Source organism: Duganella sp. SG902, from assembly GCF_013376005.1.
GTDB lineage: Bacteria > Pseudomonadota > Gammaproteobacteria > Burkholderiales > Burkholderiaceae_D > Rugamonas.
This window is the reverse complement of record NZ_JABMJK010000022.1, coordinates 1-57,510: the sequence shown is the minus strand read 5'-3', so window position 1 is coordinate 57,510 and position 57,510 is coordinate 1. Positions and strand designations below refer to the sequence as shown.

At 66.2% G+C, this 57,510-nt stretch carries 50 protein-coding genes (1 of these 50 only partly in view); 37 read left to right on the top strand and 13 right to left on the bottom strand.

Features of this window, described 5'->3' with window-relative positions:
* On the bottom strand, positions 1–880 hold the 5' portion of the coding sequence (locus FHW83_RS28225) for a FliM/FliN family flagellar motor switch protein (RefSeq protein WP_176649682.1). Its footprint begins 17 nt before the window's first position; the window shows 880 of its 897 coding nt (coding positions 1–880); the start codon lies at positions 878–880; its stop codon lies beyond the left edge, outside the window.
* Positions 881–1,462: 582 nt separating this feature from the next.
* Between FHW83_RS28225 and FHW83_RS28220 the strand changes: the two genes are divergently transcribed.
* From FHW83_RS28220 to FHW83_RS28140, 17 genes are all read left to right on the top strand, one after another.
* On the top strand, positions 1,463–1,816 hold the full coding sequence (locus FHW83_RS28220) for a flagellar hook-basal body complex protein FliE (RefSeq protein WP_176649681.1): 354 nt from the start codon (positions 1,463–1,465) through the stop codon (positions 1,814–1,816).
* 21 nt (positions 1,817–1,837) lie between these two features.
* Positions 1,838–3,622, top strand: a complete 1,785-nt coding sequence (gene fliF, locus FHW83_RS28215; protein ID WP_176649680.1) for a flagellar basal-body MS-ring/collar protein FliF — start codon at positions 1,838–1,840, stop codon at positions 3,620–3,622.
* Positions 3,606–4,646, top strand: coding sequence for a flagellar motor switch protein FliG (locus FHW83_RS28210; protein ID WP_176649679.1), 1,041 nt, complete (start codon positions 3,606–3,608; stop codon positions 4,644–4,646). The genes fliF and FHW83_RS28210 overlap by 17 nt, the downstream gene beginning before the upstream one ends.
* The gene (gene fliH, locus FHW83_RS28205) at positions 4,643–5,359 is read left to right on the top strand and encodes a flagellar assembly protein FliH (protein ID WP_176649678.1); all 717 of its coding nucleotides are present in this window, start codon (positions 4,643–4,645) and stop codon (positions 5,357–5,359) included. The genes FHW83_RS28210 and fliH overlap by 4 nt, the downstream gene beginning before the upstream one ends.
* Positions 5,356–6,669, top strand: a complete 1,314-nt coding sequence (gene fliI, locus FHW83_RS28200; RefSeq protein ID WP_176649677.1) for a flagellar protein export ATPase FliI — start codon at positions 5,356–5,358, stop codon at positions 6,667–6,669. The genes fliH and fliI overlap by 4 nt, the downstream gene beginning before the upstream one ends.
* A complete protein-coding gene (gene fliJ / locus FHW83_RS28195; RefSeq protein WP_176649676.1) occupies positions 6,666–7,097 on the top strand; it encodes a flagellar export protein FliJ in 432 nt (143 codons plus the stop codon). Before fliI ends, fliJ begins: the two co-directional genes overlap by 4 nt.
* Before the next feature lie 99 nt (positions 7,098–7,196).
* Positions 7,197–8,609: a flagellar filament capping protein FliD gene (gene fliD / locus FHW83_RS28190; RefSeq protein ID WP_176649675.1), complete on the top strand. Its 1,413-nt coding sequence runs from the start codon at positions 7,197–7,199 to the stop codon at positions 8,607–8,609.
* Positions 8,610–8,643: 34 nt separating this feature from the next.
* Positions 8,644–9,036, top strand: a complete 393-nt coding sequence (gene fliS, locus FHW83_RS28185; protein WP_176649674.1) for a flagellar export chaperone FliS — start codon at positions 8,644–8,646, stop codon at positions 9,034–9,036.
* A complete protein-coding gene (locus FHW83_RS28180) occupies positions 9,029–9,346 on the top strand; it encodes a hypothetical protein (protein WP_176649673.1) in 318 nt (105 codons plus the stop codon). Before fliS ends, FHW83_RS28180 begins: the two co-directional genes overlap by 8 nt.
* Positions 9,343–10,872: a flagellar hook-length control protein FliK gene (locus FHW83_RS28175; RefSeq protein ID WP_176649672.1), complete on the top strand. Its 1,530-nt coding sequence runs from the start codon at positions 9,343–9,345 to the stop codon at positions 10,870–10,872. The genes FHW83_RS28180 and FHW83_RS28175 overlap by 4 nt, the downstream gene beginning before the upstream one ends.
* Positions 10,873–10,880: 8 nt before the next feature.
* Positions 10,881–11,360, top strand: a complete 480-nt coding sequence (locus FHW83_RS28170) for a flagellar basal body-associated FliL family protein (protein WP_176649671.1) — start codon at positions 10,881–10,883, stop codon at positions 11,358–11,360.
* A gap of 32 nt (positions 11,361–11,392) precedes the next feature.
* Positions 11,393–12,130, top strand: coding sequence for a FliA/WhiG family RNA polymerase sigma factor (locus tag FHW83_RS28165; RefSeq protein ID WP_176649670.1), 738 nt, complete (start codon positions 11,393–11,395; stop codon positions 12,128–12,130).
* A gap of 55 nt (positions 12,131–12,185) precedes the next feature.
* A complete protein-coding gene (gene motA, locus FHW83_RS28160; protein WP_155461956.1) occupies positions 12,186–13,106 on the top strand; it encodes a flagellar motor stator protein MotA in 921 nt (306 codons plus the stop codon).
* Positions 13,063–14,094, top strand: a complete 1,032-nt coding sequence (locus tag FHW83_RS28155) for a flagellar motor protein MotB (RefSeq protein ID WP_176649669.1) — start codon at positions 13,063–13,065, stop codon at positions 14,092–14,094. Before motA ends, FHW83_RS28155 begins: the two co-directional genes overlap by 44 nt.
* Positions 14,095–14,136: 42 nt before the next feature.
* Entirely contained in the window at positions 14,137–14,409 is a 273-nt protein-coding gene (locus FHW83_RS28150) for a flagellar biosynthesis anti-sigma factor FlgM (RefSeq protein ID WP_176649668.1), read from the top strand.
* On the top strand, positions 14,406–14,843 hold the full coding sequence (gene flgN / locus FHW83_RS28145; RefSeq protein WP_373997281.1) for a flagellar export chaperone FlgN: 438 nt from the start codon (positions 14,406–14,408) through the stop codon (positions 14,841–14,843). Before FHW83_RS28150 ends, flgN begins: the two co-directional genes overlap by 4 nt.
* Positions 14,830–15,606 (top strand): glycoside hydrolase family 73 protein, encoded by a 777-nt coding sequence (locus FHW83_RS28140; RefSeq protein ID WP_176649667.1) that lies wholly within the window; start codon positions 14,830–14,832, stop codon positions 15,604–15,606. The genes flgN and FHW83_RS28140 overlap by 14 nt, the downstream gene beginning before the upstream one ends.
* On the opposite strand, the gene flgA is transcribed toward FHW83_RS28140, so the two are convergent.
* Positions 15,587–16,300: a flagellar basal body P-ring formation chaperone FlgA gene (gene flgA, locus FHW83_RS28135; RefSeq protein ID WP_373997280.1), complete on the bottom strand. Its 714-nt coding sequence runs from the start codon at positions 16,298–16,300 to the stop codon at positions 15,587–15,589. The two genes, FHW83_RS28140 and flgA, sit on opposite strands and share 20 nt — an antisense overlap.
* 119 nt (positions 16,301–16,419) lie before the next feature.
* On the opposite strand from flgA, the gene flgB reads away from it, so the two are divergent.
* From flgB to FHW83_RS28075, 12 genes are all read left to right on the top strand, one after another.
* Positions 16,420–16,782: a flagellar basal body rod protein FlgB gene (gene flgB / locus FHW83_RS28130; protein WP_176649665.1), complete on the top strand. Its 363-nt coding sequence runs from the start codon at positions 16,420–16,422 to the stop codon at positions 16,780–16,782.
* 21 nt (positions 16,783–16,803) lie between these two features.
* Positions 16,804–17,226: a flagellar basal body rod protein FlgC gene (gene flgC / locus FHW83_RS28125; protein ID WP_176649664.1), complete on the top strand. Its 423-nt coding sequence runs from the start codon at positions 16,804–16,806 to the stop codon at positions 17,224–17,226.
* Between the two features lie 3 nt (positions 17,227–17,229).
* Entirely contained in the window at positions 17,230–17,913 is a 684-nt protein-coding gene (locus FHW83_RS28120; RefSeq protein WP_176649663.1) for a flagellar hook capping FlgD N-terminal domain-containing protein, read from the top strand.
* Between the two features lie 14 nt (positions 17,914–17,927).
* Positions 17,928–19,184 (top strand): flagellar hook protein FlgE, encoded by a 1,257-nt coding sequence (locus tag FHW83_RS28115; protein WP_176649662.1) that lies wholly within the window; start codon positions 17,928–17,930, stop codon positions 19,182–19,184.
* Between the two features lie 14 nt (positions 19,185–19,198).
* Positions 19,199–19,927 carry a flagellar basal body rod protein FlgF gene (locus FHW83_RS28110; protein ID WP_176649661.1) on the top strand — a complete coding sequence of 243 codons (729 nt, stop codon included), beginning with the start codon at positions 19,199–19,201 and terminating at the stop codon, positions 19,925–19,927.
* A gap of 22 nt (positions 19,928–19,949) precedes the next feature.
* Positions 19,950–20,741 carry a flagellar basal-body rod protein FlgG gene (flgG, locus tag FHW83_RS28105; protein ID WP_176649660.1) on the top strand — a complete coding sequence of 264 codons (792 nt, stop codon included), beginning with the start codon at positions 19,950–19,952 and terminating at the stop codon, positions 20,739–20,741.
* Positions 20,741–21,406: a flagellar basal body L-ring protein FlgH gene (gene flgH, locus FHW83_RS28100; RefSeq protein WP_176649659.1), complete on the top strand. Its 666-nt coding sequence runs from the start codon at positions 20,741–20,743 to the stop codon at positions 21,404–21,406. Before flgG ends, flgH begins: the two co-directional genes overlap by 1 nt.
* A 13-nt stretch (positions 21,407–21,419) precedes the next feature.
* Positions 21,420–22,523, top strand: a complete 1,104-nt coding sequence (locus tag FHW83_RS28095) for a flagellar basal body P-ring protein FlgI (protein ID WP_176649658.1) — start codon at positions 21,420–21,422, stop codon at positions 22,521–22,523.
* 9 nt (positions 22,524–22,532) lie between these two features.
* A complete protein-coding gene (locus FHW83_RS28090; protein WP_176649657.1) occupies positions 22,533–22,958 on the top strand; it encodes a rod-binding protein in 426 nt (141 codons plus the stop codon).
* A gap of 83 nt (positions 22,959–23,041) precedes the next feature.
* Positions 23,042–24,412, top strand: a complete 1,371-nt coding sequence (gene flgK, locus FHW83_RS28085; protein WP_176649656.1) for a flagellar hook-associated protein FlgK — start codon at positions 23,042–23,044, stop codon at positions 24,410–24,412.
* Between the two features lie 11 nt (positions 24,413–24,423).
* Positions 24,424–25,335, top strand: coding sequence for a flagellar hook-associated protein FlgL (gene flgL / locus FHW83_RS28080; RefSeq protein WP_176649655.1), 912 nt, complete (start codon positions 24,424–24,426; stop codon positions 25,333–25,335).
* Positions 25,336–25,352: 17 nt separating this feature from the next.
* Positions 25,353–26,396 carry a hypothetical protein gene (locus FHW83_RS28075; protein WP_176649654.1) on the top strand — a complete coding sequence of 348 codons (1,044 nt, stop codon included), beginning with the start codon at positions 25,353–25,355 and terminating at the stop codon, positions 26,394–26,396.
* A gap of 19 nt (positions 26,397–26,415) precedes the next feature.
* On the opposite strand, the gene FHW83_RS28070 is transcribed toward FHW83_RS28075, so the two are convergent.
* From FHW83_RS28070 to FHW83_RS28050, 5 genes are all read right to left on the bottom strand, one after another.
* Positions 26,416–28,533, bottom strand: coding sequence for a bifunctional diguanylate cyclase/phosphodiesterase (locus FHW83_RS28070; protein WP_229224394.1), 2,118 nt, complete (start codon positions 28,531–28,533; stop codon positions 26,416–26,418).
* A 73-nt stretch (positions 28,534–28,606) separates the two neighbouring features.
* The gene (locus FHW83_RS28065) at positions 28,607–29,269 is read right to left on the bottom strand and encodes an amino acid ABC transporter permease (protein ID WP_176649652.1); all 663 of its coding nucleotides are present in this window, start codon (positions 29,267–29,269) and stop codon (positions 28,607–28,609) included.
* Positions 29,270–29,272: 3 nt separating this feature from the next.
* Complete coding sequence (locus FHW83_RS28060) at positions 29,273–30,046, bottom strand: transporter substrate-binding domain-containing protein (RefSeq protein ID WP_176649651.1); 774 nt, start codon at positions 30,044–30,046, stop codon at positions 29,273–29,275.
* Positions 30,047–30,055: 9 nt separating this feature from the next.
* Positions 30,056–30,466 carry a hypothetical protein gene (locus tag FHW83_RS28055; RefSeq protein ID WP_176649650.1) on the bottom strand — a complete coding sequence of 137 codons (411 nt, stop codon included), beginning with the start codon at positions 30,464–30,466 and terminating at the stop codon, positions 30,056–30,058.
* A gap of 60 nt (positions 30,467–30,526) precedes the next feature.
* Positions 30,527–31,108, bottom strand: a complete 582-nt coding sequence (locus FHW83_RS28050; RefSeq protein WP_176649705.1) for a DUF882 domain-containing protein — start codon at positions 31,106–31,108, stop codon at positions 30,527–30,529.
* 408 nt (positions 31,109–31,516) lie between these two features.
* Between FHW83_RS28050 and FHW83_RS28045 the strand changes: the two genes are divergently transcribed.
* Complete coding sequence (locus FHW83_RS28045) at positions 31,517–31,855, top strand: energy transducer TonB (RefSeq protein WP_176649649.1); 339 nt, start codon at positions 31,517–31,519, stop codon at positions 31,853–31,855.
* A gap of 6 nt (positions 31,856–31,861) precedes the next feature.
* On the opposite strand, the gene FHW83_RS28040 is transcribed toward FHW83_RS28045, so the two are convergent.
* Positions 31,862–32,683: an EAL domain-containing protein gene (locus FHW83_RS28040; RefSeq protein ID WP_176649648.1), complete on the bottom strand. Its 822-nt coding sequence runs from the start codon at positions 32,681–32,683 to the stop codon at positions 31,862–31,864.
* 156 nt (positions 32,684–32,839) lie between these two features.
* Between FHW83_RS28040 and FHW83_RS28035 the strand changes: the two genes are divergently transcribed.
* Positions 32,840–33,640 carry a class II glutamine amidotransferase gene (locus FHW83_RS28035; RefSeq protein WP_176649647.1) on the top strand — a complete coding sequence of 267 codons (801 nt, stop codon included), beginning with the start codon at positions 32,840–32,842 and terminating at the stop codon, positions 33,638–33,640.
* Here the strand turns inward: FHW83_RS28035 and FHW83_RS28030 are convergent.
* Positions 33,637–34,167, bottom strand: coding sequence for a GNAT family N-acetyltransferase (locus FHW83_RS28030; protein ID WP_176649646.1), 531 nt, complete (start codon positions 34,165–34,167; stop codon positions 33,637–33,639). The two genes, FHW83_RS28035 and FHW83_RS28030, sit on opposite strands and share 4 nt — an antisense overlap.
* A gap of 215 nt (positions 34,168–34,382) precedes the next feature.
* Between FHW83_RS28030 and FHW83_RS28025 the strand changes: the two genes are divergently transcribed.
* The 3 genes from FHW83_RS28025 (at position 34,383) to FHW83_RS28015 (ending at position 36,971) form a co-directional block, all read left to right on the top strand.
* The gene (locus FHW83_RS28025; RefSeq protein ID WP_176649645.1) at positions 34,383–35,402 is read left to right on the top strand and encodes a sulfate ABC transporter substrate-binding protein; all 1,020 of its coding nucleotides are present in this window, start codon (positions 34,383–34,385) and stop codon (positions 35,400–35,402) included.
* Between the two features lie 84 nt (positions 35,403–35,486).
* Positions 35,487–35,708 (top strand): molybdopterin-binding protein, encoded by a 222-nt coding sequence (locus tag FHW83_RS28020; protein WP_154376450.1) that lies wholly within the window; start codon positions 35,487–35,489, stop codon positions 35,706–35,708.
* A 387-nt stretch (positions 35,709–36,095) separates the two neighbouring features.
* Complete coding sequence (locus FHW83_RS28015; RefSeq protein ID WP_176649644.1) at positions 36,096–36,971, top strand: serine hydrolase; 876 nt, start codon at positions 36,096–36,098, stop codon at positions 36,969–36,971.
* Positions 36,972–37,189: 218 nt separating this feature from the next.
* Here the strand turns inward: FHW83_RS28015 and recD are convergent, their stop codons facing one another.
* Genes recD through FHW83_RS27995 form a run of 4 tightly spaced genes read right to left on the bottom strand, consistent with a single transcriptional unit; the run spans position 37,190 to position 49,366 of the window.
* Complete coding sequence (recD, locus tag FHW83_RS28010) at positions 37,190–39,121, bottom strand: exodeoxyribonuclease V subunit alpha (RefSeq protein ID WP_176649643.1); 1,932 nt, start codon at positions 39,119–39,121, stop codon at positions 37,190–37,192.
* Positions 39,114–42,797 (bottom strand): exodeoxyribonuclease V subunit beta, encoded by a 3,684-nt coding sequence (gene recB / locus FHW83_RS28005; RefSeq protein ID WP_176649642.1) that lies wholly within the window; start codon positions 42,795–42,797, stop codon positions 39,114–39,116. Before recB ends, recD begins: the two co-directional genes overlap by 8 nt.
* Complete coding sequence (recC, locus tag FHW83_RS28000; RefSeq protein WP_176649641.1) at positions 42,794–46,213, bottom strand: exodeoxyribonuclease V subunit gamma; 3,420 nt, start codon at positions 46,211–46,213, stop codon at positions 42,794–42,796. Before recC ends, recB begins: the two co-directional genes overlap by 4 nt.
* 36 nt (positions 46,214–46,249) lie before the next feature.
* Positions 46,250–49,366 (bottom strand): CHASE domain-containing protein, encoded by a 3,117-nt coding sequence (locus FHW83_RS27995; RefSeq protein ID WP_176649640.1) that lies wholly within the window; start codon positions 49,364–49,366, stop codon positions 46,250–46,252.
* 236 nt (positions 49,367–49,602) lie between these two features.
* On the opposite strand from FHW83_RS27995, the gene FHW83_RS27990 reads away from it, so the two are divergent.
* Genes FHW83_RS27990 through FHW83_RS27980 form a run of 3 tightly spaced genes read left to right on the top strand, consistent with a single transcriptional unit; the run spans position 49,603 to position 57,356 of the window.
* Positions 49,603–51,477: an EAL domain-containing protein gene (locus tag FHW83_RS27990; protein ID WP_176649639.1), complete on the top strand. Its 1,875-nt coding sequence runs from the start codon at positions 49,603–49,605 to the stop codon at positions 51,475–51,477.
* 3 nt (positions 51,478–51,480) lie between these two features.
* Positions 51,481–56,376, top strand: coding sequence for a HAMP domain-containing protein (locus FHW83_RS27985; RefSeq protein WP_176649638.1), 4,896 nt, complete (start codon positions 51,481–51,483; stop codon positions 56,374–56,376).
* Positions 56,376–57,356, top strand: a complete 981-nt coding sequence (locus tag FHW83_RS27980) for a CheR family methyltransferase (protein WP_176649637.1) — start codon at positions 56,376–56,378, stop codon at positions 57,354–57,356. Before FHW83_RS27985 ends, FHW83_RS27980 begins: the two co-directional genes overlap by 1 nt.
* Positions 57,357–57,510 lie beyond the last annotated feature (154 nt).

Sequence of the window (57,510 nt, the reverse complement as noted above, 5' to 3'; positions counted from 1 at the left end):
AAGAGGTTAAACAGAGTTTGCCTTTGTGCTCGGTGACCGCGGCCGTAAACAGGCGGGAATCTTCGAGCAGGACGTCTGCTCTGGACAGGCTGATCGGGATCACATCGCCGACCTGCAAATCGTACAGGGCGCCCAGCGTGACCTCCTTGCTGGCCAGGCGGCCCACCAGGCCGACCTGCAGGCGCTGGGCCAGCGGCGCCGCCGCCTTGGGCTTCTTGCCGCCGTCGCGGTCGCGCAGCAGGCCGCGCAGCACGCTGGCCATCAGATTTTTATCGAGCGCGAACCAGAACTGGCCGCTCATGCCGCCGGCGCTCTCGGCCACGGTGACGGTGATCACCCAGGTGCCCTTGGGCGGGTGCGAGCCCGGCGCCGGCTTGAATTCGGTCTCGGCGCCCTCGCCGGCCTCCCCCTCGGCCGGGGCCGGCTTGTCGATGGCGGGCAGGTTGAGTTCGATGCGGCCGGCCAGGGTGCCGGCCAACTGTTGCCCCAGCACCACAGCCAGACGCTCCTCGGTGGCGGTCACGCGCACCGCGGCCTCGTCCACCGCGGCCGCGCTGTCGGGCTTGGCCTCGGCCTTGGTGCCGCTGCCGTAACGGTAATTGAGCACGCTGAGCAGCACCTTGCGCTCGAGCGAGAAGGCGATCTGGCCGGCCGGCGCGGCAAAACTGAGCCAGCGGCTGCGGATCTCGTTGCCCTCCAGGCGGCTGAACGCCACGTCCTGCACCGTGAAACCGCCCCAGTAACGGCGGTTCATGTTCAGGCGCATGGACTGCGCCAGATCGTCGCGCAACTGGGCCGCAAAGATCGGCAGCAGGTGTACCGGACGGCCCAGCAGGCTGGGGTCCAGCACTTGATGTTGCGTCTGTTTTGTCGTTGTCATGTGTTGGCCATGGCGGTTAATTCTTTCCCACTCCTCCATCATCGCACTATCCAGCTAAAAACTGGTTGTTTCCAGCGCAAAATTTGGTTTGGTGCTCAATCGTAACGTAAAGTAGGACGATCTCGGTAGCAGCATACATCAAAATTCACATTATTGCTAATTTACAATATTTGGCGCGTTAATTTCCGCAGGGATAAATAGCGCTTTACAAGAATGTTGCTAGCCGGTAAGCTTCAACTACTTGATCCGCAGCTTTGATTACTTCAACAAACGGCGCTTAGTGAATGATTTATAACGACATTTGCCTGGATAAAATTGTTTCGGCCAGCGCCACGGCGCGCGGCGCAATGATTTCCCCGGGTTAAGGTTACGCGCCGTTCCAACCCTCCGCATCCGCCGCCATGGCACCGCCCTACACTATCTTTATTGCAAGACTGTGACATGGCGCAACGGATGTGTAGCACGTTTGGTATAGCGCACCACAAATCTGCCACATGGGCTTGCTGCTTTTCGGCAATCTCGCTAAGGTAGTCATCTGGATTCAACGCGGTAAAAAAACGCGGCAAACACGGGGGTAGCACCATGAGTAACGGATTCTCCAGCCTGATACAGGCTGACCTCGCCTCGCTGACCAGCGCGGCGCAAAACATGGCCAACAGCGGCCAGCAAACCATCGCCGCCGCCAACCAGTACGGCGCGCACGAGCCCCAGGGCGCCTTCTCCTTCGCCCAGTCCATGCAGAGCGCCATCGACAAGGTCAACGGCCAGGACGTCGAGGCCGGCCAGAAGATGGCGGACGTGGATTCCGGCAAGAGCGACGACCTGGTCGGCGCCATGCTGTCCAGCCAGGAAGCCAGCCTGTCCTTCTCGATGTTGATGCAGGTGCGCAACAAGGTGATGGGCGGCCTCGACGAACTCATCAAATTACCGCTGTAAGCCCAAGCGAAAGCCCACAACGTGATCAACACCATCAAGTCCGCCTTCGAGCGCTGGCGCGCCAATCCGTCCGCGGCGGCGTCGGCGCTGTCGCCCAACCTGCTGAAAACCCTGTACCCGCTGCTGCTGCTGGCCATCGGCCTGACCGCGCTGGTGCTGATGTACATGTGGAGCAACCAGGCCAGCTACAAGCCGGTGTTTGGCGCGCGCGAGAAGGTGGCGGCGCCGGACATGATGAACGTGCTGGACACCGAGCACATCCCCTACCGCATCCACCCGGAGAGCGGCCAGGTGCTGGTGCCCGACTCGATGCTGGGCAAGGTGCGCATGCTGCTGGCCGCCAAGGGCGTGACCGCGCAGCTGCCGGCCGGCCTCGAGCTGATGGACAAGAACGACCCGCTGGGCGTGTCGCAGTTCGTGCAGGACGTGCGCTTCCGCCGCGGCCTCGAGGGCGAGCTGGCGCAGTCGATCATGACGCTGGACGCCATCTCGCACGCGCGCGTGCACCTGTCGATCGCCAAGTCGACCTCGTTCGTGTCCTCGGACGGCGAGAAATCCTCGGCCTCGGTGGTGGTGCAGCTCAAGCCGGGCCGCACGCTGGCGCCGGAGGCGATCGCCGCCGTGGTCAACATGGTGGCCGGCAGCGTGGCCAGCCTGGCGCCGGCGCGCGTCAGCCTGGTGGACCAGGCCGGCAACCTGCTGTCGGCCCACATCGACCTGGCCGACGGCTTCGACGCCGGCACCAGCGGCAACGACGCCAGCAAGCGCTACGCCGACGAGGTGAAAGCCAACATCAAGGGCCTGCTGGGCCCGGTCATCGGCGACGACAACTACCGCATGTCGGTGGCGGCCGCGGTGGACAACGACCGCGTCGAGGAAACCGTGGAAAAATACGGCGCCGACCCCAAGGTCACCAGCGAGGCCATGCGCGAGGAGCAGGACCGCAACCGCATGGTGATGGGCGTGCCCGGCACCCTGTCCAACCGTCCGCCGCCGGCCGCCGCCAACCCGGCCGCCGCCAACCAGCAGACCGCCGGGGGCGCCAACGATCCGAACACCGCGCCGGCCGATGGCACCGCGCGCAAGAACGCCACCACCCGCCAGTACGCGTACGACCGCAGCATCACCCAGACCAAGCGCAGCCGCGGCCGCCTGGAAAAACTCAGCGTGGCGGTGGTGCTGGCGCAGGCCGCCTCGCCCACGCCCAAGACCGGCTGGAGCGCGGCCGAGATCGCCAACATCGACAAAATCCTGCGCAACGGCCTGGGCATCAACGCCGAGCGCGGCGACCAGCTGGTGGTGTCGGCCATGAACTTCCCGGCCAAGGCCGCCCCGGTCCAGTGGTGGGAGGAGCGCGACAACATCGTCGACATCAGCAAGTACGCGATCTACGCCGTGGCCGCCCTGCTCGGCTACCTGCTGCTGCTGCGCCCGATCATGCGCCTGATCACCATGCGCTTCACCCCGGACCCGAAGGAGGCGGCGCGCATCGCCGCCGAACGCCGCGCCGCCGAGCAGGCCGCCGTGGCCGCCGCCAAGGAAGCCAAGGAAGCGGCCGCCAAGGAACAGGCCGCGCTGGCCGGCACCGCCGCGCCGGGCGCGCCGGGCGCCGCCCCGGCGCTGGGCGGCATGGCGGCCCAGCCGGGCATGCCGGTGGTGCCGCTGCTGGAAAACTACGACCTGCCGCCGCCGGGCTCGGCAGTCGACGTCATGGTCGACCACCTGAAAGTGCTGGCCGCGAAGGAACCGGAACGCGTAGCCGAAGTCGTCAAACAATGGATGCAGAAAAATGGCCGAACTCAATAACATGGATGATGATGGCGGCGAATACGCCATCCCGACCAAGCTGACCCCGGTCGAGCAGGCCGCCATCGTGCTGCTCAGCATCGGCGAGGAGCCGGCCGCGGCCGTGCTGCGCTGCCTGTCGCGCGAGGAATTGCTGGAGGTGACGCAGGTGATGTCGCGCATGAGCGGCATCAAGGTGGAATCGGTCAAGAACGCGATGCAGAAGTTCTTCGACGATTACCGCGAGCAATCGGGCGTGCATGGCGCCTCGCGCTCCTACCTGAAGCGCTCGCTCGACCTGGCGCTCGGCGGCGACCTCGCCAACACCGTGCTCAACAATATTTACGGCGACGAGCTGCGGCCCAAGATGGCGCGCCTGCAGTGGGCCTCGCCCAAGTGGCTGGCAGAATACATCTCCAACGAGCACGTGCAGATGCAGGCGGTGTTCCTGGCCTTCCTGCCGGCCGCGCTGGCCGGCCAGATCATCGACGCCCTGCCGCAGGACAGCCGCGACCTGGTGCTGCTCAACCTGGCGCGCATGGAGGAGATCGACGCCGACCTGCTGAAGGAGCTGGACGAGCTGGTGGATCGCTGCCTGAGCTCGTTCGACTCGCAGGGCACCAGCGTCGAGGGCATCCGCCAGACCGCCGAGATCCTGAACCGCCTGCCGAGCAACCGCGCGCAGATGGTGGAACTGTTGCGCGCGCACGACCCGGAGGTGGTGTCCAAGATCGAGCTGTCGATGTACGACTTCTTCATCCTCGGCAACCAGACCGAGCAGGCCATCACCCGCATCCTCGAGGACGTGCCGCTGGAGCAGTGGGCCATCGCGCTCAAGGGCGCCGACGTGGCAGTCCGCGACGCCGTCCTGAAAACGATGCCGAAACGTCAGGCCCAGGCCTTCGAGGACATGATGCGGCGCGCCGGCCCGGTGCCGATGTCGCGCATCGAGCAAACCCGCCAGGAAATCATGGCCACCGTCAAGGCGCTGGCCGACGCCGGCGAGGTCGAGATCCAACTGTTCGCCGAGCAGGTGGTTGAATGAAGCAATTCCGTCCCTACCGCTTCCCGCCGCTGGCGCAGTTCACCACCCAGCGCGCGGCCGCGGCGGCCGCCCAGGGCCATGGCCACGGCCATGGCGGCGATGGCGGCGCCCAGTGGGCCGCCTCGGTCAGCGAGGGCTTCGAGCAGGGCCAGCGCGACGGCTACGAGATCGGCCTGGCGCGCGGCCAGGAGGACGGCTTCGAGGCCGGCCGCCTGGCGGGCCAGGAACAGGGCCGCGAGGAAGGCCGCCACGAAACCCTGGTGGCCTACGACCAGATGGCGCGCCCGGTGGACGCCATGCTGAAAAGCCTGAAAAAGCTGCGCTCGGACTACCGCGCGGCCCAGCGCAAGGAAGTGGTGGATCTGGTGGCGAAAGTCGCGCGCCAGGTGATCCGCGCCGAACTGGCCTTGCAGCCGGTGCAACTGATGGCCCTGGTGGAGGAAACCCTGGCCTCGATGCCGCCGACCCGCGATGAAATCGATGTCTACCTGAACCCGGAGGAGCTCAAGCGCATCGCCGAGCTCGACCCGAAACGTTCCAAGCGCTGGAACCTGATCCCGGACGCCCGTCTCGAGGTGGGGGAATGCCGCATCAAGGCTGGCGATAATGAAGTCGATGCCGGCTGCCATCAACGGCTTGCGGCGGTCATGGAACAGGTCGATAATCAACTACAGATCGCCGACAGCGGCGATGAACCGGAGATCGAAGAGTGATCGCAGATGCCTTACGCAATCTGGAACTGGGTTCGGTACCCATGGCGACCCCGACCGGGCGCCTGGTGGGCGCGTCCGGTTTGTTGCTTGAGGCCGTGGGTTGCCCGCTGCACACGGGCCAGCGTTGCCAGATAGAGACAGTCAACGGCGAATGGCTGGACGCGCAGGTGGTCGGTTTCCGCGACAAACTATCATTCCTGATGCCGTTCAAGAAGGCCGTGGGCCTGACCACCGGCGCCCGCGTGCTGCCCTCGCCCGAGAAGATCAGCCTGCAGATCGGCTCCGGCTGGCTCGGCCGCATGGTCAACGGGCTGGGCGAGCCGATCGACGGCCTGGGCAAGCTGAGCGGCGATTTCCCGCTCGACTCGCAGCCGCCGCGCATCCATCCGCTGAAGAAGAAGCCGGTCACCGAGCCGCTCGACGTCGGCGTGCGCGCCATCAATGCCATGCTGACGCTGGGCAAGGGCCAGCGCGTGGGCCTGATGGCCGGCTCCGGCGTCGGCAAGTCGGTGCTGCTGGGCCTGATGACCCGCCAGACCGTGGCCGACGTGGTGGTGGTGGGCCTGATCGGCGAGCGTTCGCGCGAGGTGCGCGAGTTTGTCGACATGTCGCTGGGCAAGGATGGCTTGCAGAAGGCCGTGCTGGTGATCGCCCCGGCCGACGAGAGCCCGCTGATGCGCGTGATGGCGACCGAATTGTGCCACTCGATCGCGGCCCACTATCGCGACCAGGGCAAGAACGTGCTGCTGCTGGTCGACTCGCTGACCCGCTACGCCATGGCGCTGCGCGAGGTGGCGCTGGCGCTGGGCGAGCCGCCCGCCACCAAGGGTTATCCGCCGTCGGTGTTCTCCAACCTGCCGCAGCTGGTGGAATCGGCCGGCAACGGCGAGAACCAGGCCGGCAGCATGAGCGCCATCTACACCGTGCTGGCCGAGGGCGACGACCACCAGGACCCGGTGGTCGACACCGCGCGCGCCATCCTCGACGGCCACATCGTCATGACGCGCGAGCTGGCCGAGCGCGGCCACTACCCGGCGATCGACATCGCCGCCTCGATCAGCCGTTGCATGGCGCAAGTCATCAGCCACGAGCACATGATGGCCGCGCGCGCGCTCAAGGCCAGCATGGCGCGCCACGACCGCGTGCGCGACCTGATCCCGCTGGGCGCCTACGTGCCGGGCGCCGACCCGGTCACCGACAAGGCGGTGCAGCTGCACCCCAGGGTCGAAGATTTCCTGTGCCAGGGCACCAAGGAAGAAGCCCCGATCGCCCATTGCATCGCCCAACTTGAAAAGCTGATGACATCATGAGCCAACAGAAAATCCGCAACCTGACCACCCTGGTGGCCCTGCGCAACACGGAAGTCGAGCGCCTGCAGACGGAAATGGCGGAGAAGGCCAGCGTGCGCGAGCGGTATCAGAAGAACCTCGAGCGCCTGACCAGCCTGTACACCAACAGCGGCCCGAGCGGCAACCTCCACCCTGCCTTGGCCGGCAACTGCGGCGACTACAAGCAGGCCGTGATGGCCATGGCCGACAGCCACCGGCTCGACCTGCACATGCACGAGGCCGACATGGCGGTGTCGCAACAGGCGCTCAACAAGGCGTGGGCCAAGCGCGAGGTGATGGACAAGGTGCTGACCAAGGAGCAACAGGTCTACAACCGCCAGCAGAACGTCAAGGAACGCAAGCAACATGACGAACTGGCAACGCAACTGTGGCTGCGCGGCCAGAAATAAGCGCCGTTACAAAAAATCGTTAGAAATATTTTCATACGGAAACGATTAAGGTCGCCCTATATCAGGGTACACTTCATTATCCTTTCCAGGAGCACGATCATGGCAGTCATCAGCAGTCCAACCTACGATCCGAAAACCACCGCGGAGAACCTGGCCAACGCCTACGTGGCCGGCACCAAGGCGATCCTCGACGGCCGTTCCACCAGGGCCACCGCGACGGCGTCGGCGCTGACCACGCTGGGTTCGGCGCTGAGCGCGTTCCAGAGCAGCATGAGCGCGCTGGCCAGCGGCACCAAGAGCGTGAGCGCCAACGCCGCCACCTTCAGCAACACCGCGATCGCCACCGCCAGCGCCACCTCCAAGGCCGTGGCCGGCACCTACTCGTTCTACGTCGAGCAGCTGGCCACCTCGGGCCAGGTGTCGTACAACGTCAACGACAGCGTGGCCACCAACGCCGGCGCCATGAACGTGATGCTGGCCGACGGCTCCTCGTTCCAGGTCGACCTGGCCAACGCCGACAGCAATATGGACGGCGTGCTGAGCGCCAAGGAAGTGGCGGCCGCGATCAACTCGGCGGCCAACAACGGCTCGCGCGTGACCGCCTCCACCATGACGGTCAACGGCCAGTCCAAGCTGGTGCTGACCTCGGCCAAGACCGGCGCCGCCAACGGCGTGGCCTCGATCGACGTCTCCGGCCTGGGCGACGCCAACCTGCAGTCCGACCTGTCGGCGCAAACCACGCTGACCGCCGCCGCCGACGCCATCGTCTGGGTGGGCGGCCAGGCCGGCACCAAGGTGCAGCAGGCCTCCAACACCTTCAACGTGGTGGACGACGTGTCGTTCACCATCACCCAGGCGCAGGCGGCCGGCGCGGCGCCGGTGACCATGACGGTGGCGGCCGACAGCAGCGCCACCGCCACCAATGTGCAAAGCTTCATCACCGCCTACAACACCCTGCTGGGCGTGTTCGACACCCTGACCGCCGCCGGCGACCACAGCGCCGCCTCCAGCACCGACAGCACGCCCAAGAGCGCCGACGCCGCCTTCCACAGCGACGCCGGCGTGCTCAACCTGCGCGACCGCCTGAACGCGGCGCTGCGCGCGGCCACCGGCGGCATCTCGCTGATCAACTTCGGCATCACCGCCGCCAAGGATGGCACGCTGACGCTGGACACCGCGCGCCTGAACAAGACCATCGCCGCCAACCCGGGCACGCTGGACAGCCTGTTCGGCCGCGCCGGCGTCGGCGTCGACAGCGGCGTGCTGGGCGCGATGAACAAGCTGACCACCGCCTGGACCAGCAGCGCCGGCGGCTACATCGCCAGCCGCCGCGACGCCGTCACCAAGCAGCAGACCGACATCGCCGAGCGCCAGGCCACGCTGCAAACCCAGTTCGACAACGCCTACCAGCGTTACCTGGCCCAATTTACCAAGCTGCAGGAGCTGCAGTCGTCGATGACCACCACCTCGAACATGTTTACCGCCCTGTTCTCCAGCGACAGCGAGAACTAAACCTTGCCATTTTTTGACCCGTACGGTGAATACCATGTTGAACCAGGAAGCCTATAGCAGTTACCACACCACCAATCTCGACGCCCAGGTTGCGCGCGCCTCGCCGATTGAGCTGGTGCTGGTGCTGACCGACGGCTTGCTCGAAGAGCTGGCGCGCGCGCGCGGCCACATCGTCGGCAAGCGCTACGAGCTCAAGGCCAAGAGCCTGAACAAGTGCACCGACATCATCAACGGCCTGTCGAGCTCGCTGGACTTCGACAACGGCGGCGAGGTGGTGGAAAACCTGGGACGCCTGTACGACTATTGCGCCGGCCGCCTGTACACGGCCGGCGTCAGCCTCGACCCGGCCATCATCGACGAGGTCACCACCCTGCTGACCACGATCAAAAAAGGATGGCTGGGCGTGCAGGCTAAAACCAATGGATAGGCAGCGCACCCTGCTGCAGATGGCGCAGAAAATGAGCGCCGCCATCGCTTCCGAGGATTGGAAGGCGCTGGCGGCGATTAACACGTTAATGGCAACCGTGCTGCCGCAGATGGCGGCGCAGGGCCAGTGGAGCGGCGCCGAGCGGGCCGCGCTGTCGGCCCTGCGGCAGATGCACAACGAGGCAGTCAAGCGCTGCGACCGCGCCACCGATGACCTGGCGCGGCGCTTGCACGACATGCAGGCAAACAAGGAGGGCTGGCTCGCCTACGCCCTCGAAAACGAACAAGCAGAAAGCGGAATCCAAGCATGACCACGACACTCTCCAGCGCAACGGCGGCGGCGCGCGCCGCCCAGGCCGAACTGACCGCCCCGGTGGCCGCCAACCAGACCGCCGTCAACGGCGGCAAGGGTACGGGCGCCACCGCCAAGGCCGTCGTCGACACCAGGAGTGACAGCAAGCCGGCCGCCAAGCCGGCGCCCGCCAGCCAGAACCATCAGAACACCCAGCCCGGCCCGGCCAACGCCGGCCGCCAGAGCGCGTCCGCCGCCAACCAGGCCGAGGCCCGCGACAGCGCCGACAGCACGGCAGCCGCCGTCTCGGCCGCCGCCGCGCAGGCGGCCGCCGACGCCGCCCCGGTGGTGGCGCCGCTGTTCTCGCAGCTGCTGAATCTGGCCGACGTGGCCGCCGGCGGCGCGGAGGATGGCGGCGACAGCGGCAGCGACGACGCCAGCGGTTCCGGCACGGCCGCCGCCGGCAGCGTGCTGCCGGCCATGGTGAGCTCGCTGCTGAACGTGGCGCCCGCGCCCGCCCCGGCCCCGGCCCCGGCCGCGCCGGGCGCTGGCGCCGACAGCGCCGGCGGCGTCGAGGCCGTCAGCGCGGCCGCCACCCTGAACACCAGCGCCACCCGCCTCAACCTGGCCGCCGCCAGCGTGGCGGTGACGCCGGCCGCGAGCGGCGCCGAGGACGCCGCCACCGCCGCGGCCGCCCAGGCCAGCGCGACCGCCGCGGCGGCCGCCAGCGCCGCCGCCCAGCAGACCGGCGCCGCCGCGCAGGCCAACAACACCAGCACCCTGGCCGCCGTGGCCGCGCGCCAGTCCGACAGCGACACCGCCGCCCCGGCCGAGCAGCCGGCGCCGGCGGCCGCCGACGACGCCCCGCCGATGCCGCTCCACATCGTCAACACGCCGCTGCGCGAAGCCTGGGTCAACGGCGTGCGCATCGTCACCCGCGCGGCCGAGAACAACGGCGCCGCCGGCAGCGGCGCCGGCACCGCCACCGCCGCGGCGGCCTTCGGCGGCGCCAAGGCCGACGAGCACAGCTTCACGCTGACCGGCACCGGCGCCAACGCCGCCAACGTCGCGGCCACCGGCCAGACCGGCGCCGCCGCCGGCGCAACCAGCGGCGGCACGGTGACCCTGGCCGGCACGCCGGAGCAGTGGCAGCAGCCGCTGCGCCAGGCGCTGGGCGACCGCCTGCAGCTGCAATTGCAGCGCAACAGCGAGCAGGCGGTGATCCGCCTCGAACCACCCAACATGGGCAGCATCGAGATCTCGATCCGTCACAGCGCCGGCGCGCTGCAGGTCAACCTGACGGCCAACAACAGCGAAGTGCTGCGCCAGCTCAACACCATCGGCGACAGCGTGCGCCAGGACTTGTCCAACCGCCAGTACACCGACGTGGCCGTGACCGTGTCGTCGGCGCGCGCGCAGGCCCAGGCCGACCAGGGCCAGGGCGGGCGCAGCGGCCAGCAGCGCGGCCAGGATGAGGGGCGCACGCCCGGCCGCGCCCTGAACGACGATGACAGCGCCGCCACCTTTGCCATGACCGGGGAGTAATTCGCACAATGAACAAAAAAGTCATCATCATTTTTGCGGCGGTGGCCGTGCTGGCCGCCGGGGTGGCGGGCGGCGCCGTCTGGTACATGTCCAAGGGCGGCGAGGAACACGCGACCGAGGAAAAGGAAGCCAAGAAAAAACCCAAGAAGGAAGAGAAAAAGTCGGAGCTGCCGCCCAAGTACCTGACCGTGGACAAGGTGGTGGTCATGCTCAAGCATGAGCCGAGCGACACCGTGACGCACTATCTGTCGGCCGACCTGGTGGTGGCCACCGACGCCAAGCGCGAGAAGGAAACCAAGGAAAACCTGCCGATGCTGCGCAGCGTGGCGGTGAAGACCCTGTCCAACCTGCCGATGGCCAGCGCGCGCGTGATGACCATCGACCAGTTCGCCGGGGAATTGAACAAGGCCTTCGACCACGCGTTCGAGCAGGAAGGCCGCGAAAAGCCGTTTGACGAAGTCATGATAGGCAAGCTCATTGTCGAGTAAGCCAAGGCAGCATGAACACAAGTGGAGCGGGCATGGGATACGTAGAGGAATTCGCCGAGACTTATGCCGAAAGCTACGGTGAGCACGGCGCGGCGCCGCTCGTGCACAGCGTGGCCGACGAGCAAAAGCACCTGCTGGCGTACGCGCCGCTGGTCAAGCGCATCGTGCGTCAGCTCAATTCGCAGATCGCCGGCGCCATCGACCGCGACGACATGGAACAGATCGGCCTGATGGGCCTGCTGGAGGCGCTGCGCCGCTACGGCGAGCCCGACGGCGCCTTCGGCAGCTACGCCAGCCTGCGCATCCGCGGCGCCATCCTCGATGAACTGCGGCGCCAGGACTGGCGCCCGCGCGCGGTGCGCCAGCAAAGCCACAAGCTGCGCGACGGCGTGCGCGCGCTGACCCGCAAGCTGGGGCGCGAGCCGAGCGAGCACGAGATCATGGAGGCGCTGGCGCTGACGCCGGAGGGCTACCAGGCGTATCTGATGGATGAGAACGCCGAGCTGATCGCCAGCTTCGACGAGGTGCTGCAGGAAAGCGTCAGCAACGACAGCGCGCCCAGCCCGGAGGACCAGCTGATGGTGCGGCGCAGCCTGGAGCAGGCGCTGCGCGGGCTGGACGAGCGCGAGCAGCGCGTGGTGCAGATGTACTACGAATTCGAGCTCAGCTACAAGGAAATCGCCGCCGTGCTGGACCTGACCGACGCCCGCGTCTGTCAGCTCAACAAGGCGGCGCTCAACAAAATGAAAGCAGTACTGCAAAACGCCTGAGGCACGGCGCGATGCGGCCAGGGATTGGAAAAATGACGCGGAAAGGCGAATCATCATGCAGCAAATAGTCGGTCTCCTCATAGTTTTAGGCAGTGTCTTTGGCGGCTTCTTCATGATGGGCGGCGCCTTCCATCAGATCTGGCAGCCGATCGAGCTGATCGTGATCGCCGGCGCCGGCATGGGCGCGCTCGTCATCGGCAACCCCAGCCACGTGCTCAAGGAGATGATGACGCAGATCAAAAAGATCATCACCAAGAAGAAATACGACTCGGAATTCCAGCGCCAGCTGCTGCTGCTGATGTACGAGCTGCTGCAGCTGGCCGCCGGCGGCCTGAAGGCGCTCGACGCCCACGTCGAGGCGCCCAAGGACAGCCCGCTGTTCCAGCGCTACCCGCGCGTGCTGGAGGAGCCCAAACTGCTGGCCTTCATCGTCGACAACTTCCGCCTGATGGCGATGGGCAAGATCAACGCGCACGAGCTCGAAGGCGTGCTGGAGCAGGAACTGGAAGCCATCCACACCGAGCTCGAGCAGCCGGCCAAGTCGCTCGGCAAGATCGGCGAGGCGATGCCGGGCTTCGGCATTCTGGCCGCCGTGCTGGGCATCGTGATCACCATGAACACCGTGAACGAGGGCGCCACCTCGGGCGAGATCGCCGAGCACGTGGGCGCGGCGATGGTGGGGACGTTCATTGGCATCTTCTTCTGCTACGGCCTGATCGACCCGCTGTGCAATATGATGAAGCAGCTGGTCAACTCCGAGGCCGCCAACAAGGAGACCGTCAAGGTGGTGCTGGTGACCCACGTGGCCGGCAAGCCGCCGCTGCTGGCGATCGACGCCGGCCGCCGCCTGGTGCAGCTCAACATCAAGCCGAGCTTCGCCCAGCTCGAGCGCTGGATCAACGATCTGGAGGGCCGCGACAGCGCGCCGGCCGATGACAGTTCGCGTCGTGGAGGCCGTGGTGCTAAAGCCGCATGACAAGGGGCATGACCAGACCATCGTCAAGCGCGGTGGCGGCAAGCACAAGCACGACGACCACGGCGGCGCCTGGAAGGTGGCGTTCGCCGACTTCTGCCTGGCGCTGATGTGCCTGTTCCTGGTGCTGTGGCTGATGGCGGCGCGCAACACCGAGTCGCTGCAGCAGATCCTGACCGAGGCCGACGGCGCCAAGACCGACCAGGGCAAGGGCGTCATGCCCGAGCAGGTGGGCGGCCCGCGCGGCAGCCTGATCGACCGCTTCCCGATGCCGCACTTCGGCACCGCCGAGGCCGAGGGCAAGAAGAAGGCCACGGCCGAGGTGGCCGAGCAGCCCGAGCAGCCCTCCTCCAAGGTCAGGTACGACACCCCGGACGACCTGACCCAGCTGTCCAAGGTGCTGACCAAGATGAGCGCGGAGGCCGGCCTGTCGAGCAACCTGGAATCCGTGGTCACCCCCTACGGCCTGCGCGTGATGCTGCACGACACCGACCGCCAGGGCATGTTCGTGCGCGGCAGCGCGGTGCCGACCGACAAGTTCCGCGCGCTGCTGCGCAAGATGGGGCCGCTGTTCCAGCGGATGGAGAACCAGATGCTGATCGTCGGCCACACCGACTCGCTGCAGTACGCCGACACCAGCTACGCCGCCTTCTCCAACTGGACGCTGTCGGCCAACCGCGCGATGTCGGCCCGCGCGCAGCTGCTGGCCGGCGGCATGAACCGCGAATCGGTGCTGCAGGTGGTCGGCATGGCCGACCGCGCGCCGCTCGACGTCAAGCGCGCCGACGCCGGCGTCAACCGCCGCATCGAGTTGCTGATCCTGACCACGGCGCAGGCCAGGACCATCGCCACCATGTTCGGCATGCCCGACGCGACCGACCCGCTGATCCACGATGTCGACACCGCGCTGCCGGACGCCACGCTGCTGCAGCAGCTGCGCAGCAAGCTCGGCGGCGACAGCCCGCTGCGTGATCCGCGCCGCAACAAGTAAGATAGAGTTCGTATGGAAACCAAGCCAACACGAGGCACACGTATGAGAATCACGACTTCGACCGCGGACGGGATGGCCGTCCAGCGCGTGGCCGACAGCGCCCCGGTGGAAGCGCCGGAAGCGGTGGCCGCGCCCGCCCCGGCGCCGCTGCAATCGGCGGTGCTGCAACCGGCGCTGCAGGCGATGCGCGAGATGCCGGAGATCGACCAGGAAAAGGTCGACATGCTGCGCGACGCGCTGGCCAAGGGCGAGCTGCCGTTCGACGCCGGCAAGCTGGCCGGCCTGATCCAGCGCTTCCACGGGAGCGAGCAGTGAGCGAGGTGGCCAGCCTGTCGCGCCAGGACGCCATGCGTCAGCTGCTGGCCGGGATCGCGGAGGACCTGCGGGCCTACGCCGCGCTGCAGGAGCTGTTGCAACAACAATTCCAGGCCGCGCTGCGCCACAAGGCGGCCGAACTGGGCCCGGTGGCGCAGGCCATCTCCGACCTGGTCGACACCATGCAGGCGCGCCGCGCGCTGCGCGTGGCGCTGGTACAACGCCTGGTGGGGCCGCAAGGCACCATGACGCAGGCATTTGCCTTGCTGAAAAATGCCGCGCGGGAGAAAATGGAGGCGGACTGGAACACACTGGAACAGGCCGTTATCGCATGCAAGGCACTGAGCAAGCGCAATGGCGACCTGCTGGTCGAGCAATACACCATCATGCAGCGCGTGCTGCATGGCGAGGAGCAGATTTATGCGCCAGCTTAACGGGGCGACGCAGGCGACCGCCCCCACTGCCGCAACCGTATCGAACATGAGCGCCAGCCGCCCCACCGCGGCCACTGGCGGCGTCGCCGCGTCCGGCGCCTTCACCACCACCTTCCAGCAAGTGCAGGCCGACGTCGCCGCCTACATCGCGCGCGGCGACAGCGGCGTGCGCCACGACGCCCAGCCCTCCTCGCAAGCGATGAGCCTGCAGGCGATGGCGCTGCGCAACCGCGCCGGCGGCGCCATCGGCGACGACGGCAACGGCGTCGACAGCGCCCTGCAACAGCAATTCCTGGCCTCGATCAAGCCCTGGGCCGAGGAAACCGCCGGCAAGCTGGGGGTGTCGCCCGAACTGGTGGCCGCGCACGCGGCGCTGGAATCGGGCTGGGGCAAGCAACCGCTGAAAAATGGCGCGGCCAACGCCAACAACCTGTTCGGCGTCAAGGCCGGCGGCAACTGGCAGGGCGAGGTGGCCGTCGCCAGCACCACCGAGTACGAACATGGCGCCATGCTGCGCAAGACCGAGCGCTTCCGCGCCTATCCCGACACCGCCAGCGCGTTCCGCGATTACGCCAGCCTGCTGAGCGGCAATCCGCGCTACGCGGCGGCCCTCAACACCGGCAGCGACGCCCGCGCCTTCGCCAGCGGCCTGGCCAAGGCCGGCTATGCCACCGACCCCAACTATGCAGACAAACTGAGCAAGGTGGCCGCGCAGCTGCAGCGCGGCGGCGGCCTGGCCGGCATCACTCCGACGGGGAACTAGCTGTGATCGGCGCCGAGACAGGTTCCACCGTGGCAGCGCCGGTCACCCGGGCGCGGATCACCGTGCCGTTGGCGTTGCGCACCCGCACCGTGTCGCCGCGCGCGCCGGCGTCCAGCGCCTCGCCCGCCATGCTGACCTCGATTTGCTCGCGGCGCGCGACGATGCGCACCGGCTCGCCGCGCTTGACCATGGTCGGCGAGCTCAGCAAACCCTTGCGCACGATCTCGCCGGCGCGCAGCGTGCGCTTGCCGCTCATGCCCACGGCCTCGGCCGGATCGCTGACGCTGTCGCCGATGGCCGAGATATCGTGGCGCTCCAGCAACACATCTTCATCTGCCAGTACTTTCCCGGCCGCCAAGTCGCTTGCCATGACGGCAACGCGGGCCGAGACCTGGGCGCGCACGATGAACTCGTACCGCCAGCCGCCGGCGCCGGCGCAGGTGGCGACGAAACGCATGCGGCTGGGCAGCCGCGTGTCGGCGCCCTGCACCGCCACCGCTTGGCCGCAGGCGGCCAGCGGCCTGGTTCCCGGCACCACCGCGATGGCGTATTGCGGCTCGCTCAGGCCGGCCGCCTCGCCCCAACGCTCGAGGTGTTTGCGCGCAGCCGCCTCGACGATGCCGGGTACCTGCTCCGCCGCCACCGGCGCGCTCGCGCAAAATACCTCGGAAATCGGAATGCAAACCAGCAACACTCCCGCCGAAACAGTTACAATACATTTGTTGAACATGAGCAATACCTCTACTATGATGCGGGAGGTCATTCTACATGGCTCGACACGGTTTACAGCAACGTCTTCAACAGGGGAAGAACATGGGCATTAACTTCAAGGACGCGGCGGGCGTCCACGCCGACGCGCTGGCCCTGCGTGCCGAGCGCACGCGCATCTTGGCGGCCAACATCGCCAACGAGAACACGCCCGGCTTCCAGGCCCAGGACATGGATTTCGGCGCCACGCTGGCCAATGTGCAGGCCGAGGGCAACGGCGACCTCGGCGACGGCGGCGACAGCGCGCTGATGTACCGCGTGCCCTACCACCCGACGCGCGACGGCAACACCGTCGAGATCGGCGTCGAGCAGGCGGCCTTCTCGCAGAACGCCACCGACTTCGCCACCAGCCTGACCTTCGTCAACATGAAACTCAAGGGCCTGGCGAAAGCCATCAACGGCCAGTAACGCAGCAACAGGAGCGCCAGCATGTCGTTCAAGAATATTTCAGAGATCGCCGGGTCGGCCATGGCGGCGCAGTCCGTGCGCCTGAATACCATCGCCTCCAACCTGGCCAACGCCGACTCCGTGGCCGGCACCGAGGCCGACACCTACCGCGCGCGCAAGCCGGTGTTCGCGGCCGTCATGGGCGACGGCCCGGACGGCATGGCCAGCGCCGGCGGCAAGGTGCAGGTGCTGGACGTGGTGCAGTCGGACGAGCCGCTGCGCCAGGTGTACGAGCCGGGCAACCCGATGGCCAACGCCGAGGGCATGGTGTTCTACCCCAACGTCAACCAGGTGGCCGAGATGACCGACATGATGTCGGCCTCGCGCGCGTTTGAAACCAATGTCGAAGTGCTCGGCCGCATCCGCACGATGCAGCAATCCCTCCTTAAACTCGGTGAAGGCTAAGTCATGACCGTCAGTCTCCTCAACAACAACGGCGGCGGCACGTCCGCTTCGGCGAACAGCAGCATCATCGGCAACACCGCCAGCCAAACCTCGGACATGTTCACCAAGCTGCTGGTGGCGCAGATCCAGAACCAGGACCCGCTGTCGCCGACCGACCCGGCCCAGTTCGTGCAACAGCTGACCCAGCTGTCGCAGACCGAGTCGCTGCAGAACCTGACCAACATCACCTCGGCCAGCGCCAGCGCGCTGTCGAGCCTGCAGGTGATGGCGCTCGGCGGCCAGGTCGGCTCGGACCTGATGATCACCACCAAGAACATCAAGGTCGACGGCAGCGGCGCCAAGATCAGCGGCCAGGCCACGCTGGCCGCCTCCAGCACCGCCACCACCGTGGTGCTGACCGGCGACGACGGCGTGCGCCACGAGCTCAAGCTCGGCACCCAGGCGCCGGGCACGCTCAACTTCAGCATCGACCCGGCCAAGCTCGGCCTGACCGAGGGCAGTTACAAGATCGCGATCGAGACCAGCGGCAAGGAATCGCCGAGCATCGACATCCAGGGCCGCCTGAACAACGTGCGCCTGCTGCCGACCGGCGCCGTCTCGCTCAACGTGAGCAACATCGGCGACACCGGTTCCGACACCATCTCCGCCTTCAATGGCAAAAACACTGCCACCCAAGCTACCCTCTAAGGAAGGATACCACCATGAGTTTCGATATCGCACTGTCGGGCATTCAGGCCATCAACGATTCGCTGGACGTGACCAGCCACAACATCGCCAACGCCGGCACCTACGGCTACAAGGCCAGCCGCGCCAACTTCTCGACCCTGGTGGCGGGCACCCAGGTCACCGGCGTCAAGGTCGGCTCGACCACGCAGAACATCGGCCTGCAGGGCGGCATCCTGAGCACCGGGCGCTCGCTGGACGCCTCGATCAACGGCCGCGGCTTCTTCATCACGCGCAACACCTCGACCAACGAGACCGAATACACGCGCGTCGGCATCTTCGACGCCTCCAAGGAGGGCTTCCTGGTCGACGCCTCCGGCCGCAAGGTGCAGGGCTACCCGGTCAACGCCGCCACCGGCACGCTGGGCGCGCAGGGCGACGTCGCCATCCCGACCGGCGCCATCCCGGCCGTGGCCTCGGAAAAAGTCACCTACATCGGCAACCTGTCGGCCGACTGGGAGGCGCCGAGCGCGGTCTGGGCCCCGCCGGCCACCCCGGCCGACGCGCCGGACACCAGCACCTTCAACATGAGCAAGGCCTCGGTCATCTACGACACCCTGGGCGGCAAGCACACCCTGACCCAGTACTTCGCCCGCACCGGCGGCGGCAGCGGCGCCTCGACCCCCAACTCGGTCGACGTGCACTACGTGCTGGACGGCGTGGAAGTCGGCACCCCGACCGTCATGACCTTCGACCCGGCCACCGGCCAGATGCTGACCCCGGACCCGGCGGCCGACGCCGGCAGCATCACCATCCCGCTGGCCGGCACCGCCACCTCCAACGGCGGCGTGCTGAACGACGTCGTCATCAACTACACCGGCACCACCGGCTTCTCCGGCGAGGCCACCACCTCGACCAACAACGCCGACGGCTACGCCTCGGGCACCTACAGCGGCCTGACGCTGGGCGAGGACGGCTCGGTGATCGCCAGCTACACCAACGGCCAGAAACAGACCGTCGGCCGCCTGGCGCTGGCCACCTTCCCCGACGAGGGCGCGCTGACCGCCGTCAGCGACACCAGCTGGGTGACCTCGATCGCCTCCGGCGAACCGCTGGTGAACGCGCCGGGCGTGGGCATGGGCGGCACCATCAACGTCAGCACGCTGGAGCAGTCCAACGTCGACATCACCTCGGAACTGGTGGGCCTGATGACCTCGCAGCGCAACTACCAGGCCAACTCCAAGGTGATCCAGACCGAGTCGACCATGCTGCAATCGCTGATGCAAGCGATCTAAGGACAGGCTGACCGATGGACGCGCTGATTTACACCGCCATGAGCGGGGCCGAGCGGGCCCTGCGCGGGCAGCAGGTGCACGCCAACAACCTGGCCAACATCGACACCGGCGGCTTCCGCGCCAACATGGAGCTGTCCGCCGCCCAGGCCGTCAACGGCTACGGCTATGACGACCGCCACATGTCGCAGCTGCAGGCCAACGCCCTGTCGACCAAGCCGGGCACCATGAAAAGCACCGGCCGCGACCTCGACGTGGCGATCGCCGGCAACGGCTTCCTGACCGTGCAGAGCGCCGGTGGCGAGGCCTACACCCGCGCCGGCGCCATGGTGCTGGACGAGAACGGCACGCTGCGCGTCAACGGCGACGTGGTGCTGGGCGAAGGCGGCCCGATCACCCTGCCCGAGTACACCGCCATCGCCATCGGCAACGACGGCACCATCTCGATCCAGGCCCCGGGCACCACCACCATGCAGGTGATCGACAAGCTGCGCCTGGTCAAGGCCGAGGCCTCGGAGCTGACCAAGAACACCCAGGGCCTGCTGGTGGCGCGCGACGGCAACCCGCTGGCCACCGACCCGAGTGTGGTGCTGCGCCCCGGCCACCTCGAGGGCAGCAATGTCTCGGCGGTCGAGGAAATGGTCTCGGTGATGAGCCTGAACCGCACGTTTGAAATCCAGATGAAATTGTATTCCGCCACCGATTCGATGGCGCAAGCCGGCAACCGCCTGATCAGCGGCAGCTAATCACCACGACAGGGAGAAAATCATGAATCCAGCAATGTGGATCAGCAAAACCGGCGTGCAGGCCCAGGACCAGAAACTGCAGGCCATCGCCAACAACCTGGCCAACGCCAACACCGTCGGCTTCAAGCGCGACCGCGTGGTGTTCGAGGACCTGTTCTACTCGGTGGAGCAGCAGCCGGGCGCCCAGCGCGCCGACAACAACACCCTGACCCCGTCCGGCGTGCAGCTCGGTAACGGCGTGCACATGGTTGGCACCCAGAAGGTGTTCACCCAGGGCGTGCTGCAAACCACCAGCCGCGAGCTCGACATCTCGGTGATGGGCAACGGCTTCCTGTCGGTGCGCCAGCCCGACGGCACCACCGCCTACACCCGCGCCGGCCAGCTGCAGGTCGACGCCAACGGCATCCTGGTCAACGCCAGCGGCCTGCCGCTGATCCCGCAGATCACCGTGCCGGCCAACGCCACCGCGCTGTCGATCGGCGAGGACGGCACCGTCTCGGCCAAGATCGCCGACAACGTCACGCCGCAGCAGCTGGGCCAGCTGACCCTGACCTCGTTCATCAACCCGACCGGCCTGCTGGCGCTGGGCGAGAACCTGTTCGCCGAGACGCCGTCGTCGGGCACCCCGACCGAGGGCACGCCGGGCACCGCCCAGTGGGGCAAGATCAAGCAGGGCACGCTGGAGGGCTCGAACGTGCAGGTGGTGGAGGAGATGGTCGACATGATCGCCGCCCAGCGCACCTACGAGATGAACACCAAGGTGCTGTCGGCCGCCGACAACATGCTGCAGTACCTGTCGCAGGCGGCACGCTGATGAAAACCGCACTGCCTGCCCTGCTCGCGCTGCTCGCGCTGGCCGGCTGTGCCTCGCTGCAGCCGCCGGCCGTGCGTCCCGGCCCGTCGGACGAGCCGCCCACCGTGGCGCGCAATACGGCGCCGCGCGGCGTCTCGGGCGGCGTCTTCAGCCCCGACCTGGGCATGTCGCTGACCTCGGACAGCCGCGCCTTCCGCGTCGGCGACATCGTCACCATCATCCTGCAGGAAACCACCCAGGCCAGCAAGAAGGCCGGCACCAGCTTCTCCAAGCAGTCGGCCGACAACATCAACGCGCCCAACCTGCTGGGCAAGACCTTCGGCAAGGCCGCGATCGGCCTGGGCGCGTCCAACAACTTTGCCGGCGACGCCACCAGCACCCAGCAGAACGCCCTGACCGGCGCCATCACCGTGATCGTGCAGGAAGTGCTGCCGAACGGCCTGCTGCGCGTGTCCGGCGAGAAAACCCTGACCCTGAACAACGGCGAGGAGTTCGTGCGCCTGCGCGGCTACCTGCGCGCGGCCGACATCGACGCCGACAACCAGGTGTCGTCGCAACGCATCGCCAACGCCCGCATCGCCTACTCGGCGCAGGGCACGCTGGCCGACGCGCAGCAGCCGGGCTGGCTGACGCGTTTCTTCAACGGCCCGCTGATGCCATTCTAAAACGGGGTCCCCCATGCATTTCCGCAAGCTCCTCCTGGCCCTGCCCCTGGCGCTCTCGCTGGCCCTGCCGGCGCACGCCGCGCAGGCGCTGCGCAACCTGGTCGCCATCGAAGGCGTGCGCGACAACCCGCTGGTCGGCTACGGCCTGGTGGTCGGCCTCAACGGCAGCGGCGACTCGACCCAGGTCAAGTTCTCCAGCCAGTCGGTGATCAACATGCTCAAGCAGTTTGGCGTGAAGGTGCCGGACGGCACCGACGCCAAGTCCAAGAACGTCGCCACCGTGATGGTGTCGGCGGTGTTCCCGCCCGGCTACCGCAAGGGCCAGTCGATCGACGTGGTGGTGTCGTCCATGGGCGACGCCAAGAGCCTGCGCGGCGGCGCCCTGCTGCTGACCCCGCTGCGCGCGGCCGACGGCGAGGTGTACGCGCTGGCCCAGGGCAACGTGGTGGTGGGCGGCTTCAGCGCCCAGGGCAAGTCCGGCTCGTCGATCACGGTCAACACCCCGACCTCGGGCCGCATCCCGAGCGGCGCCAACATCGAGCGCGAGATCCCGACCGACTTCAGCGCCAAGCCGACCGTGCGCCTGTCGCTGCGCCACCCGCACTTCCAGACCGCGATCAACATCGTCGACTCGATCAACAAGAAGTTCGGCGACATCGCCACCGCCAGCGACGCCACCAGCGTCGACGTGGTGGCGCCCGCCAACCCGACCCAGCGCGTGGCCTTCATGGCCAAGCTGGAGTCGATGAACATCGACGTCGGCGAGGACGCGCCCAAGGTGGTGTTCAACTCGCGCACCGGCACCGTGGTGATCGCCGAGGGCCTGCGCGTGCGCGCGGCCGCCGTCACCCACGGCTCGCTCAAGGTGGTGATCTCCGAGTCGACCAAGGTCAGCCAGCCGAACGCGCTGGCCGGCGGCCAGACCGTGTCCTCGCCGCAATCGCAGGTCACGGCCGACCAGGGCCCGGCGCAGATGTTCAAGTGGCCGGCCGGTGCCAAGCTGCAATCGATCATCGACGTGGTCAACAGCCTGGGCGCCACCCCGGACGACATCATGGCCATCCTGCAGGCCCTCGACCAGGCTGGCGCCATCGAGGGCGAGCTGGTGGTGATTTAAGGACAGCCCATGGACAGCACCCGCTTCGATCCCACCCGCCTGCTGGCCAACGGCACCGCCGGCCAGCTGAGCGGCACCCACGTGGCGCCGCAGCCGGCCCAGGCCGGCGACACGGTGGACCCGCTGTACCGCGCCAAGGCCACCGAGGCGGCGGTCAAGTTCGAGAGTTTCTTCATCGGCCACATGCTGCACCAGATGCGCGCCGGCGCCCGCGCGCTGGCCGCCGAGGACAGCCCCGGCAAGAGCCGCATCAACGACGACATGCTGGACATGGCCGACAACCTGGTGGCCGACCAGCTGGCCGGCAAGCGCGCCTTCGGCGTGGCCGACGCCATCCTGCGCCAGCTGCTGCCGGCGCAGCCGGCGCCGGCCGCGGCGGCCGGAAATGTTTCCGAATCGCAAAAAATTAGCGCGTCGCTTAATCCGCGGCAATAATCGGTCGCCCGTTACTGATATCGGACCGGTGGGGCCACGCCGCCACAGGTCACCCGGACTTCACCAGGAAAGACCCCGCACCAATGACCATCACCTACAACGCACTGTCGGGCGCCCTGGCCGCCCAGGCCGCACTGAACACCGTCAGTCAAAACATCGCCAACTCGCAAACCAAGGGCTACACCCGCCAGGGTGTGCTGCTGCAGGCGACCGCGTCCGACCCCGGCACCAAGTCGGCCGGCAATGGCGTGCAGATCGGCTCGCTGCTGCGTTTCAGCGATTCCTACAAGGCGCAGCAGATGTGGCGCTCCAATTCGGAGCTGGGCTCGCTGTCGCAGGTGCAGCCCTACCTGACCCAGATGGAAACGGTGATGAGCGACGACAAGTCGAGCCTGAGCTACGGCATCGACAACTTCTTCAAGGCGCTCAACGCGGCCGGCGTCGACCCGACCTCGACCCCGCTGCGCCAGCAGGTGATCACCGCCGCCGACTCGATGTCGCAGCAGTTCAACTCGATCTACAACGTCACCGCCGCCCAGGTCATCTCGGTGCAGCAGCAACAGCAGGCCATCCTGCCGCAGCTGAACGAGTCGCTGGCCGGCATCGCCGCGCTCAACCAGCAGATCGTCGCGGTCAGCGGCGCCGGCACCAACACCTCGGCGCTGCAGGACAAGCGCGAGCAGCTGATCGACAGCGTCGCCTCGCAGGTCGGCGTGGAAGTGATCATGAACCCGGACGGCACCGCCAGCGTGTCGCTCAAGAGCGGCCAACCGCTGGTGGTCAGCAACATGGCGGCCTCGCTGGAATTCGTCACCACCTCGGGCGCCTCGACCCTGACCCTGACCTTCGCCAAGAGCAAGTTCAAGCTGGACGACACCAAGGTCGGCGGCCAGCTGGGCGGCCTCGGCAACTACAAGCAGAACACCCTGCTGCCGCTGCAGAAATCGATCTCCGAGATCGCCGGCCAGATGGCGCAAATGGTCAACGACCAGTTCAGCGCCGGCTTCAAGAGCGACGGCACGGCCGGCGAGCCGCTGCTGGAATTCAACCCGTCCAGCGCCTCCGGCCTGCTGCAGGTGGTCGACGGCTTCCAGACCACCGACCTGGCCTTCTCCAGCGACGGCACCCCGGGCGACAGCGGCAACCTGCAACAGCTGGTCGGCATCAAGGGCAAGCCGATCACCCTGAGCTCGCTGGGCAGCGTGCTGCTGGGCGACGCCGACACCCAGATCGTCGGCAAGCTGGGCATCGACAGCCAGCAGAACCAGTCGCAGCTGAAGACCGCCACCACCATCCGTACCCAGGCCGAGGACGACTGGAAATCGACCAGCGCGGTCAACACCGACGAGGAAGCCATCAACCTGGTGGAATTCCAGAATATGTACCAGGCGAACATGAAGGTGATTGCCGTGGCCAACACCCTGTTCGACTCGACGCTGCAAATGTTTGGTTAAGGAGAGCCTGTATGCGTATCGCCACCAGCCAGTTCCAGGCCACCATGAACCGCGGCCTGCAAGACAACCAGAGCGCGCTCGCCTCGCTGACCGCGCGCATGGCCAGCGGCAAGAAGCTGCAAGTGCCGTCGGACGACCCGGTCACCGCCGTGCGCCTGTCGCGCCTGACGCGCGAGGAGGCCATCGTCGGCCAGTACCGCGACAACATCGCCGCCATCAAGATCCGCCTGTCGACCAACGAGACCTATCTGCAGTCGATGGTCAACGACATCACCCAGAGCCACGACCTGCTGGTGTGGGCGGCCGACGCCAGCAACACCGGCGACGACCTGAAGTCGATGACCACCTCGATGACCTCGCTGCGCGACAGCATCTTCTACGCCGCCAACGAGAAGGACCAGGAGGGCCGCTACATCTTCTCCGGCACCCTGACCAACACCCAGGCCATCAGCTATGACGCCAGCGCCCCGGTCGGCGCGCGCTACACCTTCACCGGCAACACCAACCAGCAGAAATCGGTGGTCGGCAACGGCATCACCCAGACCGTCAACGTCGACGTCTCCGGGCTGGAGGCGCTGCTGAACCAGATGGACACCACCATCAACGAGCTGCAGCAGCCGGGCATCACCCCGGCCACGCCCTCGCTGCGCGCGGCGGTCATGGCCAATATGGATGGCGCCAGCGCCGCGCTGGACGCGATCGCCTCCAAGATCGCCGACTTCGGCGGCGCCCAGAACGTGATGGAAACCCTGGACGGCAACCACGCCAACGTCAGCCTGTCGAACAAGACCGCGCTGCTGGACCTGGGCTCGCTGGACATGGGCGAGGCCGCCACCGAACTGAACGGCTACAACCTGGCGCTGCAGGCGTCGTACAAGGCTTACTCCAAGATCACCAATCTGTCGCTGTTCAACGTCCTGTAATTTTTTAGTTCCCAGCCATGCAAATCACGTCCGCCACCACCCCCCAAGTCATTGTCCCCGGCGCCAACGCCGGCAATGCCACCGCGGTGGACGGCACCGCGCTGGGACTGAACGGCGAGAACGCCGCCACCCCGACCCCGGTCACGCCGACGCCGAACTCGGCGGCGCCGCTGCGCCGCGGCCTGAACAACTGGGACCAGCCGCTGCAGGGCGACATTTCCGGCGCCCAGCAGGCGCTCGATTTCCTCGAGCAAAGCGCGGCCCAGCTGCGCAACCTCAAGGCCGACCTCAGCGCCCGCCTGGCCAACCGCCAGCGCGCCGACGGCATGCTGGAGGCGCGCGTGCGCCAGTTCAGCAACAGCTGGCGCAACCGCGGCAGCGCCTCGGGCGGCACGCTGGACGCGCAGCTCAAGTTCAGCAACAAGGGCAGCACCACCAGCTTCACCGTGCGCGGCATGAACCTGGCCAACCTGCGCAACGGCGGCCGCGAGGTGCTGGCGATCTCCATCGGCGGCGGCCAGAACGTGCGCTCGGTGGTGCTGGAGCCGGGCCTGTCGGACGCCCAGATCGCCCAGCGCTTCGACGAGGCGCTGGCGCCGGCCGGGGTGCGCGCGCAAATCAACGACGACGGTCAGCTGAGCTTTTCCACCAGCGAGGCGCAGTGGGGCAATGTGCGCGACACCATCGCCGTGCAGGGCAACGGCATCCGCTTCCCGACCGGCCAGCTGAACCGCGTGAAGGCCGAGGCCGAGGCGCCCGAAGTCGATCCCGACAGCTGGAACACCGCCGACCTCGACGGCATCCGCAGCACCCTGCAGCAGGTGGTGCAGGCGCTGGCCAAGGTGGAGGCGTCGATCGCCTCGGTGCACCAGGCGCTGGCGCAGGTGGCCGCGCGCGTGCGCAACGCGGCCCCGGCCGCCACCCAGAACGGCATGGACCAGGTGGCGCAGAATTTCGTCCGCACCACCAGGCAGCCCGGCTACCAGTCGCTGCTGTCGATCACCTCGGCGCTGGCCGGCATCAGCCGCGAGCGCGTGATCTCGCTGCTGCGCCTGCGCTGATCGCTCCAATACGGCCGGCTCAGTGCAGCAGGCTGACGCCGCGCTGCGCCAGCGCGGCCAGTTCCGGCGCCGGCAGCGCGCCGGCATACACATACCCCTGGGCATAATCGCAGCCGGCCATGGCCAGCAGGCCGCTTTGCGCGGTCGTCTCCACGCCCTCCGCCACCACCCGCAGGCCGAGCTTGTGGGCCATCACGATCAGCGCCTCGCACATGACCAGGTCGCCGCTATCGTTGGCCAAGTGCTGGATGAAGCTGCGGTCCAGCTTGAGCAGGTCGATGCCGAAGTGCTTGAGGTGCGACAGCGAGGAGTAACCGGTGCCGAAGTTGTCGAGCGCCACCTGCAGGCCCATCTCGCGCAACTCGCGCAGGCGCTCGCTGACGTGGCCGGCGCCGTCCAGCAGCGCGCCCTCGGTGATTTCCAGCACGATGCTGCGTGGCGGCAGGCCCAGCCGCGCGGCCAGCTGCAGCCAGTCCACGTACAGCGCGGTGGCGCCGCGCAGCTGCGCCGGCGACTGGTTGATGCTGACCTGGAATCCGCTGCCCAGTTCGTCCTGCCAGCGGCGCGCCTGCTGCGCGGCCTGGCGGAACACCCAGTCGCCGATTTCCAGCATCATGCCGCCGGATTCGGCGAACGGCAGGAATTCGGCCGGCGCCAGCAGGCCGCGCCGCGGGTGGCGCCAGCGCAGCAGCGCCTCGGCGCGCTCGACGCGGCCGTTCTGGAGGTTGACGATGGGCTGGTAGTGCAGCTCGAGCTGCTCCTGCGCCAGCGCCGCCCGCAGGTCCAGCGTCACCTGCTGGCGCGCCTGCGCGGCCAGCTGCAGGTCCGGCGTGAAATAGCTGTAGCGGTTGCGCCCGCCCTGCTTGGCGGCGTACATGGCCTGGTCGGCGCAGCGCAGCAGCGCCTCCGGGTTGTCGGCGTCGTCCGGGAACACGGCGATGCCGACGCTGCCCGACAGCGACGGTTGCGCCCCCTCCAGCGCGATCGGGCGCGCCAGCAGCGTCAGCAGCCCCTGGGCGATGCGGTCGATGCTGTCCGGCTGGGCCAGCCCGGGCAGGATCACGGTGAATTCGTCGCCGCCCAGCCGCGCCACGGTGTCGCTGCTGCGCACGCCGCGGCCGATGCGGCGCGCCGCCTCCACCAGCACCAGGTCGCCCTGCTGGTGGCCCAGCGTGTCGTTGACCTCCTTGAAGTCGTCGAGGTCGATGAACAGCAGCGCCAGCTGGGTGCCGTCGCGGCGCGCCTTCTTGATCTCCTGCCCCAGCCGGTCCTGGAACATGTGGCGGTTGGGCAGCCCGGTCAGCTCGTCGAAGTTGGCCTGGTGCCAGATCAGGTCGGCCGAGGCGCGGCTGGCGCCGACGTCGGTCACCAGCGCCAGCGCGCCGCGGTAGGCGCCGTCGGCGTCGAAGATGGGATTGGTGGCCAGCGTGGCCCACAGCTCGCTGCCATCCTTGCGCAGGAATTTGAACTCGTGGCGCTCGGAGGCGCCCTGCTGGCGGCGCGCGATATTGCGTTCGAGGATGACCCGGCCCTCCTCGTCCATGAACGCCACCAGCGGCTGCTCCAGCATCTCCTCGATGCTGTAGCCCAGCATCTGCGCCATCTTGGGATTGACAAAGCTGGTGCGGGCGGCGGCGTCGATCTCCCAGATGCCCTCCTCGGCGTTGTGGACGATGCGGCGGAAGCGCTCCTCGCTGCGCTCCAGCAGCGGCAGCTTGCCCTCGGCCGGCTCCAGCACCACGCGGATGGCCTGGCCGCCGCTGTCGACGCTGGCGCGCAGCGAGACCGGGAAACCCTGCTGGTTGCGGTGGCGCTGCATCTGCAGATTGCATTGCTCGGCCTGCGCGCTGTTGATGGCGCGCCGCAGGAAGCGGTCGAAGTCGTCGTGGAACCGCGGCGCGATGAACTGGCGGAACGACAAGCGCTCGGGATCGCCGCGCCGCAGGCCCAGCAAATCGGCCCCGACCACGTTCATCTGCACGATGGTGGCGTCGAAGCCCAGCACGAAGTAGCCGACCGGCGCCAGCAGGTAGATATCGTTGAAATAGGCTTGCTCGGCGCTGGCGCCGGCCTCGGCCAACGGCGCCATCGCGGCCTGTCCGGCGAGGACCGCGAGTCCGGGCAGCTCAGTGTGCATAGTCTTATCCATACACCCCCTACAGTGATGTTTTCAGACTAACATTTCGTGCAGGCGATGTCGAGCGTAAGCCCTACCTTGCGTGGTGCGCGCGGTTCAAGCGTTGTTCCATGCGCCGTTGCAGCGCCTCAAACAGCAAACTCAGCAGCCAGTAAATCGCGGCCGCGGCCAGGTACAAGGGCAGCGGCTGGAAGGTGGTGGCGATCACTTCCTTGGTCGACAGCATCAACTCGGTCAGGGTGATGACCGAGACCAGCGAGGTATCCTTGATCAGGCTGATGAGGGTGTTGCTCATGGCCGGCACCGCCACCCGCAGCGCCTGCGGCAGCACCACGTGGTACAGCGTGCGCCAGTAACCCAGGCCGAGGCTGTAGCTGGCGGCCCATTGGCCCTTGCTGACGGCGCCGATGGCGCCGCGCAGGCTTTCCGACAGGAACGCGCCCGAGTTCAGGCTCAGCGCCAGGATGCCGGCCGTGACCGGCGTGAACTCGACGCCGACGCTGGGCAGGCCGTAGTAGATCACGAACATCTGCACCAGCAGCGGCGTGCCGCGCATCAGGCTGACGTAGACGCCGGCCGGCCACGCCAGCAGGCGGTACGGCAGCAGGCGCAGCACCGCCACAGGGAAGCCGATCAGCAGGCCGCCGGCCATCGCGGCCAGCGCGAACAGCACCGTGTAGCCGGCGCCGCGCAACATCACGGGCGCCGCCTCGCGCAGCAGCTCCAGCCACTCCATCGCTTACGGCGCCTTGCTGACGTCGACGCCGAACCATTTCACGGAAATGGCTTTCAGGCTGCCGTCGGCGGCCGCGTCGGCCAGCGCCTTGTTGAGCGCCTGCTTGAATTCGGGATTGCCCTTCTTGAATGGAATACCCATGCGCTCGACCGCGCCGACCTGCGCGCCGGCCTTGATCGGCAGCTTGGAAATCTTCAGCAAATAGGCCGACATCAGGCTGTCGTTGAGCGCGGCGTCGATGCGGCCGGCGGCCAGGTCGGCCATGGTGTCCGGCGCCGCCGCGTAGCTGCGCACCTCGATGCCGGGCACCGCCTTGGCCTGCTGCTCGTACACGCTGCCCTGCCCCACGCCCAGCTTCTTGCCCTTGAGGTCGGCCAGCGACTTGTAGCTGGCGCTTTCGTTGTTGCGCACAATCAGCTGCGGCATCGAGTAGATGTAGGGCTGGGAGAAATCGAAGGCCTGCTCGCGCTTAGGATTGATGCCGACCTGGGAGATGATCACGTCATACTTGTTGGCGGCCAGCCCGGCCAGGATGCTGGCCCACTCGCTGGTGACGAACTCCACCTTGAGGCCCAGCCTGGCGGCCAGCAGCCTGGCGACATCGACGTCATAGCCGGCCAGCTCGCCGTTCTTTTCCTTGTAGTTGAACGGCGGATAAGTGCCTTCCAGCGCCACCTTGAGGCTGCCGCGCGCCTTGACGGTGGCCAGCAGATCGGCGGCCGAAGCCGGCAGGGCCAGCGCGGCCGCCAGCACCAAGATGAAATGACGTTTCAGCATGAAGCTCCTTTACCACGCGCCCATGCGGCGGCGCACTCCGAAATGATGGCCCACGACCAGGATGGAACTGGCGATCAGGCCGCTCAGTCCGATCATCAACTGTACCAGCTTATCGTCGGGCAGCACCCACAGGCGGCCGGGCGGCGCCTCCTGCAGGCGCGCGGCCGCCATGATCAGGGGCGCCACCCATTCCGCTTCCGGCGTCACATCGAGAATCAGCGCCCCATCCTGGGTGGTCTGCATATAGATCTCGCCGCCCTCGGCCAGCGTAAAGCAGACGCCGTAGCCGGTTTCATGCTTGCCGATGTGCTGCTGCAAAGCCTGGTTATGCTCTTCTATCCACAGTTCGACATCGGCGGGCGTTTCCAGTCCGCTCCACGGCACCGGCTTGAAGCGCGGCGGTTCATTGGGGTCTTGCATAACTATCCTGTTGGCTGACTAAGCCGCCAGTGTAAACGAACGGAGCACAAGCCGTGAAGGCTAGCCTTTCCAGGTGCGCTGCAGGCCGGTGTCGGCGTGGATCCAGCCGCCGCGCGGGCCGGCGCGGTAGTAGAAGCCGACCCCGCCCTGGCGGAAACTCTTGACCAACCCGCCCAGCACTTCCGCGTTCAGGTTGGCGATGCGGATGTCGGCGGCGCGCCCCACCATGTGCAGCGACTGACGCGCGGCCGGCACGCCCGCTTCGCGCAGCTTCTGGTTGGAGGCCGGGGTGCGGTAGCCCGACAGGATCTCCAGCGGCGCGTCGATGCCGTAGCGCTGCACGAAGGCTTGCGTGCCCCACAGCGTTTCAAACAGCTTGGGATCGATGTTGCGGGTCTCGTTGCCGCCATTGACGTCGCGCATCAGGTGGCACAAGTCCTGATAGGCCGACTCGATGATCTCGCCGTCCTTCCAGTACAGCAGCTTGGCGCGCTCCTTGCTCGCCGGGCGCACCACCTCGATGGTGCGTGGGCGCAGCCAGAATTCCAGATCGAGCGCCTGGGCATCAAAGATGTCCGGTGGCGGCTCCATCATCCCTGCGCCACTGCCGGACGGCGCCGATTGTTCGGACGCGTGCGCCATGCTGCTGGACGCTACCGGCGCCGGCTTTGCCGCCGGATGAGCGATGCTGCTGTGCCGCACCGGCACGCTGGAAGCGCAGCCGATCAGCGGCACCGACAAGAAGCTGGCTGCCGTCAGCCCTAGAAATTCCCTGCGCGATGCCATAAGTCTACCCGTACCGTAAAAAGCAATATTGCTACTATAGCCTATGCGGAGGGAAAGAAAAACCGTCCTAACTTTCGTTTAAGAAATGATACAGCTGCCTGATCGATACAAAAATTGTGTATCGGAAATATTTTAGGTGGCCGCATTATTTCCGTAGCTTATGGCTGGCATTCCAACAATAAAGTATTCATATATGATGCGGCGCGGTATAGTTCATCCATCGAATAAATGTTTTCCCGTTGAACTTACTTACTGGAGCCCATCATGATCATCCGTTCTATCGCCGCCATCGCCCTGATCTCCCTGTCGACCATCAACCCAGCCAGCGCCGCCGCTCCTGCGGGCCGTCTGAACAACGCCGATTGCGACGTGCCTAACTACCGCACCTCGTGGCAGGACGAAGAGCTGTCGGGCAACGTCAAGCTGGCCGTGCTGGTGGACGCCAAAGGCAATGTGCAAGAAACCAAAGTGATCTCGTCGAGCGGCTCGCTGGCCCTGGACAAGGCTTCGCAGCGCGCCAGCACCAGCTGCAAGTTCAAGCCAGCCAGCAACGGCGCCGAGCCGGTCTGGGCGCAAGTGCAATACAACTGGGTTCTGAACTAAGCTGAACTAAGCAGCCTGGCGCGCCGGCTCTTGCAAGAGAGCCGAGCGCGGTTCATCCAGCAGATACCCCTGCACCAGCAATGGCACGCCTGCGGCCGCGCTCAATTCGCGCAAGGCCGACAGGTGTTGCGGCGTTTCCAGCCGCTTGAACACCACTTCCACCTTGGCCGCGGCGCAACGCCGCAGTAACTGCTCCAGGCCAGCCTTATCCTGCAATTCCCGCGCGTCCAGCTTGAACACGTCCGGACGCAAGCGATCCAGCACGCCCAGGCCATCCCGCGCGCTGTTGACGTTCACCGCGAAGCGGAAGCCATTGCGGCGGTAATTGTCCGACACATAGTTCAACAACCAGCCCTGCTGCGGCGTGGCCGCAGGCAATTGGAGCACCACCCGCTCCAGCGGCAACTCCAGCGCGTCGAGAATGCGGCGGAACGCGTGGCCGTGGTTGCTGCTGACCGCGCTCAGCAGCCGGTCATGCACATTCAGATAGAGATCGGCATCGGTATTGCCGGCCTGGCGGAAGAAATTAATCGCGTGCAGCATGCGGCACAGCCGGTCCAGCTCGATCGACTCATCGTCGCTGGCCGCGTGGTCGAGCAGCTTCCACAGCGACAGCCCCTGGTCCTGCGCCGACACGCTGCGCGCCAAACCTTCGTAGGCCAGCACCTCGCCGCTGTCCAGGTGCCGAATAGGCTGGAACGCGCTGCTCATGGTGCAATTGAAAAACCGCCCTTGCGCCTTGCCCTCGTGATCGAGCCAGATGCTGGAAGCAGCGCCGGTGGCGTCGGATAGACGCGCCAGGTACTTTTGCAGGATGGGGAATGACATGGAACTCCTCTTGGGGTACGAACAATGTCGACAGCGTATGCCCGCGCGCCGCAAAGCAGAACGAATGCTTTCAGCTATGGATATGCCAAAACATTCGTTCCGCCCCGGGAGCGCGGCCGTTATCGTGAGGTCATCGTTTAACTCCGTCGTGACACCATGTGCCAATTACTTGCGATGAGCAGCAACAAACCCGCCGCCGTGGACTTTTCCTTCGCCGGCTTTGCCGAGCGCGGCGGCCGTACCGGCGAACACAAGGATGGCTGGGGCATCGCCCTGCACACGCCCACCGGCTGCCGCCTGTACACCGATTACCTGCCCTCGATCCACTCGCCGCTGGCGGCGCAGTTCAAGCAAAGCCCGATCAAGGCGCGCAGCGTGGTGGCGCACATCCGCAAGGCCACGCAGGGCCGCGTGTCGCTGGAAAACAGCCATCCGTTCACGCGCGAGCTGTGGGGCCAGACCTGGTCGTTCGCCCACAACGGCGACCTGAAACTGTTCGATCCCAATCCCAGCCTGTACGCGCCGTGGGGCGACACCGACAGCGAGCGCGCCTTCTGCCACCTGCTGTCCGGGCTGGCGCTGCGCTTTGAACATCAGCCAGAACGCCACGTGCTGTACGCGGCGCTGGAAACCCTGGCCGGCGAGATCGCCGACTACGGCAGCTTCAACTTCATCCTGTCCAACGGCGAGCTGCTGTTCGCCCACTGCAGCACCGACCTGCACGTGGTGGTGCGCGAATATCCGTTCTCGGTGGCGCACCTGATCGACTGCAACCTCAGCATCGACTTCAGCCGCCACAACCACCTGGACGATCGCATCGCCGTGATCGCCACGCAGCCGCTCACCTCCAACGAACAGTGGACGCAATTCGCGGCGGGCGAACTGAAGTTGTTCGCCGGCGGAGTGGAAGTGGGATCGGTGCCGGAACGGCGGGAGAGCTTGCGGGTAGCGTATTAAGCGGTATTGCAGTTGCAGAATTTCTTGCGCTTGGGCGCGTTCGGGCAGGTGGCGTCCTCGTCCAGCTGCTTCCAGAAGAACACCGTCTCCACACCGTACGGCGAGCGCACCTTGCCGGCATCGGTGTAGCCGCGCTGGGCGAAGAAGTCCTTGCCGCTGGCCGTGCTGTGCAGCTGCAGGGCTTTCACGCCCCAGCTGCAGGCCTGCTCCTCCATCTTCGTCAACAAGGCCTTGCCGATGCCCTGGCGGCGCGCCTCCGGCAACAGATAACACAGCGCCAGCTTGCCGGCGCCGGTGAGCAGCGCGACGCCGACGACGGCGCCTTCGCTGAGCGCGACCAGCGAATAATTGGTGGGCGAGCTGAACCAGTTCGCCACCATCTGCGGAGTTTTATTGCCTAGCCACGCATCAAGGATGGCCGGATCGTTCTTATGATCCAGCTCGCAGCATTCCTTGATCGAACGGCGCAATACATTGCACGCCGCCTCCGCATCCGTCGAAGCAGCAATACGAATTTCAAGACTCATGTACGCTCACAAAACATTACTAAGGGCGACTATACACCAAGCTGGTTAAGGCCGTCGGATGCTGCCAGACTAGAGCGCGCGTCCTTGTTTGCCCACTAATGTTTTCAAAAATCCATATGCGTTTTCTAGTGAACTTCTAAGCATATAACGAAAAATTCGTATCTTTTCGGGGCGAAATTTTACACCATGGACGCCTGTTATTACGAAAGCTCATTATGACCACTAAAAATACTGCTCGCCGCGTTGTCATCTCGTCCTTCCTGGCCGCCTCCGCCGTCCTGCTGGGGCTGCCGATGCAGGCGCAAGCCGCCGACACCGTGCTGCTGAACGCCGCCTACGACGTCACCCGTGAACTGTTCAAGGAAATCAACCCTGCCTTCAGCGCCCAGTGGAAGAAAAGCACCGGCGAGAGCGTGGACGTGAACCAGTCGCACGGCGGCTCGTCCAAGCAGGCGCGCTCGGTGGCGGACGGCATGGAAGCCTCCATCGTAACCATGAACCAGGCCAACGACATCGACATCCTGGTCGAGCGCGGCGTGGTGGCGGCCGATTGGGCCAAGAAATTCCCGAACAACTCGTCGCCGTTCTACTCCACCATGGTGTTCCTGACCCGCAAGGGCAATCCCAAGCAGATCAAGGACTGGGGCGACCTGGCCAAGCCGGGCGTGAAAGTCATCATTCCGCATCCTAAGACCTCCGGCAACGGCCGCTACACCTATCTGGCGGCCTGGGGTTCGGTGGTCAAGAAAGGCGGCAACGAAGCGCAGGCGCGCGACCTGGTCGGCAAGATCTTCAAGAACGTGCCGGTGCTGGACGCCGGCGGCCGCGGCGCCACCACCACCTTCACCCAGCGTGAAATCGGCGACGTGCTGGTGACCTTTGAAAACGAAGTGAACCTGGTGCGCGAGGAATTCGGCGACAAGTTCGACGTGGTCTACCCGTCGATCTCCATCCTGGCCGAGTCGCCGGTAGCGGTGGTGGACAAGGTGGTCGACAAACGCAACCTGCGCAAGCAGGCCACCGGCTACGTCAACTTCCTGTACAGCGAAGAAGGCCAGGAAATCATCGCCAAGCACTCGCTGCGCCCGCGCTCTGAGAAAGCCTTCAAGAAGTACAACGCCAACTTCAAGCAAGTCAACCTGTTCACCATCGACGACGTGTTTGGCGGCTGGAAGGCAGCCCAGGCCAAGCACTTTGCCGACGGCGGCGAGTTCGACAAGATTTATAACAAATAACAATATTCAAAAGCATTCGTTCTCAAATGGCCGCCGTGCCCGTAATCTGGAACTGTTGTAATCAACCCAGACAAAGGAAGCACGATGGCCATTTCTGAAATTAATGTACGCAACCAATTCCGTGGCAAGATCAAGGAAATCATCTTTGGCCCGGTCGTTTCGGAAGTCGATGTAGAAACCCAGCACGGTATCGTCACTTCGGTGATCACCTCACGCTCGATCCAGGACCTGGACCTGAAAGTCGGCAGCGAAGTGATCGCCCTGGTGAAATCCACCGAGGTGTCCATCGCCAAGATCGGCAGTTAGCCAGTCCCCCGTCCCGGCTGTAATGCAGCCAAATTAAGAACCGGTCATTCCCGCGCAGGCGGGAATCCATGCTGAACTGATGACCACGCGTCCTATGGATTCCCGCCAGCGCGGGAATGACGGCTCACCAGTTTGTGGTCGAAAAGGCTTAACTTAGCGGCATTACCATCCCGGCCGCCGCCGCAGCCGTTGCACGGAAAAAAGCCCTGGGCGCTCCCGTCCCAGGGCTTTTTTGTTTTTAATCCGATACTTACGTACAATAGACGAGAAGCGACTTTAATGTTATTGTCTATCCTTAGAGAATATTGCCGTATAGCTAGACTATTTACGCGCGCCACGTCCCCCAGACGTGTCCGATAGACTCCTCTTTCCTTTTTACATACCGATATGCTCAAGAAAATTGTTGCTGTATTGCTGAGCTCGTTTACCGCGGCTGCATTTGCCGCCGTGCCGCTCGGCTCGCAGTCGGTGCTGGTGGTCGAAGACGACACCGGCAAAGTGCTGCTGGAGAAGAACGCCAACGCCCAGGTGCCCATCGCTTCGTTGACCAAGCTGATGACCGCCATGGTGGTGCTGGACGCCAAACAGGATATGAACGAAAAGATCGCCATCGATCGTTCGGACGTGGATATGCTGAAACACAGCGCCTCGCGCGTGCCGGTCGGCGCCGAGATTTCGCGCGGCGATGTGTTGCAGCTGGCGCTGATGTCGTCAGACAACCGAGCCGCTGCCTCGCTCGGCCGGACCTATCCTGGCGGCATGGAAGCTTTCCGTGCGGCAGTCAAAGCCAAGATCCGCGCGCTGGGTCTGACCCAGACGGTGATCGAGGAACCGACCGGTTTGTCCCCCCACAATATGTCCACCGCGACCGAGCTGGTGAAGATCGCGGCGGCCGCCTCGGCCTATCCTGACATTCGCCGCATCACCACTGACACCAAGGATGTGATCAACATCAAGGGCCGCAAGGTCGAGTATCACAACACCAACCGCCTGGTTGGCGCCAAGGGTTGGGATGTCGGGTTGTCCAAGACCGGCTACACCGAGGAAGCCGGCCGCTGCCTGATCATGCGCTTCCGGACCGGTGGCAAGAACAACACCCTGGTGCTGCTGAACGCCGGCGCCAGCTCGGTGCGCAACATGGATGCGGTCAAGATCCGCCGCCTGATCGCCGGGCCGGATGAGAAACCAAAAGTCATGAAAGCGTCGGTGAAGAGCAAGAAGAAAGCCGTCAAGCAAAGCAAGCGCACGCGCCGCGCGATGTAAGCGCTGTGGCAATGCACTTTAAAAGCCGGACCTGCGCGTCCGGCTTTTTTACGCCTGTAGCCCGCATTATTCTGTGGGGGCGTGCTAACTCTTGGCTGTAATGCGCTAATTACTAGCTTAAACGTCGCTCGGGCGGAGGCGGATGGTCCTCTGCTGGACCGATAGACGTGAGTGATTCAGCGAACTCAGCATGGATTCCGGCGTTCGCCGGAATGACGTTAGTTGTCGAGCAGGTGGCGCAGTCCGCTGGCACGCTGGGTTCGTTGGCCGATGGCGTCCAGCAGCACCTGGCCGTTCGGCGTCAGTAACGTAAAGTAGTCGCGGGCGCGGGTGATGCCGGTGTAAATCAGCTCCCGCGCCAGCATCCCGCCCCCCTCTTTCGGCAGCACCATGGCGGTGTGCAGGAACTCCGAACCTTGCGATTTATGCACCGTCATGGCGAACGCGGTTTCCACGTTTCTTAACCTTGTGGCAAGCACGCTGCGCACAGTTTCGCCTTCCGAGAAGTACACGCGCAAGGCTCCCGGACGCGCCGGGTCGGGCAAGGTCAGGCCGATGTCGCCGTTGAAAACGCCGGTCGCGTAATCGTTGCGGGTGACCATGACCGGACGGCCGACGTACCATTCGCCAGTTCTCTTGAGCAAGCCAGCCGACTGCAATCTTTGCTCGATTGCATCGTTCAAACCTGAAACGCCCCACTCGCCCTCGCGCACCGCGCACAAAATCCGGAAGCTTTCAAAGCTTCTTAAAATGGCAAGTCGTACGACGTCTTCAGCTTCCTGCGGCATATTCTTGATTAATTGCAAATAGCCGCGATAGCCCGACAAGGCCAGTTGCAACAGGTCGGCGGGCTGTGCCAGGTCGGTCCATGCCACTTTCCCATCTTGTCCAGAACGCAATATCTCCACCGCCCTGGCCGCGTCGCCGGCATTCACCGCCAGCGCCAGCGCGCCGATCGGGCCACCGAAACGACGGCTTTCGCGCAGCATCACGGTTTGCTGCGCTATCGGTCCGCCATGGCCGGCAAAGCTGTCCGGAATTTGCTGGCCGGTACTGGCGTGTACATATGACAAGGTTTCGGGCTGGTACTCGCCAGCCTCGGCGTTGTGGCACAGGTCGCCCAGCACGGCGCCCGCCTCCACCGAGGCCAGTTGATCCTTGTCGCCCAGCAGGATCAGCGTCGCCGTCTGCGGCAAGGCCGCCAACAACGCCGACATCATTTCCAGGTGAATCATTGAGGCTTCATCAACAATCAGCACATCCACGTCCAGCTGGTTGCCGGCGTGGTGCTGGAAGGCACGCGTGTCCGGCCGCGCCCCGAGCAGGCTGTGCAGCGTGCGCGCCGCGCCCATGCGGGCGGCAAGTTCGCGCAGCGGCAAGGCCGCGCCGACTTTTTCCGCCAGTTCGTCCAGCGCGACATCGATCGATTGCTTGAGGCGCGCGGCCGCCTTGCCGGTTGGCGCCGCCAGCGCCACCCGCAAGCCGGCCTGGCGCTCGCCAGCGGTGGCGAACAGCAAGGCCAGCAGACGCGCCACGGTGTAAGTCTTTCCGGTGCCGGGGCCGCCGGTGATGATGCCAAGCTTGCCGCGCATGGCCACCGCGCAGGCGATTTTTTGCCAGTCGACGCCACCGCCGCGCGGGGCGTGCGGGAACAGAATGTCCAACCAGCGGCGGATTTCGGCGGTTTCCGCGTCCGCGTCGGGCGCCAGCACCTCGCCCAAGGCGCGCGCACGCACCGCGCCGGCCACGTGAGTCTCGTCCTGCCAGTAGCGGCGCAGGTAGAGACGATCGCCATCGAGCACCAGCGGCTGGCTGATGTCATCGCCGCCCACCGGCCACACCTGGCGGCAATCGGCCAACAGCGCGCGCCAGTCGGCCACGTCTTCCGGCCACGGATCGACCGTGGCGCGCAGGTCGCGCCATTCGTCGCCGCTCCAGCCGAGCAGCGCTGCCGGATCGGCGTTCAATTCGCTCAGCAGCAGGCAGCTGTGGCCGCGCCCTTCCAGCTCGGACAACAGCACGCAAGCCGCCATCAGCTGCGGCGAGCTGTCGCCCACCGAGGCGATGAAACGAGCGAAGGCGCCGCTCAGGCGGCGCAACTGGCCGGCCTCGGTCAGCGCATCGACTTGCGCGAAAAATGCTTCACTCATGACGTGCACCCAACAGGCGTTCCAGCCCTTCCAATAATTCGGGGTCGGGCTCGATCCGGTAGCAGCCGCGCGTTTGCGCGTTGCCTATGCCGCGCAGGAACATGAAGATGGCGCCGCCCAGCTGTTCGGTCGGATCGTAGGCGCCCCCCAAGCGGCTTTGCAGCAGCCGGTGCAGCGCCAGCATGTAGATCGCGCCCTGGATATCGTAGCGATGCTCGGCCATGGCGCCGATCAGCGCCGGCTCGTGGTAGGCCGCATCGCCGCCGCCCAGCGCATTCGATTTGTAGTCCAGCACCCAGTAACGGCCTTCGTGCTCAAACACCAGATCGCAGAAGCCTTTCAGCATGCCGTGCAGCTCGCGCTCCGGCAGCGCGGGGCGCGAGGCGCCGCCCAGCAGATGGGTAGCGCACAACCTGTCCAGCGCACCGGTGCCCAGCCGCTCGCTCGGGAACCAGAACTCCATCTCCGGCAGCGGCGCGGCGATATGACTCAGCGGCGCGTTCAAATACGGCAGCGGCGTGCTGGCGATTTCGCGCAGCCAGGCCAGCGTGTCGTCCAGGCGATTGGCCCAGCCGGCGCGCTCCACGCGGCGCGTCAGGCGCGATTCGAAAGTCTCGTGATCGACGATGGCAAAGCCCTCCTGTCCCATCCACTCCAATTGCTCGTGCAGGAAGTTGCCCGGCACCGAGCCGCGCGGGAAGCGGTGCCACGGCGCGTCTTCCACGCGGGTGGGCAGCACCATGGCCGGCAGGTCGGGGCCTTCCAGCAGCTTTTCCTGCTGGGCGTCGCGCGGCACCGGGCCGGCGGCGCTGATGGTGCCGGTCGGACCGGTACGGCGCGCCAGCGAGCTGAAACTGCCGACCGACCAATCGCGCTCGAAATGGCCGCCGTAATGCTGGGGATCCAGCAACGGCGGACGTTGTTCGACGCGGTTCAGGCGCGTGGGCGCCTGCGTTTGCATCGGCAGCGTGGTAATGCCGATGGCGGCACAGCCCTGGCAGGCGTGCTGCCAGCGCTCCATCATCAGGTCCGACGGCAGCGGCACGCCACCGGTGAGCAGGTAGCCCAGCGCCGATTCGTGCAGCGTGTTGTCGCCGGCCTTGCGGGCCGACAGCGCGGTCACGCCCAGCCACAGGAAGTGGCGCGCGCGCGTCAGCGCCACGTACATCAGACGCAGGTCTTCCTGCAGGCGCGCGCGCTCCACCAGTTCCATCGCGGTGTCGGTCAGCGCCATGTCGATGCGACGCACGCCGTCATCGTCGCTGAATTCGAAGAAGCTGCGGTTGCGCCGCTCCACCTTGCGCGCGGTGACGGCGAACGGCAGATACACCAGTGGATACTCCAGGCCCTTGGACTTGTGGACCGTGACCACTTTCACCAGCTCCGCATCGCTTTCCAGCCGCAGCACACGCTCGTCGCCGGCACCCTCGCCGCCTTCGATCTGCTCCGCCAGCCAGCGGATCAGCGCCTGCTCACCATCGAGCTGGCGGCTGGCCGATTGCAGCAACTCGGCCAGATGCAGCAGATTGGTCAAACGGCGCTCGCCGCCGACCTGCTGCAGCAAGGCCGCCGGCAGTTGCAGCTCGTGGATGAAGCGGCGCAGCATGGCCAGCACGCCCTGGCGCTGCCAGACGATGTGCAGCGCCTTCAGTTGTTCAACACGTTCTTCCCACGCCAATTCGTCCGACGACAGGCGCGCCAGTTCGGCCAACGGCAGGTCGGCGGTGCGGGTGGCAAACGCGGCGCGCGCCAGTGCGCCATCGAGTGGATTGGCGACCGCCGACAGCCAGCGCAGCACGTCGGCCGCCTCCTCGCTCTCGGTGACGGAGTCCTTGTCGGACAGGTAGACGCTAGGCACGCCACGCCGTTGCAGCGCACGCCGGATGGCCGCGGCTTCCTTGCGGTCGCGCACCAGCACCGCGATGTCAGCCGGCTGCAGACGCACGAAGCCATGGTCGCCGCCCTCAAAGCCGGTGCGTTCGTCGTTCAGACGCGCCACGATGTCTTCGGCGCAGTAGTGGGCGAAGAATTCGCGGTAGCTGTCGGCCTTGAGGTCCTGCGCCGCGCTGCAGGCGATCATCAGCGCCGGCGCATCGCCGGCCGCATCGACCATGCGTTCCTTGCGGCCCTTGGCGCCGACCGCCTCGAACGGCAGCTGGTTTTCCTGCGTGACGACGTCGCGGAAGCGGAAGGCGCCGCGCGGGAAGCCGCTTTCCGCGTACATGAACAGGTGGTTGACCGCCTCCACCACCGGTTTGGTCGAACGGTAGTTCGTACCCAGCTGGTAGTGGCGGCCGGCGGTGGCGCGGCGCGCCGACAGGTAGCTGTGGATGTCGGCGCCGCGAAAGCCGTAGATCGACTGCTTGGGGTCGCCGATCAGGAACAAGCCGGTATCGGGGTCGTTGTCCGCCACACGATACAACTGGTTGAAGATCTGGTACTGGTTCGGCGCCGTGTCCTGGAATTCATCCACCAGCGCCACCGGGTACTGGTCGGTGATGCGCTTGCGCAGCGCGGCGCCATTCTCGCCCTGCAGCGCGGCGTTGAGGCGGTCCAGCATGTCGGCAAAGCCGAACTGGCGACTGCGCTTTTTCAGCTCCGCCATGCGGTCGGCCACGGCCGCCGCCGCGTGGCGGTACAGCGCATGCGACAGCGGCTCGATTTCGGCCAGCGCGAACTTCAGCGGCAGCGTGGCTTCAAAGTCTTCCGGCACCACCGTGCTGAAGTTCTTGGCGAAGGCGTCCTCCACGCCCTCGGTGGTCAGCCGGTTCCAGGCCGTGTCCGAAATATCGGGCATCACGCTGGCCGGATTCAGCGCCCATTCGCGCAAGCCGTTGAACCAGGCCGTCAGCGAATCGGGCCGCATCTTGTTACCGTTGAAGCATTTGGGATCGACCGCGCGGTGCTGGGCGATCCACTGTTCCATGCGTGTGGCGCGCTCGTGCCAGCCGGCCTTGAGCTGCGCGAGCTGCGCTTGCTGCGCGCGCTGCACGGTGGCGATCAGCTGGCCCAACGACTCGCCACGCCCGGCCGCATCGCCAATGATGTCGGCCCGCTTGACCAGTTCGCGGATCGAGGACTTCAGGGCGCCAACGTCGGTCCAGCAGGACAGCAGCGCTTCCAGCGAGTCCGCGTTTAGCGGGTAGACCTGCTGGCGCCAGTAATCATGGGCAGCGTCTTCGAACAGGGCCTGCTCATCGCTTACCAGTTCTTCGTCGAACAGGCTGCCGCTGTCGAATGCGTGCTCGCGCAGCATGCGCTGGCACCAGGCGTCGATGGTGAAGATGGCCGCTTCGTCCATCGTTTCCGCTGCCAGTTGCAGGCGGTGCGCGGCCTGCTGCTGGGCGCTGTGGTCGGGATAGGATTCCAGCAGCGCGTCCAGATAGTCGTCGCGCTGCTCGCGTTGCTCGTGCGTGCGGAAGTAGGCGGCGGCTTCCACCAGCCGTTCGCGCACGCGGTTGGACAGCTCGCGCGTGGCGGCGCGGGTGAAGGTCATCACCAGAATGTCGGCCGGCAGCAGCGGGCGTTTGTAGGCGTGCTCGCCGCCATGGCCCAGTACCAGCCGCACGTACAGCGCGGCGATGGTCCAGGTCTTGCCGGTGCCGGCGCTGGCCTCGATCAGGCGCGAGCCGTGCAGCGGAAAGGTCAGCGGGGCGAGTTGATTGGCGTTGTTCATTGCGCGCCCTCGCCTTCGATCTGTTCTATCGTCAGGTAGTGTTCCATCCATTCCGCCAGCGGGCCATACAGGGCGCGCGATACATCGTCGAAATCCGGCTCGGCGCTAAGCGCCGCGAAGTCCGGCCACAGGCGCGCCAGGCACAGGTCCTCGTTCTCGCCATTGACATCGAAGCCGCCGTCGTAGACCGCGCGCGGGTCGCCGTCCCGCACCAGCGCCAGCGCGGTCTTGCAGGCCGTCGGCAGCGGGCGGTTCATGCCGTCGCGCCACAGGCAGACCAGTTCGCGCAAGACTTCTTCCGCCATCGCCGGCGGCAGCGGCTTCATGGTGACGATGGCGTCACGCGCGACCAGGTAGCCGGTGACCTGCATGCCGGTGGCCGATACGGCCAGCTGGCGCAGCCACATCGCGATCAGCTTGTCGCCGCGCGGCTTGCCCTGCTTGTCGGCCACGCGCGAGGACATCTGCGCCAGCCACACGGTCTCGCTGCCGTTGCTGCGCAGCTGGTCGATCCAGTCGTCCAGCGGAACGCCGGCCAGCACCAAATTCAGCGCCACCTTGGGCGCCGCCAGCTCGTAGTGCTGGCGCAAGGTCAGCCACGCGCAGCGTACCGGCACCAGCGCCTGCACCAGCTGGTGCTGGTACTGCTGGCCGATCAGACCGATCGGCAGCACGCCCTCGCGCGCCAGCCGCTCGGCGCGCTGGCTCAACCTGTCATAGACCTGATCGATTTCCTCCGGCGCGTCGGCGTCGTCCAGCAGCGTGTCTTCCAGCAGGTAGCGTTCCAGCGCGTTGAGCGAGAATGGCTCCTCGTCCTCGCCCACCAGCGCCGCCTCGCCAAACATCACGCCCAGGCGCTGGCGGAAGAAGAAGCGCACCGGCTGGCGCAGGAAGTTGTGCAGTTGGCCGAGCTTGAGACGGAATTTGTCATCAATGTCGAACGGCGGCAGTTCAACCGATTCGCCGGCCGCCGCTTCTTCGCCGTGCGCCTCGCGCCATTCGCGCGCGTAGGTCAGCAGGCCGCCAGCCTCGAAATAGCGGCGGCTGAACGGCTGCAACGCATGCTCGGTGGTGCGCGCGTGCAGGTCCAGCTGCCAGCCATTGACCAGATAATCGCGCAGCTGCGACACCAGCACCGATGGCGGCTGCTCGCTGTTGTCGCGCACATTGCGCCCCACCCAGCTGATATACAGCTTGTCGCGCGCGGCCAGCACGGCCTCCAGCATCAGGTAGCGGTCGTCGTCGCGGCGCGAGCGGTCGCCGGGGCGGGCCATGCCCGGCTGCGCCAGCAGGTCGAAGTCGGCTTTCGGCGCACGGCGCGGGAAGTCGCCGTCGTTCATGCCCAGCAGGCAGACCACGCGGAACGGCACGGCACGCATCGGCATCAGGGTGCAGAAGGTGACGCCGCCGGAGACGAATTGGTGGTTCAGCGTCGGCTCATCCATCAATCCCAGCCAGGCTTCGCGCAGCACCGCCAACGGCACCGCTTCCTCGTAGCCGGCGCCTTCGCAGGTGTCCAGCCATTTGTTCAGGGCGTCGTCCAGCAGCGCCAGGGTGAGGCGGTCGCCCTCTTCATTGGATTTGAAGAAGGCCGCCAGCAGCGCGCGCGCCTGCAGGCCCCATTCGGCGGGCGAACGCGATTCGGCCAGCACGGCGCGCCAGTGCAGCAGCGCCTCCACCAGTTGCGCCAGCGAGCCGGCCAGCGCGGCATCCAGCCCGCCGACTTCGGCGTAAGGCTCTATGCCGGCGAAACTGGAAGCCGACCCGCTGGCGTAACCGAGCAGCATGCGGCGCACGCCGAAGATCCAGGCGTTCTGCTCGCCGGCCGGGCCAAGTCCCAGGCCGCTGCGGTGCTGCTGGTCGAGGCCCCAGCGCACGCCGGCGCCTTCGATCCAGCGGCCCAGCGTCGGCAGGTCGTCCTCGTGCAAGCCGAAACGCGCGGCCAGCGCCGGCACGTCCAGCAGGTCGCGCACCTCGCTCTGGCGGCAGCGCTGCTGCGGCAGGCGCAGCAGCCATTCCAGCGCCACCAGCAGCGGATTGACGCTGCGGTCGTTGACGTCGCCGATTTCAAACGGGATGTAACGCGGGTCGCTGCGGCGGTACTGCGCAAACACGGCGTGGATGGCGGCCGAGAAGGTGTCGATGTCCGGCACCATCACCACCACGTCGCGCGGGCGCAGCGGACGATCGCCATGTTCGGCGTCCGCGAACATTTGCAGCAATTGGTCGTGCAGCACCTCCACCTCGCGCTGCACGCTGTGGGTGACGTGGAATTCGATCGAGCGGTCGTCATCGGGCGGCGGCAGGTGCGGGTGCTCGGACAGCGGCAGCAGCTCGCGCACGGCGGCCTGCACCTGCGTCAACAGCGTATCGCCCTCGCCTTCGCTGAACAGGTCCACGCGCAGCGGCGCGGCGTCGTCCTCGCTGGCGGCGGCAGCCGCTTGCGCGGCTTCGTCGAATTCATCCAGCATGCGCACAAAGTCGCGGCCCTGCCGCCCCCAGCTGGCCAGCAGCGGGTGGCTGTGCGCGTGCAGTTCCTCCAGCGGGATCTGGCCCAGATCCTGGCCGTTGCGCAGTTGCTGGCGGCGGTGCGCGCTGCGCAGCAGGTCGCGTCCGTCGATGATGTCGCCCCAGTAGTACTGGCAGGGATTGGGCACGGCCAGCAGCACCTGCGTGTGGCGCGCCAGCGAGGCCAGTGCCTGCAGCGTCTGGAACGGCAGCGCCGAGACGCCGAAGATCACCACCCGGCGCGGCAGGCGGCCCAGCGGCGCCTCGCCGGCGGCGCTGGCGCGCACGAATTCGGTGTGGACGGTGGCGCGGCCGAGGCCACGCTCGTGCGGCTCGACATCGTCGATCACGGCGCGCCACAACTGCGCCTGCCAGCGCTGGTCTTCCGCCAGCGGCATGGCCTCGCCGCGCGCGTTGCGCAGCTGGTCGCGGCCGGCGCCCCAGTCGTCCAGCCAGTCGGCGCGGTAGACCTGGTACTGGTCGAACAAGTCGGCCAGGCGTTCGGCCAGTTGCAGTCGGCGTTCCGCCTCGCCGTCGGCCAGGAAGTGGCGCAGCGGCGCGAACACGGGATCGGCCAGCAAGGTCGGCAGCAGGCGCATCAGGCGCCAGGTCAGCGGCCCCTTGTCGAACGCTGAGATGGGCGGCACGCGCTCGCGCCCCAGCATGCCGCGGTAGGCGTCCCACAGGAAACGCGCCGGCAGCGCCACGCGGGCGGCGGCGCAGATGCCGTTTTCCTCGGCCAGCGCGATCTTCAACCACTCGGCCACGCCGTTGGACTGCACCAGGAAGATTTCCGACTCCAGCGCCCCCAGCGGGTGGCTGCGCAGCCATTGGAAGACGGCGGCGCGCAGCTGTTCCATCTGATTGCCGTGCAAAATCAGCAGGCCGGGGGTGATGCCAGGGTGCATGGGGCTCTTTGTGATGATCGAACCCGTATTATCGCTCTAGCCCGGGACGTATGCCAGCAGTTCCTGCTCGATATGCCGCTCCAGCACGCCCAGCATGGCGTGCAGTTCGGCCACCAGCCGTTTGGCGTTGGCGGTGTCCGGCTCGTTGCGCACCTGTTCCAGCGCGTAGCACAGGTTACCGAACTGCATGGCGCCGACCGCGCGCGCGGCCGATTTGGTGCGGTGGCCCAGTTCGGACAACTGGGCCAGGTCGCCGCGCGCCAGCGCCTGGTCGATCTCGGCCAGGCCGTCACGCGCGGAACTGAGGAACAGCAGCGCGTACTTGCGCATCTTTTCCGGCTTGCCGCCGAAGGTTTCGGCCAGCGCCGCCACGTCGAACAGCTCGGCCGGCGCGGCGGCAGGCGCGGACACGGCCGCCGCCGCGGGGGCGGACGGCACGGCGGGCGCGGACGGCGCCATCTGGCGCGGCACGAACACCGGCGGCGCCGGCAGCACGCCCAGGCCCTGCGGCGCCGAGAAGTACGATGGCGGGGGCGGCGCCGGCTTGCGCTCGGCGCCGGCCGCGCGGGTGCGCTGGCTCATCCACTTGGACAGCATGTTGAACAGCAGCTTGGGCGCGATCGGCTTGGTGACGAATTCGTCCATGCCGGCGTCGAGGCAGCGCTGCTGGTCGTCGCGCCCGGCGTTGGCGGTCATGGCGATGATCAGCGTGGCCGACAGCTTGGGATGGGCGCGGATCAGGCGCGTGGCCTCGTAGCCATCCATCACCGGCATCTGCACGTCCATCAGCACGCAATCGAAGCGCTCCTTGAGCAGCAGGTCGATCGCCTCCTTGCCGTTGTTGGCCACGCACACCGTGGCGCCGGCATCCTCCAGCAACTCCTGCCCCACCTGCTGGCTGAAGCTGTTGTCCTCCACCAGCAGGATGGAAGCGCCGCGTATGCTGTCCAGCACGTCGGGCTGCACCGATTCGTCGTTCGGCTGCAGGAAGCGCACGCCCTTGGCCAGGCGCGCGGTGAACCAGAAGGTGCTGCCCTCGCCCGGCTTGCTCTCGACGCCGACGCCGCCGCCCATCAGTTCCGCCAGCTGCTTGCTGATCACCAGCCCCAGCCCGGTGCCGCCATAGCGCCGCGTGGTCGAGCTGTCGGCCTGGTGGAACGACTGGAACAGCTTGGCCACCTGCTCCGGCGTCATGCCGATGCCGTGATCGACCACCTCGAAGCGCACCATGATGTGGGTGTCGCGCTCCTCCAGCGGGCGGGCGCGGATGATCACCTTGCCGTTCTCGGAGAACTTGATGGCGTTGCCGGCGAAATTCAGCAGCACCTGCTCCAGCCGCAGGGGATCGCCGCGCAGCTGGTGCGACAGGCCGGGCCAGATCTCGTACACCAGCTCCAGCCCCTTGGCGTGGGCGCTCTCGCCCAGCTGGCTGGAGATGTTCGCCAGCAGCGCGTCCAGCGTGAAGTCGAGCACCTCCAGGTCCATCTTGCCGGCTTCGATCTTGGAGAAGTCGAGGATGTCGTTGATGATGCCCAGCAGGTGCTGGCCCGAATGGTAAATCTTTTGCAGGTAGTCGCGCTGCTTGGGATGGGTGACCGACTTCAGCGCCAGGTGCGCCATGCCGATGATGGAGTTCATCGGCGTGCGGATCTCGTGGCTCATGTTGGACAGGAAGTCGCTCTTGGCCTGGTTGGCGGCGTCGGCCTCCTCCTTCAGCTTGTGCAGCGCGGTGACGTCGGTGGCCAGGCCGATCACCCCGGTCACCGAGCGCCCCAGCTCGACCGGTACCTTGACCGTCCACAGGTGCTGCAGCACGCCGTCGCGGCCGACAAACTGCACCTCGCCGGAGCGTTTGAGGCCGTCGGCGAACACCGGCCGCTCCAGCTCCCACTGCGCGTCCGCCACCTCGGCCGGCATCAGTTCGCGATCGAGCTTGCCGACGATCTCGTGGGCCGGCATGCCCATGCAGTCGGCCATGCGCGCGTTGACGTAGATGAAGCGCCGGTTCTGATCCTTCATGTAGACGTGGGCGTCGACGTTGTTGAGCACCGTGTCCAGCATCACGCCCTGCTTGATGGCGCGCCGGCGCGACGCGTACAGCACGAACACGTAGCTGTACATCAGCAGCGTGCCGGCGAAGCCGGTCAGCGCGCCTATCCACGGGAAGTACAGGTCGAAGCCGGTCAGCAGCGCCGCCTTGCGGACCTGGAACTGCGCCTTCCACAGGCTGCCGTTGAAGTCGATCGGCAGCACGGTTTCAAAGAATTGCTCGCGCTCGGCGGCCGCCAGCGGCGTGGCCACCATGGCGCCGGTGTCGTTGAACAGCAGGCGGTCGGTCTTCTCGATCACCAGCCGGCGCTGCTCGACGTCGGCGCTGCCGTCGGCGTACAACGTCAGGTGCACCTGGCGCACCGTCATCTCGTCGATGGCGCCCTGCACCAGCTTGGGCACGCTGAAGCCGGCGCCGACCGAGCCGAGGTAGGCCGCCCGCCGCTCGGCCACGGTGCCGGTCGGCATGCCGCGCCGGTACACCGGCAGCCGCACGCCCAGGCCGAAGTGCGGCGTCGGCAGCCGCACCACGATGGGCTGGCCGGAGGCGGCCACCTGGCCGCTGTCGCGCGCCGACGCCAGCATGCGCGCCACCACCGGGTTGGCGGCGATGTCGACGCCGTGGCGCTCGGCCAGCATGGCCGCCGGCTCCAGATAGGTCAGCACCGCGTACTGTTCGCGCCGGCCGGGCGGCGTGATGTCGAAATTGGGATAGCCCTCGGCGCGCACGGTGGCCACGAAGGCGTCGCGCTGGGCGTCGGTCACCACCGGCGCCCAGGTCAGCGCCTCGATGGCCGGGAAATAGCGCGGGATATCGAGGCTCGTGACATACTGGTGGAACTGCACGCGCGAGACGTGGTCTGACGTCTGGAACAACGCCGCCAGCCCGCGCGTAAGGTCGGAATACGACTTGATGCGGGCCGAGATGCCGTACTGGGTGCTGCGCGCCAGGTTTTCGAAGCGCTGGGCCGCGTCGTCGTCGACGGTGCGGGCGGCCACGCCGTACAACAGCGCGCCGACGCCGGCCGCCAAGGCGCAGCCCACGCCCCAGAAAATCAGGCGTGGCTTGGTCACCGCTTTTCTACGGTCAGCCGTTTTCAGCATGCGGTATCACCCGGCAAGGATTTTTTTGCATTACAGCAGCATACTATTAATGCCGCGCGGGAACCAGTGCAAGAATTGGTGAGAATTAATCTGCAATCCGGCACTCAATCGTGCGCACAGGAAAATTTAGTTGCGATAAGCTTTCAAGGCTTGGAAAAGCTGGAAGCCGAGTTATTAAAACGATAAAATAGAGTAATCTTTTTCCGTCCAAAAACAGTAACTGTCGACCAGCCGCCGTGCAGATCCCAAAAGTTCTCCTCGTCAACGACGACCAGCCCAGCCTATACGCGCTGGAAACCCTGCTGCTTGACGCCGCCGACCAACATTTATACGAAGTCATCACCGCCGGCTCCGGCAAGGAGGCGCTGCGCCAAGTGCTGCTGCACGAGTTCGCCGTGATCCTGCTCGACGTCAGCATGCCCGGCATGGACGGCTTCGAGACCGCCGAGGCGATCCACTCGCACCCGCGCTCGGCCGGCACGCCCATCATCTTCATCACCGCCCACTACGCCGATGAGCTGAACCGCCTGAAGGCCTACCAGCACGGCGCGGCCGATTACCTGTTCACCCCGGTGATCCCGCAGATCCTGCAGGCCAAGGTCGGCGTGTTCGTGGAAATGGCCAAGAAAAACATGCAGTTGCGCGTCAAGACCGAGGAACTGGCACGCCTCAACCAGGACTTGCGCGTGCAACGCCTTCAGGACCTGGAACGCATCAACGCCGAGCTGGAGCTGGAGGTCAAGGAACGCAAGCAGGCCGAGCAACGGGCGCACGACCTGTCCACGCGCGACGCCCTGACCAACCTGCTCAACCGCCGCGCCCTGATCCAGCAGCTGGAGCACGCGGTGGCCACCTCCGACCGCGGCGGCGTCGGCTTCGCGCTGCTCTTCCTCGATCTCGACAAGTTCAAGCCGATCAACGACACCTACGGCCACGAGGCCGGCGACGAGCTGCTGCGCCAGGTGGCGGCGCGGCTGACGGCGGCGGTGCGGGTGGCCGACATCGTGGCGCGCCTGGGCGGCGACGAGTTCGTGGTGCTCATCGAAGGCAAATCCGCCTCGGCCAACGCCGCGCGCGTGGCGCGCAAGATCGAGATGGCGTGCGCGCTGCCGTTCGAGATCGGCGCGCACCGGTTGAAGACCGCCGCCAGCATCGGCATCGCCCTGTATCCGGAGGACGGCGCCAACGCCCAGGCGCTGATGAAAAACGCCGATACCGCGATGTACCACGCCAAGCAGAACTCCGCCACGCCGATCCAGTTCTTCCACGAGGAGCTCAATGTGCGCGAGCGCGAACGGGAACGCTGGACGCTGGAGCTGCGCAAGGCGCTGGCGACCGGCCAGCTGGAGCTGCGCTACGAGCCGCAAGTCGACCTGTCTACCGGCCAGGTGATCGCCGCCGAGGCGCTGCTGTACTGGCGCCACCCGGTGCACGGCGTGCTGGAGGCGGCGCATTTCCTGCCGCTGGTGCAGGAACGCGCCCTGCTCGACCGCGTCGATGCCTGGGTGATCGCGCAATGCTGCTCGCAGGCCGCGCTGTGGCAAGGCCTGACTGGCGGCGCCTTGCGCGTGCCGCCGCTGTGCATCTGGCTCAACCTGGCCACGCCGCAGCTGCATGCGGAATTGCTGCAGGTGCTGCTGCCGGCCATGCGCAAGCATGGGCTGGCGCCGGGCAGCATCGGCATCGAATTGAGCGAAAAGCTGCTGCTGGGCGCCAGCGAACCGCTGGCGCAGCTGCTGACACAGATGCAAAGCACCGGCGTGCGCCTGGCGCTGGACGATTTCGGCAGCGCGCGCTCCTCGCTGGCGGCCTGCAAGCGCTGGCAGCTCAATGCCCTTAAAATAGACCGCGGCTTCGTGCACGGCATCGGCAACGACGAAGGCGGCACCGACATCGTGGCGGCCGTGATCCACCTGGCGCGGGCGTTGTCGATGCGCGTGATCGCGCTGGGCGTGGAAACGCGCCAGCAACTGGAAACACTGCAGGAACTGGGCTGCCATACCTGCCAGGGACCGCTGTTCTACGCGCCGCTGCCGGCGGCCGGCCTGCTGGAGCAGACCAGCGGCGATTTCAATGTCAACACACCTACCCTCCTAAGCAATGAGGAATAAGCCATGAACAATATGACCGACCTGGGTGAACAACTGGACGCGAAAGTGCTGCTGTCGACACTGATGGCGCTGAAAAAAGGAGACTTTTCAGTGCGCATGCCTTCCGACTGGATCGGCATGGCGGGCAAGATCGCCGACACGCTCAACGACATCATCGACACCAAGGCGCGCATGGTGCGCGAGGTGACCGAGGTCAGTCGCGTGGTGGGACGCGAGGGCCGCCTGACGCAGCGCGCCGAGATGCCGAATACGGCCGGCGGCTGGGCCACCATCATCAGCTCCGTCAACACATTGATCGACGACCTGGTGCGCCCGACCTCGGAAATGGCGCGCGTGATCGGCGCCGTGGCCAAAGGCGACCTGTCGCAAACCATGGCGCTGGAGGTGGACGGCCACCCGCTGAAAGGCCAGTACCTGCGCGCGGCCATGACCGCCAACACCATGGTGGAACAGCTGTCCTCCTTCTCCTCAGAGGTGACGCGCGTGGCGCGCGAGGTGGGCACCGAGGGTAAGCTGGGCGGCCAAGCGCAGGTGAAAGGCGTGGCCGGCACCTGGAAGGACTTGACCGACTCGGTGAACTCGATGGCGGGTAACCTGACCTCGCAGGTGCGTAACATCGCCGAAGTGACCACGGCTGTGGCCAACGGCGACTTGTCCAAGAAGATCACGGTGGACGTGCGCGGCGAGATCCTGCAGCTGAAGGACACCATCAACGTGATGGTGGACCAGCTGCGGTCCTTCGCATCCGAGGTGACGCGCGTGGCGCGTGAGGTGGGCACCGAGGGCAAGCTGGGCGGCCAGGCCTATGTGCCGGGCGTGGGCGGCACGTGGAAGGACTTGACCGACAACGTGAACTTCATGGCGTCCAATCTGACGGGCCAGGTGCGTAACATCGCGGCGGTGACGACGGCGGTGGCCAACGGCGACTTGTCGAAAAAGATCACGGTGGACGTCAAGGGCGAGATTCTCGAACTGAAAAACACCATCAACGTGATGGTGGACCAGCTGTCCTCCTTCGCCTCCGAGGTGACCCGTGTGGCGCGCGAGGTGGGCACGGAGGGCAAGCTGGGCGGCCAGGCGCAGGTGAAAGGCGTGGCCGGCACCTGGAAGGACTTGACCGACTCGGTGAACTCGATGGCGGGTAACCTCACGGGCCAGGTGCGTAACATCGCCGACGTGACGACGGCGGTGGCCAACGGCGACTTGTCCAAGAAGATCACGGTGGACGTGAAGGGCGAGATTCTGGAGCTGAAAAACACCATCAACGTGATGGTGGACCAATTGAACTCGTTTGCATCCGAGGTGACGCGCGTGGCGCGCGAGGTGGGTACCGAGGGTAAGCTGGGCGGCCAGGCCAATGTGTCCGGCGTGGCCGGCACCTGGAAGGACTTGACCGATAACGTGAACTTCATGGCGTCCAATCTGACGGGCCAGGTGCGTAACATCGCGGACGTGACCACGGCGGTGGCCAACGGCGACCTGTCGAAGAAAATCACGGTGGACGTGAAGGGCGAGATTCTGGAACTGAAGAACACCATCAACGTGATGGTGGACCAGCTGTCCTCCTTCGCATCCGAGGTGACGCGCGTGGCGCGCGAGGTGGGTACGGAAGGTAAGCTGGGCGGCCAGGCCTACGTGCCGGGCGTGGGCGGCACCTGGAAGGACTTGACCGACAACGTGAACTTCATGGCGTCCAACCTCACGGGCCAGGTGCGTAACATCGCGGCGGTGACCACGGCGGTGGCGCGCGGCGACTTGTCGAAAAAGATCACGGTGGACGTGAAGGGCGAGATCCTGGAACTGAAGGACACCATCAACGTGATGGTGGACCAATTGTCCTCGTTCGCATCCGAGGTGACGCGGGTGGCGCGCGAGGTGGGTACGGAAGGTAAGCTGGGCGGCCAGGCCAACGTATCCGGCGTGGCCGGCACCTGGAAGGACTTGACCGAGAACGTCAACCAGCTGGCGGCCAACCTGACCAACCAGGTGCGCGCGATCGCGGAGGTGGCTACCGCCGTGACGCGCGGCGACTTGTCGCGCTCCATCCAGGTGGAGGCGCGAGGCGAGGTGTCCTACCTGAAGGACAACATCAATGAGATGATCCGTAACCTGAAGGACACCACGCTGAAGAACGCGCAGCAGGACTGGCTGAAGACCAACCTAGCGCGCTTCACCCGTCTGCTGCAAGGCCAGCGCGACCTGCAGGCCGTGACCAAGCTGATTCTGTCCGAGCTGGCGCCGCTGGTGTCGGCCCACCACGGCGTGTTCTACATGATGGATTCCGGCGACAGCGACGCGCGCCTGCGCATGATCGCAAGCTACGGCTACCGCTCCAGCCGCAAGCTGCCGACCTCCTTCCTGCCGGGCGAAGGCCTGGTCGGCCAGTGCGCGCTGGAGAAGGTGCGCATCTGGCTGACCGACGTGCCGCGCGATTACATCGTGGTGTCGTCCGGCCTGGGCGCGGCGCCGCCGACCAATATCGTGGTGCTGCCCATCCTGTTCGAGCAGCAGGTGAAGGCGGTGATCGAGATCGCCTCGCTGGACCGCTTCACCGAGACCCACCTGTCCTTCCTCGACCAGCTGATGGAATCGATCGGCGTGGTGCTGAACACCATCGAGGCGAACAGCCGTACCGAGTCGCTGCTGACGCAGTCGCAATCGCTGGCGCAGGAACTGCAGCAGACCAACCAGGAGCTGGCGGAAAAAGCCCGCCTGCTGTCCGAGCAGAATATCGAGGTGGAGCGGAAGAACCGCGAGGTGGAGCAAGCCAAGCTGGCGCTGGAGGAAAAAGCCACCCAGCTGGCGCTGTCGTCGAAATACAAATCCGAGTTCCTGGCGAATATGTCGCACGAACTGCGCACGCCTTTGAACTCGCTGCTGATCCTGGCGCAGCAGCTGGGCGACAACCCGGACGGCAACCTGTCCAACAAGCAGGTGGAATTCGCCAAGACCATCCACGGCTCCGGTTCCGACCTGCTGACGCTGATCAACGACATTCTCGACCTGTCGAAGATCGAATCCGGCACCGTCACGCTGGACATTTCCGAGTACCGCTTCCAGAACCTGCGCAACTACGTGGACCGCACCTTCCGCCACATGGCGGAGGCCAAGCACCTGGGCTTCTATGTGGAGCTGAAGGACAGCCTGCCGACGGCCATGATGACCGACACCACGCGCCTGCAGCAGGTGCTGAAAAACCTGCTGTCGAACGCGTTCAAGTTCACCACCCACGGCCAGGTGTCGCTGGTCATCAGCCTGGTGACCAGCGGCTTCACCAGCGACCACCCCAACCTGCTGCACGCCGACGCGGTGCTGTCTTTCGCGGTGAGCGACACCGGGGTCGGCATCGCGGCCGACAAGCTGCAGCTGATCTTCGAGGCGTTCCAGCAGGCCGACGGTTCCACCGCGCGTAAATACGGCGGCACGGGTCTGGGCCTGTCGATCTCGCGCGAGCTGGCGCGCCTGCTGGGTGGCGAGATCCGGGTGGAATCGGTGGTGGGCAGCGGCTCGACCTTCACCCTGTTCCTGCCCTACAACCGCGCGGGCTTCATCAACTACGAGACGGTGCGCGCGCCACAGGTGCGGGTGCCGGCGCCGACGCCGGCGCCGCAGGTGGTGTACACCCCGGCGCCGCACCACGAGCACGAGGTGGTCAACAATCTGCACGAGATCGAGGGCGAGCTCGATGAATACAGCGGCAGCGACGACCGCGGACTGGTGGCGCCGGGCGACCCGTCGGTGCTGATCATCGAGGACGACGAGCGCTTCTCGCAGATCGTGCTGAGCTTCGCGCGCGAGAAGAACTTCAAGGGCATCGTCACCATGCAGGGCGATTCGGCGCTGAGCCTGGCGCGCGACTACCTGCCATCGGCGATCTTCCTCGACCTCGATCTGCCCGACATCGACGGCTTCACGGTGCTGGACCGCCTGAAACGCGACCCCAGCACGCGCCATATCCCGGTGCACGTGATGTCCAGCCTGCGCGAGCGCGAGCGCGCGCTGCGGCTGGGCGCCATCTCCTACCTGAACAAGCCGGTCAGCAAGGAGGCTTTGCAGGAGGAGTTCACCCGCATCCAGAAGTTCCTGTTGGGCGGCAAGCGCAGCCTGCTGGTGGTGGATGACGAGCAGGCGCAGCGCGACGCCATCATCGCGCTGATCGGCGACGTCGACATCCATATCGTGGCGGTGGACACCGGCCAGGCGGCGCTGGACGCGCTGCGCGAACAGCATTTCGACTGCGTGGTGCTGGACTTGACGTTGCCCGATATCAGCGGCTTCGACCTGCTGGACATCATCGGCCGGGATGAATCGCTGCGCGACGTGCCGATCGTGATCAACACCGCCAAGGACTTGAACCGCAAGGAAGTGGCCAAGTTGAAGCGCTACGCCAAGACCATCGTGATCAAGGACGCGCGTTCGCCGGAGCGGCTGCTGGACGAAACGGCGCTGTTCCTGCACCGTTCGCAGGCCAGCCTGCCGGAGGCGCAGCGCCGCATGCTGGAGGAGATCCACGCGGCCGAGGGCGGGCTGGCGGGACGCAAGGTGCTGATCGTCGACGATGACCTGCGCAACATCTTCGCGCTGTCGTCGCTGCTGGAACGCCAGCAGATGCAGGTGCTGTTCGCCGAGAACGGGCGCGATGGCATCGAGGTGCTGGAGCGCGATCCGACCATCGAGATCGTCCTGATGGACATCATGATGCCGGAGATGGACGGCTACGACACCATGCGCGCGATCCGCCGCATTCCGAAGTTCAAGTCGCTGCCGATCATCACGCTGACCGCCAAGGCGATGAAGGGTGACCGCGACAAGTGCATCGCGGCCGGGGCGTCGGACTACATCACCAAGCCGGTGGACGTGGCGCAGCTGCTGTCGCTGATGCGCGTGTGGCTGCACTGATGTCGTCCATCCTCACCTCCATCAAGGCGGCACTGAGCGGCGCCTCCCTACCCGGCGCCGCGCAGGCGGCCGCGCCGGAACCGGAAGCGGCGGGACCGGCGCCGGCCAGCGCCGCGCCGCTGATCGTCTCCGCCGGCGCCGGCGGGCGGCGGCACTCGCCGTCCTCGGTCGAGGAGCTGGAGCTGGAGCTGCTGCTGGAAGCCCTGTTCCAATGCCATGGCTACGACTTCCGCGGCTACGAGCGCGCCGTGGTGGCGCGCAAGGTGCAGGCGCTGCGCGCGGAGCTGGGGCTGGCCACCATCTCGGCCCTGCAGTCGCGCATCCTGCACGACGACCAGGCCTACGACGCGCTGCTGCGCACCCTGTACGTCACGCCGGCGCTGATGTTCGACAACGCGCTGGAAGTGTCCATGCTGCGCCTGTCGCTGGGCGTGGGCCTGCACGGCGCCGCCCTGCCGCGCGTCTGGCTGGCCGACTGCGCCGGGGCGCAGCAGGCCTGGACGCTGGCCATCCTGCTGGAACAGGAACAACTGACCGCCCGCACCGAGATCTACGCCACCGTCGCCAGCGACGCCATGCTGACCGAGGCACTGCAAGCCACCCTGCCGATGGAGCGGCTGGGCGAACTGCAGTCCAACTACGTGCGCAGCGGCGGCATCGGCAAGTTGATCGATTACTTCGACGTCAGCGCGGACGGCCTGCGCGCGGTGCTCAAGCCGCACCTGAGCAGCCGCATCACGTGGGCGCAGTACAACCTGGTGACCGATGCCTCGTTCAACGAATTCCAGATGATCCTGGGCCATCGCGCCCTGCCCGACTTCGGCCCGGCGCTGCGCAAGCGCGTGCTGCAGCTGTTCGACGACAGCCTCGCGCCCTTCGGCACGCTGGCGCTGGACCGGCCGCTGGACGAGCACGACCCGCTGGCGCGCCACTACAAGCCGCTGCTGGCCCACCAGTCCTGGTACAAGCGCATCGCCTGATCCCGTCATTCCCGCGCAGGCGGGAATCCATGCCGCGTTGGCCTTCATGCGGCCTATGGATTCCCGCCTGCGCGCACTGCTGTCCGGAATAATTTTGTTGACATGGTTTCAAAAGAGTGAAGGTTGCAGTTGTGCGAATTCCTCCATCTGGCGT

What these genes read in the sequence shown, in the direction of transcription:
- FHW83_RS28220 (WP_176649681.1), top strand. Translation starts at nt 1,463, where the DNA reads ATGAGTAACGGATTCTCCAGCCTGATACAGGCTGACCTCGCCTCGCTG.
- FHW83_RS28210 (WP_176649679.1), top strand. Translation starts at nt 3,606, where the DNA reads ATGGCCGAACTCAATAACATGGATGATGATGGCGGCGAATACGCCATC.
- fliH (WP_176649678.1), top strand. Translation starts at nt 4,643, where the DNA reads ATGAAGCAATTCCGTCCCTACCGCTTCCCGCCGCTGGCGCAGTTCACC.
- fliJ (WP_176649676.1), top strand. Translation starts at nt 6,666, where the DNA reads ATGAGCCAACAGAAAATCCGCAACCTGACCACCCTGGTGGCCCTGCGC.
- fliD (WP_176649675.1), top strand. Translation starts at nt 7,197, where the DNA reads ATGGCAGTCATCAGCAGTCCAACCTACGATCCGAAAACCACCGCGGAG.
- fliS (WP_176649674.1), top strand. Translation starts at nt 8,644, where the DNA reads ATGTTGAACCAGGAAGCCTATAGCAGTTACCACACCACCAATCTCGAC.
- FHW83_RS28180 (WP_176649673.1), top strand. Translation starts at nt 9,029, where the DNA reads ATGGATAGGCAGCGCACCCTGCTGCAGATGGCGCAGAAAATGAGCGCC.
- FHW83_RS28175 (WP_176649672.1), top strand. Translation starts at nt 9,343, where the DNA reads ATGACCACGACACTCTCCAGCGCAACGGCGGCGGCGCGCGCCGCCCAG.
- FHW83_RS28170 (WP_176649671.1), top strand. Translation starts at nt 10,881, where the DNA reads ATGAACAAAAAAGTCATCATCATTTTTGCGGCGGTGGCCGTGCTGGCC.
- FHW83_RS28165 (WP_176649670.1), top strand. Translation starts at nt 11,393, where the DNA reads ATGGGATACGTAGAGGAATTCGCCGAGACTTATGCCGAAAGCTACGGT.
- motA (WP_155461956.1), top strand. Translation starts at nt 12,186, where the DNA reads ATGCAGCAAATAGTCGGTCTCCTCATAGTTTTAGGCAGTGTCTTTGGC.
- FHW83_RS28155 (WP_176649669.1), top strand. Translation starts at nt 13,063, where the DNA reads ATGACAGTTCGCGTCGTGGAGGCCGTGGTGCTAAAGCCGCATGACAAG.
- FHW83_RS28150 (WP_176649668.1), top strand. Translation starts at nt 14,137, where the DNA reads ATGAGAATCACGACTTCGACCGCGGACGGGATGGCCGTCCAGCGCGTG.
- FHW83_RS28140 (WP_176649667.1), top strand. Translation starts at nt 14,830, where the DNA reads ATGCGCCAGCTTAACGGGGCGACGCAGGCGACCGCCCCCACTGCCGCA.
- flgB (WP_176649665.1), top strand. Translation starts at nt 16,420, where the DNA reads ATGGGCATTAACTTCAAGGACGCGGCGGGCGTCCACGCCGACGCGCTG.
- flgC (WP_176649664.1), top strand. Translation starts at nt 16,804, where the DNA reads ATGTCGTTCAAGAATATTTCAGAGATCGCCGGGTCGGCCATGGCGGCG.
- FHW83_RS28120 (WP_176649663.1), top strand. Translation starts at nt 17,230, where the DNA reads ATGACCGTCAGTCTCCTCAACAACAACGGCGGCGGCACGTCCGCTTCG.
- FHW83_RS28115 (WP_176649662.1), top strand. Translation starts at nt 17,928, where the DNA reads ATGAGTTTCGATATCGCACTGTCGGGCATTCAGGCCATCAACGATTCG.
- FHW83_RS28110 (WP_176649661.1), top strand. Translation starts at nt 19,199, where the DNA reads ATGGACGCGCTGATTTACACCGCCATGAGCGGGGCCGAGCGGGCCCTG.
- flgG (WP_176649660.1), top strand. Translation starts at nt 19,950, where the DNA reads ATGAATCCAGCAATGTGGATCAGCAAAACCGGCGTGCAGGCCCAGGAC.
- flgH (WP_176649659.1), top strand. Translation starts at nt 20,741, where the DNA reads ATGAAAACCGCACTGCCTGCCCTGCTCGCGCTGCTCGCGCTGGCCGGC.
- FHW83_RS28095 (WP_176649658.1), top strand. Translation starts at nt 21,420, where the DNA reads ATGCATTTCCGCAAGCTCCTCCTGGCCCTGCCCCTGGCGCTCTCGCTG.
- FHW83_RS28090 (WP_176649657.1), top strand. Translation starts at nt 22,533, where the DNA reads ATGGACAGCACCCGCTTCGATCCCACCCGCCTGCTGGCCAACGGCACC.
- flgK (WP_176649656.1), top strand. Translation starts at nt 23,042, where the DNA reads ATGACCATCACCTACAACGCACTGTCGGGCGCCCTGGCCGCCCAGGCC.
- flgL (WP_176649655.1), top strand. Translation starts at nt 24,424, where the DNA reads ATGCGTATCGCCACCAGCCAGTTCCAGGCCACCATGAACCGCGGCCTG.
- FHW83_RS28075 (WP_176649654.1), top strand. Translation starts at nt 25,353, where the DNA reads ATGCAAATCACGTCCGCCACCACCCCCCAAGTCATTGTCCCCGGCGCC.
- FHW83_RS28070 (WP_229224394.1), bottom strand. Translation starts at nt 28,533, where the DNA reads ATGCACACTGAGCTGCCCGGACTCGCGGTCCTCGCCGGACAGGCCGCG.
- FHW83_RS28065 (WP_176649652.1), bottom strand. Translation starts at nt 29,269, where the DNA reads ATGGAGTGGCTGGAGCTGCTGCGCGAGGCGGCGCCCGTGATGTTGCGC.
- FHW83_RS28060 (WP_176649651.1), bottom strand. Translation starts at nt 30,046, where the DNA reads ATGCTGAAACGTCATTTCATCTTGGTGCTGGCGGCCGCGCTGGCCCTG.
- FHW83_RS28055 (WP_176649650.1), bottom strand. Translation starts at nt 30,466, where the DNA reads ATGCAAGACCCCAATGAACCGCCGCGCTTCAAGCCGGTGCCGTGGAGC.
- FHW83_RS28050 (WP_176649705.1), bottom strand. Translation starts at nt 31,108, where the DNA reads ATGGCGCACGCGTCCGAACAATCGGCGCCGTCCGGCAGTGGCGCAGGG.
- FHW83_RS28045 (WP_176649649.1), top strand. Translation starts at nt 31,517, where the DNA reads ATGATCATCCGTTCTATCGCCGCCATCGCCCTGATCTCCCTGTCGACC.
- FHW83_RS28040 (WP_176649648.1), bottom strand. Translation starts at nt 32,683, where the DNA reads ATGTCATTCCCCATCCTGCAAAAGTACCTGGCGCGTCTATCCGACGCC.
- FHW83_RS28035 (WP_176649647.1), top strand. Translation starts at nt 32,840, where the DNA reads ATGTGCCAATTACTTGCGATGAGCAGCAACAAACCCGCCGCCGTGGAC.
- FHW83_RS28030 (WP_176649646.1), bottom strand. Translation starts at nt 34,167, where the DNA reads ATGAGTCTTGAAATTCGTATTGCTGCTTCGACGGATGCGGAGGCGGCG.
- FHW83_RS28025 (WP_176649645.1), top strand. Translation starts at nt 34,383, where the DNA reads ATGACCACTAAAAATACTGCTCGCCGCGTTGTCATCTCGTCCTTCCTG.
- FHW83_RS28020 (WP_154376450.1), top strand. Translation starts at nt 35,487, where the DNA reads ATGGCCATTTCTGAAATTAATGTACGCAACCAATTCCGTGGCAAGATC.
- FHW83_RS28015 (WP_176649644.1), top strand. Translation starts at nt 36,096, where the DNA reads ATGCTCAAGAAAATTGTTGCTGTATTGCTGAGCTCGTTTACCGCGGCT.
- recD (WP_176649643.1), bottom strand. Translation starts at nt 39,121, where the DNA reads ATGAGTGAAGCATTTTTCGCGCAAGTCGATGCGCTGACCGAGGCCGGC.
- recB (WP_176649642.1), bottom strand. Translation starts at nt 42,797, where the DNA reads ATGAACAACGCCAATCAACTCGCCCCGCTGACCTTTCCGCTGCACGGC.
- recC (WP_176649641.1), bottom strand. Translation starts at nt 46,213, where the DNA reads ATGCACCCTGGCATCACCCCCGGCCTGCTGATTTTGCACGGCAATCAG.
- FHW83_RS27995 (WP_176649640.1), bottom strand. Translation starts at nt 49,366, where the DNA reads ATGCTGAAAACGGCTGACCGTAGAAAAGCGGTGACCAAGCCACGCCTG.
- FHW83_RS27985 (WP_176649638.1), top strand. Translation starts at nt 51,481, where the DNA reads ATGAACAATATGACCGACCTGGGTGAACAACTGGACGCGAAAGTGCTG.
- FHW83_RS27980 (WP_176649637.1), top strand. Translation starts at nt 56,376, where the DNA reads ATGTCGTCCATCCTCACCTCCATCAAGGCGGCACTGAGCGGCGCCTCC.